Consider the following 57,671-nt stretch of genomic DNA (forward strand, 5'->3'; position numbering starts at 1 on the left):
CGTGGGCAGGGTCTGCCTGGTGTGTCGCTGGTTTGGGGGCCGTGGGATCAGCCCAGCGGGATGGCTGGGGAGTTGAGTGCGGCTGATCGTGAGCGCATGTCGCGTGCCGGTCTGCCGCCACTCTCCGCCGAGCAGGGGCTGGCGTTGTTCGACGCGGCTCTCGCTACGGGCGAGTCCGTGTTGCTGCCGGTGCGGCTGGAACTTTCCGCGTTCCGTTCCGGTTCCGGTGGTGTGGTGCCGCCATTGTTGCGTGGTCTGGTGCGGTCCCGTCGTACGGCCGGTCGCAGCGGTGCGAGTGGTCTGGTGCAGCGTTTGGTGGGGCTTGATGAGGTTGAGCGGCGTGAGGTGCTGCTTGACCTGGTACGGGGCCGGGTCGCGTTGGTGCTGGGGCATGAGAACGCGGCTGCGGTGGATGCGGCCCGGACGTTCCGTGATCTCGGGTTTGACTCGTTGATGGCCGTGGAGTTGCGGAACGGACTGAGTGCGGCGACGGGGCTGCGGCTTCCGGCGACGCTGGTGTTCGACTACCCGACCGCGCAGGCGCTTGCCGACCATCTCCTGGACCAGGTGCTGGGTGCCGAGGCCGCTGTCCCCGTGCCGGTTGGCGCATTGCCGCCGGTGGCGGACGATCCGGTGGTGATTGTGGGGATGGCGTGCCGGTATCCGGGTGGGGTGTCGTCTCCTGATCAGTTGTGGGATCTGGTGTCCGGTGGTGTGGATGCGGTCTCGGAGTTTCCGGTGGATCGTGGCTGGGACCGGGACGGGTTGTATCACCCGGATCCCGAGCATCCGGGTACGTCTTCGACGCGTGCGGGTGGGTTCCTGCATGACGCGGCGGAGTTTGATCCTGAGTTCTTCGGGATGAGTCCGCGTGAGGCGTTGGCGACGGATGCGCAGCAGCGGTTGTTGCTGGAAGCGGTGTGGGAGGCCGTCGAGCGTTCGGGTATCGACCCGGTGTCGCTGCGGGGAAGCCAGACTGGTGTGTTTGCCGGTCTGATGTACAACGACTACGGGTTGTTGCTGACGGGTCGGGAGTTTGAGGGGTTCCGGGGTAACGCGAGTGCGCCGAGTGTGGCGTCGGGTCGGGTGGCGTACACGTTGGGTCTGGAGGGTCCGACGGTCACGATTGATACGGCGTGTTCGTCGTCGCTGGTGGCGATGCATCTGGCGGCGCAGGCTCTGCGTGCGGGTGAGTGCTCGCTTGCTCTGGCTGGTGGTGTGACGGTGATGTCGACGCCGTCCACGTTTGTGGAGTTTTCCCGGCAGGGTGGGTTGTCGGCTGATGGTCGGTGTAAGGCGTTTTCGGATGCGGCTGATGGTGTGGGCTGGGGTGAGGGCGTGGGGATGCTCTTGCTGGAGCGGTTGTCGGATGCGGAGCGTCATGGGCATTCGGTGTTGGCGGTGGTGCGTGGCTCGGCGGTGAATCAGGATGGTGCGTCGAATGGTCTGACGGCTCCGAATGGACCTTCGCAGCAGCGGGTGATCCGTCAGGCGCTGGCCAGTGGTGGTCTGTCGCCGGTGGATGTGGATGTGGTGGAGGCGCACGGTACGGGTACGACGTTGGGTGACCCGATCGAGGCCCAGGCCCTGCTTGCCGCCTATGGCCAGGACCGTGAACGTCCGTTGTTGCTGGGTTCGGTGAAGTCGAACATCGGTCACACTCAGGCAGCGGCCGGTGTGGCGGGTGTGATCAAGTCGGTGATGGCGATGCGGCACGGGGTGCTGCCGCGCACGTTGCATGTGGATGCTCCGTCGTCGCACGTGGACTGGTCCGCCGGTGACGTGGAGTTGTTGCGGGAGAGCACGGCTTGGCCCGAGGTGGGGCGTGCGCGTCGTGCGGGTGTGTCGTCGTTCGGAATCAGCGGCACAAATGCGCATGTGATCCTTGAGGCTGTGCCGTCGGTGGAGCAGGCGGTACAGGAGCCGGGTGTGGTACCGGACGTGGTGCCGTGGCTGGTGTCGGCCAAGTCCGAGGGCGCGTTGAACGCGCAGGTGGAGCAGCTGCGGTCCTTCGCGGCCGACGAGCCGGGCCGTTCGGCGCTGGATGTTGGTTTCTCGCTGGCTGTTGGCCGGTCGGTGTTCGAGCATCGTGCTGTCCTGCTGGCTTCGCGGGACGGTCTGACCGAGGCGGCGCGGGGTTCGGTTGCGCAGGGTCCGTTGGCGTTTCTGTTCAGTGGTCAGGGTGCGCAGCGGCTGGGTATGGGGCGGGAGTTGTACGGTCGGTTCCCGGTGTTCGCGGAGGCGCTGGATGCGGTGTTCGCGGTGCTGGGGCCGCTGGGTGACGAGGAGGGCTTGCGTGGGGTGATCTGGGGTGAGGACCCGGATCTCCTCAATGAGACGGGTTTCGCTCAGCCGGCTCTGTTCGCCGTGGAAGTGGCTCTGTTCCGGTTGCTGGAGTCCCTCGGCGTTACGCCGGACTACGTCGGTGGGCATTCGATCGGTGAGGTGGCGGCTGCGCATGTTGCGGGTGTTCTGTCGCTTGCGGACGCGTGCCGTCTGGTGGCTGCTCGCGCACGGCTGATGCAGGAGCTTCCCCGAGGTGGAGCGATGGTGGCGGTCCAGGCCACCGAGGACGAGGTCCTGCCGTACCTCTCCGAACTCCCCGGTGGGGTGTCGATCGCTGCGGTCAACGGGCCTGCCTCGGTGGTGGTGTCCGGTGATGAGGGGGCGGTTCTGGAGGTCGCCGCTCGGCTGGGGGAGCTGGGTCGGAAGACGTCTCGGTTGCGGGTGTCGCATGCGTTCCATTCGGCGTTGATGGACGGGATGCTGGATGATTTCCGTGCGGTGGTGTCGGGGTTGGAGTTCCGTTCGCCGTTGATTCCGGTGGTGTCCAACCTGACGGGTGCTCTGGCCGGTTCCGAGGAACTGTGCGTGCCTGAGTACTGGGTGCGGCATGTGCGGGAGACGGTGCGGTTCGCTGATGGTGTGCGGGCGTTGTCCGATGCGGGTGTCCGTGCCTTCCTGGAGTTGGGTCCGGATGGTGTGCTGTCGGCGTTGGTCCGGGAGTCGGTGTCGGACGAGGCCGTGGTCGTGCCTGTCCTGCGTAAGGACCGTGGCGAGGAACGTGCGTTGGTCGCTGGTCTGGCCGGGGTGCACGTCGTCGGCGTGAGCGTGGACTGGCGGGCGCTGTTCGCCCGTACCGGTGCGGGGCAGGTCGAACTGCCCACGTACGCCTTCCAGCGGCAGCGGTACTGGCCCGAGCCCACCCAGGATGCGGTTGCCGGGGCCGGCGCGAGCGTTGACTCGGTCGACGCGGAGTTCTGGGCCGCGGTCGACGGCGAAGACCTGGAGGTTCTGGCAGCTCGGCTGGACGTCGACACCGACGCCTTGGGCGGCGTGGTGACCGCGTTGTCGGCGTGGCGCAGCCGGAGCCGGGTTCGGTCGACGGTGGATTCGTGGCGGTTCCGGGAGACCTGGCAGCCGCTGGGTGGCGGTGCGTCGCCTACGGCGTTGTCCGGGACGTGGCTGGCCGTGGTCCCGGCCGGCGATGCCGAGCAGGAGTGGATGCGGTCCGTGGTGGCCGCGCTGGGGCCGGACGCGGTGCGGGTGGTGGTCGACAGCGTCGACCGTACGGTGGTGGCCGAGCAACTGACATGCCAACTGGCCGAGTTGGAAGCGGAGGGCATGCCGCGCCTCTCGGGCGTGGTGTCGCTGTTGGCGGTCGATGAACGGGACCGTCAATCGAACGTACCTGTCGGCTTGGTGGCCACGGCGGTGCTCGTACAGGCGCTGGAGGACGTCGGGGTCACGGCGCCTGTATGGGCGGTGACGCGCGGCGCGGTGTCTGTCGGAGCCGACGACGCCGTGAGCCACCCGTCGCAGGCCGCCGTATGGGGCCTCGGCCGGGTCGCCGCGCTGGAGTACCCGGAGCGTTGGGGCGGCCTGATCGATCTGCCTCAGGAACAGCAGGTCCGGCAGGAGCAGCAAGACCCGCAAGACCGGCAGGACCAGCACCCGGACTCGCGGGCCCAGCTGGACTCGTACGACTCTCAGCATCCGCATGGCTCGCAAGGCACGCTGGAGTTGGACGAGCTGATCGCCCGACGTCTGGTCGGGGTCCTTGCTGGTGCCGCAACCGCAACCGCAACCGCAACCGGCACTGGCACCGGCACCGGCACCGGCACTGGCACCGGCACCGGCACCGGCACCGGCACCGGCACCGGTGCCGGAAACGGCGACGAGGACCAGGTCGCCGTACGAGCCTCCGGCGTCTACGGTCGGCGACTGCTGCCCGCCCCCGCTCCGACCCCCGGAACCCGATCCCGTACCGGAGCTGAGGGCGACGCCGATCCCAAGCCCCAGCTCGACAGCGAATCCACCTCAGAAACCAACACCGAAACCAACACCGAAACCAACTCAGAAGCCGACGCCCGAGCCGGCGCCGGGGGCGAGAGTGACACCCACGCCAGCACCGGCTGGGAGCCCTCGGGCACGGTGCTGATCACCGGCGGTACCGGTGCCCTGGGCGCGCATGTGGCCCGTGGACTGGCCGAACGAGGCGCGGAACACCTGCTGTTGCTGAGCCGCCGTGGCCCCGGGGCCCCCGGCGCGGCGGAGCTGGAGGCGGAACTGACCGCCCTGGGTGCGCGCGTCACGGTTCTGGCCTGCGATGTCGCCGACCATGACGAGTTGGCGGGTGCCCTGGACGCCGTACCGGCCGAGTTCCCCCTGACCGGTGTGGTGCACGCGGCCGGGGTTCTGGACGACGCGATGCTGGACGGACTGACCCCGGAGCGGTTCGAGACGGTCTTCCGGTCCAAGGTCGCCCCCGCGCTGCTGCTCGACGAGCTGACCGCCGACCGTGACGGTCTGTCGGCGTTCGTACTGTTCTCCTCGATGGCCGGCTCCCTGGGCAACATCGGTCAGGCGAACTACGCCGCCGCCAACGCGGTGTTGGACGCCCTCGCCCAGCGACGCCGGTCCTACGGTCTGCCGGCGACGTCGATCGCCTGGGGTGCCTGGAGCGGGGACGGCATGGCCGCAGGGGACGGCGCGCTCGCGCGGTCTCGGCACGTGGGGGCCACCGCGCTGGATCCCCGGCTCGCGCTGGCGGCCATGTCCGAGCTGGTCGCCGAACCACACCCGACCACCGTCGTCGCGGATCTGGCCGACCCGCAGATGCTGGAGGCGATGTTCAGCCTGCGGCCGGTCGCGTCGCTCACCACACTGCCCGGCGCCCGCGAGGCCGCGCGGGCGGCCGGGGAGGCGCGCCGCGAGAGTGAATCGGCGGCGTCGGCGCTCCGCGAGCGTCTGTACGCGGCCCCCGAGAACGGCCGCCTGGCAGTGCTGCTGGAGCTGGTCCGTACACACGCGGCGGCCGTGCTCGGCCACCCCGGACCGGACGCCATCAAGCCGGACCGGGCCTTCCAGGACCATGGCTTCGACTCGCTGACAGCGGTGGAACTGCGCAAGCGGCTCAGCCTGGTCACCGATCTGGCCCTGCCCAGCACCATGGTCTTCGACTATCCGACCCCCACCGCTCTCGCGGGATTCCTGCGCGGGGAGTTGCTGAGCGACACGGACGGCGCGCGCGACGCAGACGGCGCGAGCGTCATGGACGCGACGCCCGCCGCTCCGGCCGCGCACACCAGCGACGAGCCGATCGCGATCATCGGCATGAGCTGCCGCTTCCCCGGAGGTGTCAACTCGCCCGAGCAGTTCTGGGACCTCATCTCCTCCGGAGCCGACGCGGTCTCGGAGTTCCCGGTCAACCGTGGCTGGGACGCCACCGGCCTGTACGACCCGGATCCGGACCGCAGCGGCACCACGTACTCCACGCAGGGCGGGTTCCTGCACGAGGCGGGCGCGTTCGACCCGGTCTTCTTCGGGATCTCGCCGCGCGAGGCGCTGGTGATGGACCCGCAGCAGCGGCTGCTGCTGGAGGCCGCATGGGAGAGCATCGAGCGGGCGGGGATCGATCCGGCCACCCTGCGCTCCACGCTGACCGGCGCGTTCATCGGCTCCAGTTACCAGGACTACGGACGCGGCGCCGGGGACGGCACCGAGGGCCACATGGTCACCGGATCGATTCCCTCCGTCCTGTCCGGCCGGGTGTCGTACGTGCTCGGGCTCGAAGGCCCGGCGGTCACGGTCGACACCGCCTGCTCCTCCTCGCTGGTCGCCCTGCACCTGGCCTGCCAGAGCCTGCGCGACGGCGAGAGCACGCTCGCGCTGGCCGGCGGTGTCACGGTGATGACGACACCTGACTCGTTCGTCGCGTTCAGCCGTCAGCGCGCGCTGGCTCCCGACGGCCGCTGCAAGGCGTTCTCCGAGGGCGCGGACGGCATGGCGCTCGCCGAGGGTGTCGGACTGCTGCTGGTCGAGCGGCTGTCGGACGCGCGGCGCAACGGGCATCCGGTACTCGCCGTCATCCGGGGCTCCGCGATCAACCAGGACGGCGCCTCGAACGGTCTCACCGCCCCCAACGGCCCCTCGCAGCAGCGGGTGATCCGCAAGGCGCTGGCCACCGCCCGGGTCTCGCCCGCCGAGATCGACGCGGTGGAGGCGCACGGCACCGGCACCCCGCTCGGCGACCCGATCGAGGCCCAGGCGCTGCTCGCGACGTACGGCCGGGACCGGGCCCCGGAGCGGCCGGTGTGGCTGGGGTCGGTGAAGTCCAACATCGGGCACACCCAGTCGGCGGCGGGTGTCGCGAGCGTCATCAAGATGGTCATGGCGCTGCGACGGGGCGTCCTGCCCCCGACCCTGCACGTGGATACGCCGTCGTCGCGCGTGGACTGGTCCTCGGGCGCCCTCCGGCTGCTCTCCGAGCCGATGCCGTGGCCAAAGACCGAGGCCGGGCAGCCGCGCCGGTGCGCCGTGTCGTCGTTCGGAATCAGCGGTACGAACGCGCACGCGGTGCTGGAACAGGCCCCCGTCGAGGCCGAAGCCGAGCGTTCCCCCATTCCCGACGCCCTCGACTCTCCTGCCCTCGACTTCCCTGCCCTCGGTTCCCCTGCCCCCGACACCCTTGCTCAGGACGACCTCGGCCCTGTCACGCGGCTCACCGGCTCCGGACCGGCCGTCGTTCCGTGGATGCTGTCGGCACGTGACGGAGCCGCGCTACGGGACCGCGCGGCGGCCCTCGTATCGCACCTCGACGTGGAACCGGCGCACCGGGACACCGAGTTGGCGCGCCCGGACGAGCAGTCGGTGAACATCGGTTTCTCGCTGGTGACTTCGCGGTCGCTGTTCGAGCAGCGCGCGGTCGCCGTCGGCGCGGATTCCGCCGAACTGGCGGTCACACTGGCCGCGTTCGCCGAGGAGGACCCGTCGGCCCCCGTCGTCCGCGGCGAGGCCGATGTCGACGGGAAGACGGTGTTCGTCTTCCCCGGGCAGGGCACGCAGTGGGCGGGTATGGGCGCCGCTCTCCTCGACCGGTCACCGGTGTTCGCGGAGCGCTTCGCCGAGTGCGCGGCGGCTCTGGACCGGTTCGTGGACTGGTCGTCGGAGGACGTCGTACGCCAGAAGCCCGGCGCGCCGACCTTGGAACGTGTCGATGTCGTGCAGCCGGTGTCGTTCGCGGTCATGGTGGCACTGGCGTCCGTGTGGGAGTCGTACGGCGTCGTCCCGGACGCGGTCGTCGGCCACTCGCAGGGCGAGATCGCGGCGGCGGTCGTCTCGGGCGCGCTGTCCCTGGAGGACGGCGCCCGCGTGGTGGCGCTGCGCAGCCAGGCCATCGGCCGACGCCTCGCGGGACGCGGCGGCATGATGTCCGTGGCGCTGTCCGCCGACGAGGCACAGGCCCGGCTGGACGCGTCGTGGGAGGGGCGGCTGTCGGTCGCGGCCGTCAACGGCCCGGGGTCCGTGGTGGTGTGTGGCGACCCCGAGGCGCTGGACGAGTGCTTCGCCCGCCTGACCGAGGACGGCGTACGGGCGCGGAAGATCGCGGTGGACTACGCCTCGCACTCCGCACACGTCGAGGACCTGCACGACGAACTGCTCACCGAGCTGGCGCCGATCACCCCGCGCGCCTCGCTCGTACCCCTGCTCTCCACCGTGACCGGCGACTGGCTCGACACGAGCGGCATGGACGCCGCGTACTGGTACCGCAACCTCCGGCAGACCGTGCGCTTCGCGCCCGCCGTAGCGCGGTTGCTGGAAGAGCAGCACCGCGCGTTCATCGAGGTCAGCGCGCATCCGGTGCTGACCATGGGCGTCCAGGCCCAGATCGAGGAAGCCGCTGTCCCGGCCGTCGCGGTCGGCACGCTGCGCCGTGGTGAGGACGGGGCGCGCCGGGTGCTGACCTCGCTCGCCGAGGCCTTCGTACGGGGCGTGCACGTCGACTGGACCGCTGCCTTCGGCCCGGCGGCGAAGCGGGTCGACCTGCCCACGTATCCGTTCCAGCACCAGGAGCTGTGGGTACGGCCCGGCGAGGCGGAGCGGTCCGGGACAGCCGACCCGGCGGACGCGGCCTTCTGGTCCGCCGTCGAGCGGGCGGACCTCGCGGGCCTCACCGAGAGCCTGAACGTCGAGGCGGACGCGCTCGCCGCGATCCTGCCGGGCCTCACCGCCTGGCGTCGCCGTCGGCACGAGCAGTCCACCGTGGACGACTGGCGCTACCGGGTCAGTTGGACGCCGCTGCCCGCGCTGCCCCGGGCGACGCTCTCGGGTACCTGGCTGGTCGTCACCGCCGAGTCCGAGGCCGAGCCTGTTTCCGGAGCCGGAGCCGGAGCCGTGTCCGAAGCCGAGGGCGGTAAGGGCGAGGACGTGGTGGCCGCGCTTGAGGCGCACGGTGCGCGCGTACGACGGCTGACGCTGGACGAATCCTGCGTGGACCGCGTGGTGTTGGCGTCCCGCTTGACGGCAGCTGTCACCGAGGCAGCCCACGGCGCGTACGAGATGACCGCCCCCTCCGCCCCGGCCGACGATGCCATCAGCCCCGTCACCGAGCCCGGCCCTGTCACCGAACCTGGCCCTGTCACCGAGCCCGGCCCCGTCACCGAACCTGGCCGCGTCACCGAGCCCGTCGCCGGGATCGTGTCCCTGCTCGCCGCCGCCGAGGAGCCCTGCGCGGCGTATCCCGAACTCGCCACCGGCACGGCCCTCACCGTCGCCCTCGTACAGGCGCTGGAGGACACAGGCGCCGAGACCCCCCTGTGGTGCCTGACCCGGGGTGCCGTCTCCACCGGCCGTTCCGACCAGGTCACCCGCCCGGTCCAGGCCCAGACGCTCGGCATCGGCTGGACCACCGCGCTGGAACACCCGCGTTTCTACGGTGGCGCGGTGGACCTGCCGGAGGTCCTGGACGACCGCGCGGGACAGCGACTGGCGGCCGTACTGGCAGGAGCGGGCACGGGACTACGAGAAGCAGGTCCAGGAGTACGGGAAGAACCGGCCGGCGACACACGCGGCGAGGACCAACTCGCGTTGCGCGCCTCCGGCGTGCTGACCCGGCGCGTCGTCCGCGCCCGTACCGGTGACCGCGAACCGCGCGGAACCTGGTCGCCGCGCGGCACGGTGCTGGTCACCGGCGGCACCGGGACGCTCGGCCCGCACGTCGCCCGCTGGCTGTCGGGCCAGGGCGCCGAGCGGATCGTCCTCGTCAGCCGCCGGGGCCCAAACGCGCCCGGCGCCGCCGAACTGGTCGACGAACTGGCCGGGCAGGGCACCGACGTCACCGTCGCAGCCTGCGACATCACCGACCGCGGGGCCCTGGCAGCGCTGCTGGACCGGCTGACAGCCGACGGCCACACCCTGCGCACCGTTATCCACGCCGCCGCCGTCATCGAGCTGCACACCCTGGCGCAGACCGACCTGGCGGCATTCGCCAGGGTCATGCACGCCAAGGTCGCCGGCGCGCGGAACCTGGACGAACTGCTGGCGGACACTGAACTGGACGCCTTCGTCCTCTTCTCGTCCGTCGCGGGCATGTGGGGCAGCGGCCAGCACGCCGCCTATGTGGCCGGCAACGCCTACCTCGGCGCGCTGGCCATGAACCGGCGCTCCCGGGGGTTGGCGGCGACCTCCGTGCACTGGGGCATCTGGGCCAACGAGATGGGCATCGGCCGGGTCGCCCCGAACCAAGTCCGGCGCACCGGCCTGGAGTTCATGGACGCGAACCTCGCGCTGACCGGGATGCGGCGCGCGATGGACGACGGCGAGACCGCGATCGCCATCGCCGATGTGGACTGGGACCGCTACTACCCGGTGTTCGGATCGGTCCGGCCGACGGCGCTGTTCGACGAGGTGCCCGAGGTCCGGCAGCTGGTGGAGGCCGCCGAACAGCAGGCCGGGCAGGCGGGCAGGGGCGAGTTCGCGGCGAAGCTGGCCGCCCTGCCGCCCGTCGAGCGCGACCGCCTGCTGCTGGAGACCGTACGGGGCCAGGCGGCGGCCGTACTCGGCCACAGCTCGGTCGAGACGGTGGCCGAGCGGCGCGCCTTCCGCGAGGTCGGCTTCGACTCGCTGACCGCCGTCGACCTGCGCAACCGGCTCGCCGCCATCACCGGGCTCAGCCTGCCGGCGACCATGGTGTTCGACTATCCGACCCCCGTCGCGCTGGCCGACTTCCTGCGTACCGGGATCAGCGGCGACCAGCCGCTCACCGCCTCGCCTGCCCAGGGCCCGGCCTCGGCGCGGACCACCGACGAGCCCATCGCCATCATCGGCATGAGCTGCCGCTACCCGGGCGAGGCCGACTCGCCGGAGGAGCTGTGGGAACTCGTCATGGGCGGGACGGACGCGATCTCCGGCTTCCCCGCCGACCGGGGCTGGTCCACCGACGCGCTGTACGACCCGGACCCGGACACCCCGGGACGTACCTACAGCGCGCAGGGCGGATTCCTGCACAGGGCGGCCGACTTCGACCCCGGCTTCTTCGGTATCTCGCCGCGCGAGGCGGTGACGATGGACCCGCAGCAGCGCCTGCTGCTGGAGACGGCGTGGGAGGCGTTCGAACGCGCGGGGATCGTCCCGGAGAGTGTGCGCGCCACGCTGACCGGCGCGTTCATCGGCGCCAGCTATCAGGACTACCAGGCGAGCGGCGGGTCCGGCGGTGACGGTTCGGACGGCGTGGACGGCCACGCGGTCACCGGCACGCTCTCCAGCGTGCTGTCCGGCCGGGTCGCCTATCTGCTCGGTCTGGAGGGCCCCGCCGTCACCCTGGACACCGCCTGCTCGTCCTCCCTGACCGCGCTGCACCTGGCCTGCCAGTCGCTGCGCAACGGCGAGAGCACGCTCGCCCTCGCGGGCGGTGTGAGCCTCATGTCCACGCCGAACACCTTCATCGGCTTCAGCCGCCAGCGGGCGCTGGCTCCCGACGGCCGCTGCAAGGCGTACGGGGACTCCGCCGACGGCATGTCACTCGCCGAGGGCGTCGGCATGGTCCTCGTGGAGCGCCTGTCGGACGCCCAGCGCAACGGGCACCCGATCCTCGCCGTGGTCCGGGGCAGCGCCGTCAACCAGGACGGCGCGTCCAACGGACTGACCGCCCCCAACGGCCCGTCGCAGCAGCGCGTCATCCGCGCGGCCCTGTCCGGCGCGGGGCTGACCCCGGCGGACATCGACACCGTCGAGGGCCACGGCACCGGGACCGCGCTGGGCGACCCGATCGAGGCCCAGGCGCTGCTCGCGACGTACGGACAGGATCGTGAACGTCCGTTGCTGCTGGGCTCGGTGAAGTCCAACATCGGTCACACGCAGGCCGCGTCGGGCGTGGCGAGCGTCATCAAGATGGTGATGGCCCTGCGCCACGGAGTCCTCCCGCCGACCCTGCACGCCGGCACCCCGTCGACCCACGTGGACTGGTCGGCCGGCGCGGTCGAGTTGCTGGGCGAGCCCACCGACTGGCCCGAGACCGGGCGCCCGCGCCGCGCCGGTGTCTCGTCCTTCGGCATCAGCGGCACCAACGTGCACACCATCCTCGAACAGGCGCCGTCTGTAGATGAGTTGACGGCGGAGAGTCCCGGGTCGGCGCCCGCTCCCACACCCGCGCCCACGCCCGCGCTCCACGAGGAGACCGTGCCGGTGGTGCTGTCCGGCCGTAGCGACGACGCCCTGCGGGCGCAGGCCGACCGCCTGCTCTCCCTGGTCGAGGACCGGCCCGGGACGCCGCTCACCGACATCGCCTACTCGCAGGCCCTGCACCGGTCGGCCTTCGAACGCCGCACGGCCGTCGTCGCCCGGGACCAGGACGAACTGCGCCGTGGCCTGCTGGCCCTGCGCGACGGCCGGAGCGACGCGAGTGTCGTACGGGGCGGGGCCGGCGGAGGCACGGGCCGGGGACGCCTCGCCTTCCTGTTCACCGGACAGGGGGGCCAGCGCCCCGGCATGGGCCGTGAGCTGTACGAGCGGTTCCCGGTCTTCGCCGATGCCCTGGACGCCGTACTGGCCCACCTCGACACCGAGTTGGCCACCCCCCTGCGCGACGTCATGTTCGCCGCCGAAGGGACCCCCGAGGCGGCGCTGCTCGACCGCACCGGCCACACCCAGCCCGCGCTGTTCGCGATCGAGGTGGCCCTCTTCCGGCTCCTCGAATCCTGGGGCACGGTCCCCGACTACCTCGCCGGGCACTCCGTCGGGGAACTCGCCGCGGCACACGTCGCGGGTGTGTTCTCGCTCGCGGACGCCTGTGCGCTGGTCGCCGCGCGCGGCAGGCTGATGGAGGAACTGCCCGTCGGCGGCGCGATGGTCGCCGTCGAGTCCACCGAGGACGACGTCACCCCACTGCTCACCCACCGGGTGTCCGTCGCGGCCGTCAACGGCCCGTCGTCCCTGGTGATCTCCGGGGATGAGGACGCCGTCGAGGAGATCGCGGCCGAACTAGCCGCACGCGGCAGGCGGACCAAGCGGCTCCGGGTGAGCCACGCCTTCCACTCGCCGCTCATGGACGCCATGCTGGACGACTTCGCCGCCGTCGCCGCGCGTGTGTCCTACCGTCCGGCGTCGATCCCCCTCGTCTCCACCGTGACCGGCGAACTCGCCACCGACGAGGAACTGTGCTCGCCGGACTACTGGGTACGGCACGTCCGCGGCACCGTACGGTTCGCCGACGGGGTGACCACACTCGCCGAGCGTGGCGTACGCACCTTCGTAGAGGTCGGCCCGGACGGCGTGCTCAGCGCGATGACCCGGGAGTGCCTGGACGACGAGGCGCGAGCGCGCACCACGGTGATACCGGCGCTGCGCCGGGACCGCGACGAGGTGCTCGCCGTCACCGCCGCGCAGGCGGGCGTCCATGTGGCGGGCGTGCCCGTGGACTGGTCCGGTTTCTTCGCCGGAACGGGCGCGCGACGGATCGAACTGCCCACCTACGCCTTCCAACGGCAGCGGTTCTGGGCCGAACCGGCGCTCGTGGCCTCCGCCCCCGATGCTTCTGAGGACACGGCGGACACCGTCTTCTGGTCCGCGGTGGAGCGGGAGGACGCGGACTCGCTGGCCGCCACGCTGGACCTGGACGCCGAGGCCGCGAGCGTGCTGACGCCCGCTCTCTCCTCGTGGCGTCGTCGCCGCCGTGCCAGGTCGACGGTGGACGCGCTGCGCTACCAGGTGGTCTGGAAGCCGACCGGCGCCTCGTCGGTGTCCCGGGCGCTGCCGGGCCGGTGGCTCGTCCTCACCCCCGCAGGGTCCGGGGACGACGCATGGGTGACCGCCGTGATCGACGGACTCGGCGAGCGGACCGTACGCGTCGAGGTCGCCGAGGCGGACGCGGACCGGGAGGACCTCGCGGGCCGGTTGCGCGCCGGTACGGACGGTGAGTTCGCCGGGGTGCTGTCCCTGCTGGCCCTCGGCGACGGTCATTCCCTTGACGGAGACCTGTCCGGCGGTGATTCGCTCGACGGCGGCCTGTCCGGCGGTGATTCGTTCGACGGCGGCCTGTCCGGCGCAGGTCTCTTCGACGGCGGGGGCGCCTCCGCCCGCACCGCCACCGTGTTCCAGGCCCTCGGCGACGCCGGGATCGACGCACCGCTGTGGTGTGCCACCCGGGGCGCCGTGTCGGTCGGCCGTTCCGAGTCCGTGCACCGGCCCGCCCAGGCCGCCGTCTGGGGGCTGGGCCGCGTCGTCGCCCTCGAACACCCCGACCGCTGGGGCGGGTTGATCGATTTGCCCGAGCGGATCGACCCGGCCACGGTGCGCCGGCTCCGGGGCGTACTGGCGGGGACCGGTGAGGACCAGGTCGCCGTACGCGCCTCCGGCGTGTTCGCCCGCAGGCTCGCGCACAGCCCCGTGACAGCGGACCGGGCGACCGGGTTCACCCCGGGCGGCACCGTCCTGATCACCGGTGGCACCGGCGGTCTCGGCGCGCATGTCGCCCGCTGGCTGGCCCGCGAGGGCGCGCCGCACCTGCTGCTGATCAGCCGCCGGGGAGAGGATGCGCCCGGCGCCGCCGAACTGCGGCGGGAACTCACCGGACTCGGCGCCCGGGTCACCGTCGCGGCCTGCGACGCCGCCGACCGGGACGCCCTCGCCACCGTCCTCGCCGACATCCCCGAGGACCTTCCGCTCACCGCCGTCGTCCATACCGCCGGTGTGCTCCAGGACCGTGTGGCCGATGCCCTGACGCCGGACGACTTCGCCGCCGTACTGCGTGCCAAGGCCGTGTCCGCGCGGAACCTCGACGTACTGACCGAGGACGCCGGGCTGTCGGCGTTCGTCCTCTTCTCCTCCACAGCGGGCGTCATCGGCGCGGCCGGACAGGGCAACTACGCTGCTGCCAACGCCTACTTGGACGCTCTCGCCGAGCACCGCAGGTCCCGTGGCCGCACCGCCGTCTCGATCGCCTGGGGTCCCTGGGCGGGATCCGGCATGGTCAGCGGTACCAGCGGTACCAGCGGTACCAGCGGTACCAGCGGTACCAGCGGTACCAGCGGTCCTGACGAGGCCGCCGACATCGAACGCCGCGTGCGGCGCGGCGGATTCACGCCCCTCGCCCCGGACCTGGCCGTCTCCGCCCTGCGCGCGGCCGTCGAACACGACGACTCCACGCTCACCGTCGCCGACATCGACTGGGACCGTTTCGTCCCCGCCCACACCTCGGCCCGGCCCGCCCCGCTCGTCGGCGACCTGCCCGAGACGCGGCGGATCCTCGCCAACGGCGGCGGCACCGACGCCGCTCAGGCACCCGGCGAGTCGGAACTGCGGGAACGACTGGCGGGCATGCCCGACGCCGAACGCGGCCGGTTCCTGCTCGACCTGCTGCGCACCCAGGTCGCCGCGGTCCTCGGCCACACCGACATACGCGCCGTCGAGGCCGACCGTAGCTTCCGGGACCTCGGCTTCGACTCGCTGACCACACTGGAGCTGCGCAACGCAATCGCCGCGGGCACCGGTCTGACCCTGCCCGCCTCCCTCGTCTACGACTACCCGACCCCGCAGGAGCTGGCCGACTTCCTCCTCGCCGAACTGCTCGGATCGCTGCCGGAACACACGGCACCGGACGCCCCGGCGCGGGGCCCGGCCACCGCGCACACGGCCGACGACCCGATCGCGATCGTCGGCATCGGCTGCCGCTTCCCCGGCGATGTGACGTCCCCCGACGACCTCTGGGAACTGCTCGCCGAGGGCCGCGACGCGATCTCACCGTTCCCCACCGACCGGCACTGGGACCTGGACGCGCTGGCGGCCGGGGCCTCCACCACCCGCGAGGGCGGATTCCTCAGCGGTGTGGCCGACTTCGACGCCGGATTCTTCGGCATATCCCCGCGCGAGGCACTGGCCATGGACCCGCAGCAGCGGCTGCTGCTGGAGACGTCGTGGGAGGCGCTGGAACGAGCCGACATCGACCCCGCTTCGCTGCGAGGGAGCGCCACGGGCGTCTTCGTGGGCACCAACGGCCAGGACTACACCGACGTACTGCGCGGCGGATCCGAGGACGTCCAGGGGTACGCGGCCACCGGAAACACCGCGAGCGTCCTGTCGGGGCGCGTGTCGTACGTCCTCGGTCTCGAAGGCCCGGCCGTCACGGTCGACACCGCCTGCTCCGCCTCGCTGGTGGCCCTGCACTGGGCCACCCGGGCGCTGCGCGCCGGCGAGTGCTCGCTGGCGCTCGCGGGAGGCGTGTCGGTGATGTCGCGCCCCGACGCCTTCGTGGAATTCAGCACCCAGGGCGGTCTCGCCCCCGACGGCCGCTGCAAGCCGTTCTCCGGTGACGCGGACGGCACCTCCTGGTCGGAAGGCGCTGGTGTGCTCGTCCTGGAACGGGTCTCCGACGCGCTCCGCAACGGGCACGAGGTCCGCGCCATCGTCCGCGGCACCGCCGTCAACCAGGACGGCGCGTCCAACGGACTGACCGCCCCCAACGGCCCGTCCCAGCAGCGCGTCATCCGGCAGGCGCTGGCCGACGCGCGGCTCGGCCACACCGACATCGACGCCGTCGACGCGCACGGTACGGGTACGACGCTGGGCGACCCGATCGAGGCGCACGCCCTGCTCGCGACCTACGGGCAGCACCGCGAACGCCCGCTGCTGCTGGGCTCGGTGAAGTCGAACCTCGGCCACACCCAGGCCGCGGCAGGCGTCGCCGGTGTCATCAAGATGGTCCTGGCGATGCAGCGGGGCACCCTGCCGAAGACGCTCCATGCCGACGTCCCCTCCCCGCACATCGCCTGGGCCTCCGGAGAACTCGACCTGCTCACCACGCCCACCGCGTGGCCCGAGACCGGCGGGCCGCGCCGGGCGGGCGTATCGGCGTTCGGCATGAGCGGCACGAACGCCCACGTCATCATCGAACAGGCACCGAGCGCGCCGCCCGAGCCCGAAGAAACCCAAGACGCTCACCATCCGACGAGCGACAGGGCCGTGCTGCCCTGGGTCGTCTCGGGCAAGACCGCCGAGGCGCTCACCGCTCAGCTCACCCGTCTCGCCTCCTTCACCGGGCAGCACCCCGAACTGCCCGCCGCCGGAATCGCCCACTCACTGGCGACGGCCCGCTCCGCCTTCGCGCACCGCGCGGTACTGCTGCCCGCCGAGGACGGGACGACGGAGATCGCACGCGGCGTAGCACGCGGTGCGCGCGGCCCCGTCGCCTTTGTCTTCTCCGGGCAGGGGAGTCAGCGGTTGGGGATGGGACGGGAGTTGTACGAGCGGTTCTCGGTGTTCGCGGAGGCGTTGGATTCCGTGCTCGCCCACTTGGACACCGTGTCGGATCGTGCGTTGCGGGATGTGATGTGGGGTGACGCGCCGGAGGTTCTGGATCGGACGGGGTGTGCGCAGCCGGCGTTGTTCGCGGTGGAGGTGGCGCTGTTCCGGCTGGTCGAGTCGTGGGGTGTGGTGCCGGATTATGTCGCGGGTCATTCGATCGGTGAGGTGGCCGCGGCACATGTGGCGGGAGTGTTCTCGTTGGAGGATGCCTGCCGGTTGGTGGCCGCGCGCGCATCGCTGATGGATGGCCTGCCGTCTGGTGGTGCGATGGTGGCGGTGGAGGCCTCGGAGGCTGAGGTTGTGCCGCTGCTGACCGAACGGGTGTCGATCGCCGCGGTGAATGGTCCGGAGTCGGTGGTGCTCTCCGGCGATGAGGACGCTGTCCTCGCGCTCGCGGATCATATTGCGGGGCTCGGGCGGCGGACGACGCGTCTGCGGGTGTCGCACGCGTTCCATTCGGTGTTGATGGAGCCGATGCTCGGGGAGTTCGAACGGGCTTTGTCCGGGCTGGAGTTCCATGCGCCGCGGATGGCTGTGGTGTCGAACCTGACCGGTGCCTTCGCCTCGGCCGAGGAGCTGTGCTCGCCGGAGTACTGGGTGCGGCACGTCCGTGAGACCGTCCGCTTCGCCGACGGCGTACGCACTCTGCACGACGCGGGCGTGAGCGCCTACGTCGAACTCGGCCCCGACGGCGCCCTGTCCGCCGCCATGGCCCGGCTCGTCGAAGGACCGCCGGTGGTACCGGTGCTGCGCCGCGACCACGGCGAGGAAACCGCGCTGGTGACCGCCCTGTCCCGGCTCCATGTGCACGGCGTCGCCATCGACTGGCGCGCCTTCTTCGCCGGGACGGGCACGGAACGGGTCGCTCTGCCGACGTACGCCTTCCAGCGTCGGCGGTTCTGGCCCGAACCGGCACCGACGGCCCAGGTCGACCCGGCCGACGCCGAGTTCTGGTCGGCCGTCGAGCGCGAGGACCTGGGGTCGCTGACGGCGACGCTCGGCCTCGAAGGCGACGCGGCGACGGCGATCGCCCCGGCGCTGACCGCGCTGTCGTCGTGGAACCGGCGCAGGCGCGAGGGCGCTGTCGCGGACGGCTGGCGGTACCGGGCGAGCTGGGAGCCGGTGATCGTACGGGACACGGAGGCCGTACGGGACTCGCAGGCCGTACGGGACACGGAGGCCGTACGCGGCACGGATACCGAGCGGGACACGGAGGCCGCGCCCGGTCGCTGGCTGGTGCTCGCGGAGCCGGAGGACCCGTGGGCCGTCGCGATCGCCGGGGCGCTGGGCGACGAGGCCGCGCACGTGGCCCGCCGGGCGGCCGACGTTGGCCGTATGGACTTCACCGGTGTGGTCTCGCTCTCGGCCTCGCCCGAAGCCGGACCGCTGGAGCTGCTGGAGGAGCTGGCGGGCGCCGGGATCACCGCGCCGCTGTGGTGTGTCACCCGGGGCGCGGTGAAGGCGCTGCCCGAGGACCGGGTCGAGGACCCGCGCCAGGCGGCGCTGTGGGGCGCGGGACGCGTGGCCGCCCTGGACCACCCCGAACGATGGGGCGGCGTCATCGACTTGGCGGTGGAGGAACCGGACGAGCGCCCAGGCCCTGCCCCGCAGGACTCCCCGGTCCCGGAACGCCTGGCAACGCACCTGGCAGAACACCTGGCGGCGCACCTGACGAAGCGTCTCGGAGCCGGGGGAACGGACGGGGCGCAGCGCGACCGCGCCGGCGAGTACGAGATCGCGCTCCGCCCCTCCGGGGCCTTCGCGAGGCGTCTCGTCCGTGCCGGGGCACCCGCCACGACCTGGACCCCCTCCGGCACCGCACTGGTCGTCGGCACCGGCCTAATCGCCCTTCGGGTGGCACACTGGCTGGCCCACGAAGGCGCCGAACACCTCGTCCTCATCGGCCGTGACACCTCCACGGCGGCGGAACTGGAAGCCGAACTGGGCTCCAGGGCAACGGTGTTGGCCTGCGACACCGCCGACCGTGACCAACTGTCCGTCGTGCTCGACGCCCTCCCGGACGATGAACTCACCACCGTCGTACACGCGGAGGAGCCCGTCGGCGACACCCTGGAGCAGGCGCTGGCCGGGGTGACGCACCTCGACGAACTGCTCACCGGCCGGGAGCTGGAGGCGTACGTACTGTTCAGCTCGGTCGCCGGAGTGTGGGGCGTACGGGGCCGGGGCACCGAGGCGGCGACGGGAGCCGTCCTGGAGGCCATGGCGCAGCGGCGGCGCGACCGTGGCGCGGCCGCGCTGTGCGCCGCCTGGGGTGCGTGGGAGGAGGCCACCGAGAGGTCGCTCACGGGCCATCTGCGGGCGAGCGGACTGCCCGTACTGCCCACGGACACCGCGCTCGCGGCGCTCGGCCGGGCGGTCGCGGGCGGCGAGGCTTCGCTCACCCTGGCCGACGTGAAGTGGGAGGTCTTCGCTCCCGCCTTCGCGGAATCCGGCACCGGCGCCCTGCTGGCCGGTGTGCCGGAGGCCCGTGCGGCGCTCGACACCGCCGACCGGGACCGGGACGGCGGCGACGCCGCCGCAGGACTGGGAACCGCCGGGACCGAACTTCGGGACCGGCTCCTGGACCTGCCCGAGGACGAGCGGTTCCGCGAACTGCTCACCCTGGTACGCGAGGAGAGCGCCCTGGTGCTCGGGCACACGGACGCGCGCGCCGTCGAAGCCGGTCTGCCGTTCCGGGACCTCGGGTTCGACTCGCTGACGGCCGTCGACCTGCGCAACCAGCTCACCCGGGCGACCGGCCTGAGGGTGCCCGCCACCGCCGTGTTCGACTTCCCGACACCGAACGAGCTGGCCGGCCATCTGCTGGCCGGGCTGCTCGGCGGTGCCGGGACCGCCCCGGGGGCTCCGGCCGTCCCGGCACCGCCGGTCGTCCGTACGGACGACGACCCGATCGTGATCGTCGGAATGAGCTGCCGGTTCCCCGGCGGGGTGCGGTCGCCGGAAGACCTCTGGGCCCTGGTCATGGACGGCACCGACGCCGTCGGTGACATGCCCGTGGACCGTGGCTGGGACTTCGACGCCCTGCTCGCCGGGGGCGGCTCCGGCGGCAGCGTCACCCGCAGCGGAGGCTTCCTGCACGACGCGGCCGACTTCGACCCCGGCTTCTTCGGTATCTCCCCGAACGAAGCGCTCGTCATGGACCCGCAGCAGCGCCTCGTACTCGAATCCGCGTGGGAGGCGCTGGAGGGGGCCGGTATCGACCCGGCCACACTGCGCGGGACCGACGCGGGCGCGTTCGTCGGCGGCGGCAGCGGCGACTACCGCCTGCCGGAGCATCTGGGCCGGTGGGAGACCGCGCAGTCGGCGAGCCTGCTGTCCGGCCGGCTGGCCTACACCTTCGGTCTCCAGGGCCCCACCGTCTCCGTCGATACGGCCTGCTCCTCGTCGCTGGTCGCCCTGCACCTCGCCGCACAGGCGCTGCGGTCGGGGGAGTGCTCGGTCGCGCTGGCGGGCGGTGTGACGGTGATGTCGACCCCGGTAGGCTTCGTGGAGTTCAGCGCCCAGGGCGCGCTCTCGCCGGACGGCCGCTGCAAGGCGTTCTCCGAGGACGCGGACGGTACCGGCTGGGCCGAGGGCGTGGGCATGCTGGTCATCGAACGGCTCTCGGACGCACGCCGCGAAGGCCACCCCGTACTGGCCGTGCTCCGTGGCTCGGCGATCAACCAGGACGGCGCGTCCAACGGACTCACCGCGCCGAACGGCCCGTCCCAACAGCGGGTAATCCAGCGGGCGTTGGCAGGGTCCGGGCTCGCGCCCGCCGATGTCGACGCGGTGGAGGCACACGGTACGGGTACGACACTGGGCGACCCGATCGAGGCCCAGGCGCTGCTGGCGACCTACGGGCAGGACCGCGAGCGTCCGCTGTTGCTGGGCTCGGTGAAGTCCAACATCGGTCACACCCAGGCCGCTTCGGGCGCCGCGGGCGTGATCAAGATGATCCAGGCGCTGCGGCACGGCCTGCTGCCCAGGACCCTGCACGCGGACACTCCCTCGTCCCATGTGGACTGGAGCGCGGGCTCCGTACGGCTGCTGACGGAACCGGCCGCGTGGCCGGACTCCGGCCGCCCCCGACGGGCCGGTGTCTCCTCGTTCGGCGCCAGCGGGACGAACGCGCACGTGATCCTGGAGCAGGCGCCTCAGGAAGAGACGTCTCAGGAAGCGACGCCTCAGGAAGAGACGATCTCGGGAGAGACGGGCGAGACCGTACCGGTCGTGCTCTCCGCCCGCACACCGGACGCACTGCGCGCGCAGGCCCGTCGCCTGCTCACCCATACCGAGGCCCGCCCCGGACTCGGGCTCGCCGACCTGGCGTACTCGCTGGCCACCACCCGCGCGCTGTTCGAGCACCGGGCCGCGCTTCCGGCCACCGACCGCGGCGAACTGCTGGCCGCACTGGCCGCGCTCGCCGACGGCGAGGACGGCCCGCACATCCTGCGCGCGGACGCCCCCCGGGCGGGGAAGCTGGCGTTCCTCTTCTCCGGGCAGGGGAGTCAGCGGTTGGGGATGGGACGGGAGTTGTACGAGCGGTTCCCGGTCTTCGCGGAGGCGTTGGATTCCGTGCTCGCCTGCTTGGACACCGTGTCGGATCGTGCGTTGCGGGATGTGATGTGGGGTGACGCGCCGGAGGTTCTGGATCGGACGGGGTGTGCGCAGCCGGCGTTGTTCGCGGTGGAGGTGGCGCTGTTCCGGCTGGTCGAGTCGTGGGGTGTGGTGCCGGATTATCTGGCCGGTCACTCCGTGGGCGAGATCGCTGCCGCGCATGTGGCGGGGGTGTTCTCGTTGGAGGATGCCTGCCGGTTGGTGTCCGCGCGTGCGGCGCTGATGGATGGTCTGCCGTCTGGTGGTGCGATGGTGGCGGTGGAGGCCTCGGAGGCTGAGGTTGTGCCGCTGCTGACCGAACGGGTGTCGATCGCTGCGGTGAATGGTCCGGAGTCGGTGGTGGTGTCCGGCGATGAGGACGCCGTTCTCGCGCTCATGGATCGTTTTGAGGGGCGGCGGACGACGCGTCTGCGGGTGTCGCACGCGTTCCATTCGGTGTTGATGGAGCCGATGCTCGGGGAGTTCGAACGGACTTTGTCCGGGCTGGAGTTCCATGCGCCGCGGATGGCTGTGGTGTCGAATCTGACCGGTGCCTTCGCCTCGGCCGAGGAGTTGTGCTCACCGGAGTACTGGGTGCGGCACGTCCGTGAGACCGTCCGCTTCGCCGACGGCGTATGCACCCTCGCGGACCGCGACGTCACCACCCTGCTGGAACTCGGCCCCGGCAACACACTGCTGGGCATGGCCGCGTCCACACTGCCCGACGGTGTGACCACGGTGCCGACCCTGCTCCGCGAGAAGCCGGAACAGGCGTCCGTCGCGACGGCCGTGGCCCGGTTGCGCCTGAGCGGTGTCGCGGTCGACTGGCACGCGTACTTCGCGGACGGTACGCCGCGGGCGAAGCGGGTGAACCTGCCGACGTACGCCTTCCAGCACGAACGGTTCTGGCCGGATGCCGTGCCCGCGTCCCGTACCAACCAGCTCGGTGGGTCGGGAAGGGCCGACGACGCCTTCTGGGATGCCGTCGAGGGCGAGGACTTCGCCGCGCTCGAATCGACGCTGAACGTCGAAGGCGACGCCCTGTCCCGGGTGCTGCCCGCGATGCTCGACTGGCGCAGGCAGCGCCAGGAGGAGTCCACGGTGGACGGCTGGCGCCACCGGATCGTCTGGAAGCCGCTCGCCGGCGTGCCCGCCGAGGGCCCGGCCGGGAGCTGGCTCGCCGTCGTCCCCGCCGCGTACGCGGACGACCCGTGGATCCGGACGGTGCTGGAGGCACTGGGCACCGACGTGGTGTCCGTGCCGGTGGCGGCGTACGAGCGCGAGGGGCTGGCGGGTCGACTCCGTGAGCAGGCAGGTGTGTTCACCGGCGTGATCTCGCTGCTCCCGGTGGACGAGACGGGGACGGAGACAGGCGCCCCGGCCGGTACGGTCGCCACCGCGGCGCTCGTACAGGCACTGGGCGACGCCGGTGTGAGCGCCCCGCTGTGGTGCGTCACGCGCGGCGCGATCTCGGTCGGCCGCTCGGACGCCGTGACCGCGCCCGCGCAGGCGGCGGTATGGGGCCTGGGCAGGGTCGCGGTGCTGGAGTACCCGGACCGCTGGGGCGGTCTGATCGACCTCCCGGCCGAACTCGACGACCGGGTGACCGCCGGATTCACGGCCGTGCTGGCGGGCTGGGACGGCGAGGACCAGGTCGCGGTCCGCCGGAGCGCGGTCTTCGGCCGCAGGCTGATCCCGGCCCCGGCCCCGGCCGCCGTCCCGGCCCCCGCCCTCGACCCGGCAGCCGACCCGTCGTCGGCAGTGGTCAACGGGACGACGCGGCCCACTTCGGCCGTCCCGGTCTGGGAACCGACCGGAACCGTACTGATCACCGGCGGAACCGGGGCACTCGGGGCGCATGTGGCCCGGCGGCTCGCGCAAGTGGGAGCGCCGCATCTGCTGCTCGCCGGCCGACGCGGTGCGCAGGCGCCGGGAATGGACGCCCTGCGCGAGGAACTGACCGCGCTCGGCGCCCGGGTGACCGTCGCCGCCTGCGACGTCGCCGACCGGGCGGAACTGACCGGACTGCTGGCGGCCGTACCCGCCGATCAGCCACTGACCGGTGTGGTGCACGCGGCCGGTGTGCTGGACGACGGGGTACTCGACCGGCTCACCCCCGAGCGGTTCGCGACGGTGTTCCGCGCCAAGGTCACCTCCGCCCTCCTGCTCGACGAGCTGACGCGGGACGCGGACCTGTCCGTGTTCGCGCTGTTCTCCTCCGCGTCCGCCGTCGTCGGCAACCCCGGACAGGCCAACTACGCGGCGGCGAACGCCGTACTGGACGCCCTGGCCGAGCGACGCCGGGCGGACGGTCTGCCCGCGACCTCGGTCTCCTGGGGTGCGTGGGGCGGCGGAGGCACGGCGGGATCGGCCCAGGCGGAAGAGGCGGCACGCCGGGCCGGCGTCGCGCCGATGGATCCGCGACTGGCGAGCGAGGTGCTGCGCCGGCTGGTGGCGGAGCCCGAGCCCACCGCGCTGGTCGCCGAGATCGCCCCGGACCGCTTCGCGCGGGCCTACGGCGGTACGCGGCCGAGCGCCCTACTCCGCGAACTGCCCGGCTACCAGGAGCTGGTGGCCAAGCCCGGCGGCGAGCCGGCCGAGTCCGAAGGCGCCGCCCTGCGGGAGCGGCTGGTGAAACTGCCGGAGCCCAGGCGCCTTGAGGCGGTGCTGGACGTGGTCCGTAGCCGTTCCGCGCAGGTGCTCGGCTACCGGGGCGCCGACGCGGTGGGCGCCGAACGGCCGTTCCGCGAGCTGGGAGTCGATTCCCTCGGCGCGGTCGAACTCCGTAACCAGATCGGCGGCGCGACGGGGCTGAGCCTGGCCGCGACGCTGGTGTTCGACTATCCGACCCCTCTGGCGCTGGCCGAGCACATCGCCGGGCGGCTCGCGCCCGACGGTCCGGCCGCCACGGCGGCCGAGAACGGCGAGTCGGCCGAGGACACGAAGATCCGGTCGCTGCTGGCGAAGGTGCCGCTCGGCCGGCTCCGGGAGATCGGCCTCCTGGAACCGCTGCTCGAACTCGTGGGCCAGCACACCGGTGCCCCGGCGCGCGACGACGAGCCCGGCGAGCGGTCCATCGACGCGATGGCGCTGGACGACCTGGTACGGGCCGCCCTTCAGGGGCAGCCCGACGACGAGCCGGACCGACGACCCGACGACGCGTCAGGTCCACGACCCGACGACGAGTCATCCAAGTGACGGAGGAACTCATGAGCACGTCCAGCGAGCAGGTCGTCGAGGCCCTTCGCGCCGCGATGAAAGAGGCCGAGCGCCTCCGGCGGCAGAACAGGCACCTGGTCGCGGCGGCCACGGAACCGATCGCCGTGGTCGGCATGGGCTGCCGCTATCCGGGCGGGGTGCGTTCCCCGGACGATCTGTGGCGGCTGGTGGAGTCCGGTTCCGACGCGATCTCCGGCTTCCCCACCGACCGCGGCTGGGACCTGAGCGCCCTGCGCGGCGGGCAGGCCGACGAGCGCGGCATGGAGGTCAGCCAGCAGGGCGGATTCCTGGACTGCGCCACACAGTTCGACCCCGGCTTCTTCGGGATCTCGCCGCGCGAGGCCGTACGGATGGATCCCCAGCAGCGGCTGCTGCTGGAGACCTCGTGGGAGGCGATCGAGCGGGCGGGTATCGACGCGAGCACGCTGCGCTCCAGCCGGACCGGTGTCTTCATGGGCACGAACGGCCAGGACTACGCCTATCTGATGGTGCGCTCGCTGGACGACGCGACCGGTGAGGTCGGCACGGGGATCGCGGCCAGCGCGGTGTCCGGACGGCTGTCGTACACCCTGGGCCTGGAGGGTCCCGCGGTGACCGTCGACACGGCGTGCTCGTCGTCGCTGGTCGCCCTGCACCTGGCCACCCAGGCGCTACGGGGCGGCGAGTGCTCGCTGGCCCTCGCCGGCGGCGTCAACGTGATGTCCACACCGGGGCCGCTCATCGAGTTCAGCCGCCAGGGCGGGCTCGCCCGCGACGGCCGCTGCAAGGCGTTCGCGGACTCCGCCGACGGCACCGGCTGGTCCGAGGGTGTCGGCGTGCTGGTCCTCGAAAAGCTGTCCGACGCCCGGCGCAACGGGCACCCGGTGCTCGCGGTGGTGCGCGGCAGCGCCGTCAACCAGGACGGCGCGTCGAACGGGTTCACCGCCCCCAACGGCCCGTCCCAGCGCCGGGTCGTCCGGCAGGCACTCACCGCCGCCGGGCTCTCCCCGGCGGACGTCGACGTGGTGGAGGGGCACGGCACCGGCACCTTGCTCGGCGACCCGATCGAGGCGCAGAGCCTCCTGGAGACATACGGGCAGGAGCGCGAGACGCCGCTGCTGCTCGGATCGGTGAAGTCGAACCTCGGGCACTCCCAGGCCGCGGCCGGCGTCGCCGGGATCATCAAGACGGTTCAGGCGATGCGGCACGGCATCGTCCCGAAGACCCTGCACGCCGAGACCCCGTCGTCCCATGTGGACTGGTCCGCCGGGGCGGTGAAGCTGCTGACGCGACCGTGCGCGTGGCCGGAGACGGGCCGCCCCCGCCGAGCGGGCGTGTCGTCCTTCGGAGTCAGCGGCACCAACGCGCATGTGATCCTCGAAGCCACACCCGACGACCTCGCCGAGGAGACCCCGCAGAACACGGAGCCCCCCGGCCGGAGCCTCACCACGCTGCCCTGGGTGCTCTCCGGAGCCACCGAGGCCGCGCTGCGCGACCAGGCCACGGCCGCGCTGGCCCTGCTGGAGGAGCGGCCGGAGGTACGCCCGCTCGACGTGGCGTACTCGCTGGCGACGACCAGGACCGGCCTCGAACACCGGCTGGCCGTCCTCGCGGACGACCGCGAAGCGCTCCGGGACAGTCTGACGGCCTGGACCGAGACCGGCGCCGCGCCCTCCGTCGTGGCCGGGACCGCCCCGGACCGCCCGAAGCTGGCCATGCTGTTCTCCGGGCAGGGCGCGCAGCGGCTCGGCATGGGCCGGGAACTGTACGGCCGGTTCCCGGTGTTCGCCGAGGCGCTGGACACGGTGCTCGCGGAGCTGTCGACGACCGGCGGACCGGGGCCTTCCACGGCCGAGGGCTCCGATGCGGTACGTACGGCCGAGGGCGGCGCGGCGGACCTGAGCAGGCTCCGTGAGGTCATCTGGGGCGAGGACCCGGCGGCACTCGACCGCACCGGCTACGCCCAGCCCGCGCTGTTCGCGATCGAGGTGGCGCTGTTCCGGCTGCTCGAATCGTGGGGCGTACGGGCCGACTTCGTCGCCGGGCACTCCGTCGGCGAGGTCGCCGCCGCCCACGCCGCCGGGGTGCTGTCGCTGCCCGATGCCTGCACACTGGTGTCCGCGCGGGCCCGGCTCATGGACGCGCTGCCCCCCGGCGGAGCGATGGTCGCCGTACGGGCCACCGAGGACGAGGTCACCGCGCTGCTGACCGAGCGGGTGGCGATCGCCGCGGTGAACGGACCGTCCTCCGTGGTGCTGTCCGGCGCCGAGGACGACGTACTCGCGATCGTGGCGCGCCTGGAGGAGCGCGGCCATCGCGGCACCCGGCTACGAGTGCCGTACGGCTTCCACTCGCCGCTGATGGAGCCGATGCTCGACGACTTCCGGCAGGCCCTCGCCGGGCTGGAGTTCCACGAGCCGCGGATCGCCGTGGTGTCGAACCTGACCGGCGAGGTCAGCGACGCGGGGGAACTCTGCTCGCCGGAGTACTGGGTGCGGCACGTCCGCGAGACCGTCCGTTTCGCCGACGGGGTACGGGCGCTGGCCGACGCCGGGGCCGCGGTGTTCGCCGAACTCGGCCCCGACGGGGTGCTCTCGGCGGCGGCCCGCGAGTCCCTGCCGACGCGGGCGGCGGTGTTCCCGATCCTGCGCAAGGACCGCCCGGAAGAGCGCGCGCTGGTCACCGGCGTCGCCGGGCTCCATGTGGGCGGTATCGCCGTGGACTGGGCGGAGTTCTACGCGGGTACCGGCGCGCGGCGCGTCGACCTGCCGACGTACGCCTTCCAGCACGAGCGGTACTGGCCCTCGGGGACCGATCTGTCCACCGACCTGTCCGCGACCGGACTGGAGCCCGCCGGGCACCCGCTGCTCGGCGCGGTAATGGTCGTGGCCGGGGCCGACGAGGTGACACTGACCGGCGTACTGTCCCCGGCCGCGCAGCCCTGGCTCGCCGACCACGTGGTCGGCGGCATGATCCTCTTCCCCGGCACCGGATTCCTGGAGCTGGCCGTCCGGGCCGCCGACCACGCCGGCTGCGACCGGGTGGAGGAACTCACCCTGCTCGCGCCGCTCGTGCTCCCCGAGCACGGCGGTACGCAGGTGCAGATCCAGGTGGGCGAGCCCGATGAAGCGGGCCGCCGCGAGGTGTCGTTCTTCGCCCGTCCCGCCGACGCGCCCGACGCCGCCTGGACGTTGCACGCCTCCGGATGGCTCGCCCCCGACGAGCGGGTGGCCGACTTCGACGCGACCCAGTGGCCGCCGCCCGGCGCGACCGTGGTCGACATCGACGGCTTCTACGCCCAGTACGCCGCGTCCGGCCTGGACTTCGGCCCCTCCTTCCGCTGCCTGCGGGCCGCCTGGCGGCGCGGTGACGAACTGTTCGCCGAGGTCGTCCTCCCGGAATCCGTGCGTGACGCCGGGGACTACGGTGTCCACCCCGGGCTGCTCGACTCGGTCCTGCACGCGGCGAGGGACTCCGGCGAGCGCCTGGTGCCCTTCGCCTGGCGTGGCGTCTCGCTGCACGCCTCCGGCGCCGACGTGCTGCGCGCCCGGCTGGTCAGGACCGGCCCCGAAACCGTCGTGGTCACCGGCGCCGATGTCCACGGCGCGCCCGTGATCACGGTGGACTCGCTGATCCTGCGGGCCCCGTCCGGCGCGGCCCCCGCGTCGGCGGGCCCCGACGCGGCCGAATCGCTGTTCCACCTCGACTGGATCGCCCAGGCCACCCCGGAAGCGGAGGACACGCGGTGGGCCGTGCTCGGCGCGGACGGCCCCGGCGCGGACGTCCTCGGGCTCGGCGCGGCGCTGGACGCGGCCGGGACCACCCACGTGACCATCCCGTCCCTCGAGTCCCTCGCACTGCTGGGCACGGAGCACGACGCCGACGCCGGTAACCGCACCGGTGCCGAGGCCGGATCAGGTGCCGAGGTGCCGGGCGTCGTCGCCGTACCCGTGACGGGCGACGACGGCGGCGGCCCTGAGGCCGTCCACGCGCTGACCGGCCGTGTACTGGGCCTGATCAGGCAATGGCTCGCCGAGGACCGCTTCGCCCGCTCCCGCCTGGTGTTCATGACCCGGGGCGCGATCGCGGCGCGGGACGAGGACGTACGGGACCTGCCCGCGGCGGCCGTGTGGGGTCTGGTGCGCTCCGCGCAGGTGGAGAACCCCGGCCGCTTCCTGCTGTTGGACCTCGATGACGACATGGCGGCGGCCGCGTCCGTACTGCCGGGCGTTCCCGGGCTGCTGGACCTCGACGAGCCGCAGGCGCTGGTCCGCGCCGGGCAGTTGCGTCTCGGGCGGCTGGCGCGCGGCGCCTCGGGCGGCGCGCTCGTACCGCCCGCGAGCCGGCCCTGGCGGCTGGACAGCACTGCGAAGGGCAGCCTGGACGCGCTGGCCCTGCTGCCCTGCCCGGAGGTTCCCGAACCACTGACGGGTCGTCAGGTACGGCTGTCCGTACGGGCCGCGGGCATCAACTTCCGTGACGTACTCAACGCCCTGGGCATGTACCCCGGCGAAGCGGAGGCGTTCGGCTCCGAGGCGGCCGGTGTGGTCGCGGAGGTCGGTCCCGAGGCGACCGGACTGCGGCCGGGCGACCGGGTGATGGGCATGGTGTCCGGCGGATTCGGTCCGGCCGTCGTGGTGGACGAACGGCAGCTGACGCCGGTCCCCGAAGGCTGGTCCTGGGAGACCGCGGGCTCCGTGCCGCTCGTCTTCCTCACCGCGTACCACGCGCTCGTCGACCTCGCCGGACTGCGGCCGGGCCAGAAGGTACTCGTCCACGCGGGCGCGGGCGGCGTCGGAATGGCGGCGATCCAGCTGGCCCGCCACCTCGGCGCCGAGGTGTTCGCCACCGCGAGCGAGAGCAAGTGGGACACACTGCGCGAACTCGGGGTCGCCGAGGACCGTATCGCCTCCTCGCGCACCACCGGCTTCGAGACGGCCTTCGCCGCCGTCGCCGGTGACGGCGGGATCGATCTCGTACTCAACGCGCTGTCCGGCGAGTTCGTGGACGCCTCGCTGCGGCTGCTGGGCCCCGGCGGCCGATTCCTGGAGATGGGCAAGACCGACATCCGGGACGCGGACGGTGTCCCGGACCACGTCCACTACCAGGCCTTCGACCTGGGCTGGGCCGCTCCCGACTCCATCCAGCGGATGCTGACCGCCCTCACCGCGCTGTTCGCCGAGGGGGCGCTGGAGCCCCTGCCGGTACGGGCCTGGGACGCGCGGCGCGCACCCGACGCGTTCCGTCATATGAGTCTGGCCCGGCACGTCGGCAAACTCGTACTGACCCTGCCGCCCCAGTGGGACCCCGAGGGCACCGTACTGATCACCGGCGGTACCGGCGGCCTCGGCGGCACACTCGCCCGCCACCTGGTCACCGAACGCGGCGTACGGCACCTGGTGCTGGCCGCGCGACGGGGCCCGGACGCGCCCGGCGCCCACGACCTGAGCGCCGAACTGACCGGGTACGGCGCCGAGGTCACCGTCGTCGCCTGCGACGTCTCCGAACCCGAAGCCGTACGGGCCCTGGTCGCCGGGATCCCCGCCGGGCATCCGCTCACCGCGGTCGTCCACACGGCCGGCGTGCTCGACGACGGCGTGATCGACTCGCTCACCCCCGAGCGACTGGACACCGTACTGCGGCCCAAGGTGGACGCGGCCTGGCACCTGCACGAGGCGACGAAGGACCTCGGGCTCGCCGCGTTCGTCCTCTACTCCTCCGTCGCGGGCGTGATGGGCTCCCCCGGACAGGCCAACTACGCGGCGGGCAACGCCTTCCTGGACGCCCTCGCCCAGCACCGCGCGGCCACCGGACTGCCCGCCGTGTCACTGGCCTGGCCCGCGTGGGAACAGAGCGCCGGCATGACCAGCCACCTCGACGAACAGGACGTGCGCCGCGCCTCCTCCACCGGGCTGCCCCTGCTCCCCACCGACCGGGGCCTGGCGCTCTTCGACGCCGCCGTCGGCGCGAGCGACGCGCTGGTGATCCCGCTGCCCATCGGTCCGGCCCGGGGCGCGGGCCCCCGCCCCGGGCCGGGGGCCGTCCCCGCGCTGCTGCGCGGCCTGTTCCGTACCGGCCGCCGCGCCGCGACCGGCCGGGCCGGCGGGGCGACCAGGGCCGCGCTCACCGAACAGCTCGGCGGTCTGCGGGCCGAGGAACGGGCCCGCCACCTGGTGAACCTCGTACGGCAGGAAGCCGCCGGTGTGCTCGGGCACTCCCCGGGCGACGCCGTCGCGGCCGCCTCGGCCGTCTCCGCCGACAAGGACTTCCGGCGGCTGGGCTTCGACTCGCTCACCGCCATCGAGCTGCGCAACCGGCTCTCCTCCGTCACCGGGCTCGTGCTGCCCGCGACGCTCGTCTTCGACCACCCCACGCCCCGGGTGCTCGCCGCCTACCTGCTCACGGAACTCGGGGAGCTGGTGGAGGAAGGCGCCGATACGGAAGCCGCCTCGCACGCTCCGGCCGCCGACGACGACCCGATGGTCGTCGTCGGCATGGGCTGCCGGTTCCCCGGCGGCCTCGACACGCCGGAGGCACTCTGGGAGTTCATCGAGGCAGGCGGCGACGCCATCTCCGGATTCCCCGAAGACCGGGGCTGGGAACGGGACATGAGGCCCGGCGCCTCCGGGGCCGACGGGCCCGGAGCGATCGCCGATGGCTCCGGCTTTGTCGCGGCGGGTGGATTCGTGAACCGCGCCGGCGACTTCGACGCCGCTTTCTTCGGGATCAGCCCGCGTGAGGCGCTGGCCATGGACCCGCAGCAGCGGCTGCTGCTCGAAACGACCTGGGAGGCCGTCGAACGCGCGGGCATCGACCCGACACGGCTGCGCGGCAGTGATACCGGTGTGTTCGTCGGACTCAGCGGCTACGACTACTCCACCGTGGTCATGAACTCCGCCGCGGACGTCCAGGGACACGCCACCACGGGCCTGTCGGGCAGCGTGGCCTCGGGCCGGCTCTCCTACGTACTCGGCTTGGAGGGCCCCGCCGTCACTGTGGACACGGCGTGCTCGTCGTCGCTGGTGTCGCTGCACCTGGGGATGCAGGCGCTGCGCGCAGGGGAATGCTCGCTGGCCCTCGTGGGCGCGGTGATGATCATGGCAACTCCGCTCAGCTTCGCCGGATTCTCCCGCGCCGGCGGACTGTCGCCCGACGGGCGGTGCAAGGCGTTCGCCGACGCGGCGGACGGCACCGGCTGGTCCGAGGGCGTCGCCACGCTCGTCGTGGAACGGATGTCCGACGCGGTGCGCAACGGGCACGAGATCCTGGCGGTGGTGCGTGGTTCGGCGGTGAACCAGGACGGTGCGTCGAACGGCCTGACCGCTCCCAACGGTCCGTCGCAGCAGCGGGTCATCCGTCAGGCGCTGGCCGGCAGCGGCCTTTCGCCGGCCGACATCGACGCGGTGGAGGCGCACGGTACGGGTACGGCGCTGGGCGACCCGATCGAGGCGCAGGCGCTGCTCGCGACGTACGGACAGGACCGCGAACGCCCGCTGTATCTGGGCTCCGTGAAGTCGAACCTCGGTCACGCACAGGCGGCGGCGGGCGCCGCCGGGCTCATCAAGACGGTCATGGCCATGCGGCACGGGGTCCTGCCGCGCACCCTGCACGTGGACGCCCCGTCGTCCCACGTCGACTGGTCGGCCGGTGACATCGACCTGCTGACGGAGAACATTCCGTGGCCCGAGACGGACCGCCCGCGTCGCGCGGGTGTCTCCTCCTTCGGCCTCAGCGGCACCAACGCGCACGTCATCCTCGAACAGGCCCCGGCCCTCGCGGAGCCCGCTCCCGAGAGCGACCCCGCGTCCGGGGCTGTGGCACTGCCCGCTCCGGCGGTCGTCCCCTGGCCGGTCGCGGCGACGAGCGAAGCGGCCCTCGACGCGCAGCTCGACCGTCTCACCACCTTCGCCGCGCACCACCCCGCGCTGGATGTCGGCCACTCCCTGGCCACCGGGCGCTCCGTCTTCGACCACCGGGCGGTGCTGCTGTCCACACCCGACGGGGTGGTGGAAGTGGCCCGGGGGATGGCCGGCGAGGGCGCGACGGCGTTCCTCTTCTCGGGCCAGGGCGCACAACGGCTCGGAATGGGAAGGGAGTTGTACGGGCGGTTCCCGGTGTTCGCGGAAGCGTTCGACGCGGTGTGCGCGGAGCTGGAGCGGTCGGGCGGGGCAAGCGGCTCGCCGCGCGCGGTGATCTGGGGTACGGACCCGGACCGGCTGAGCGGTACGGACATGGCGCAACCGGCGCTGTTCGCCGTCGAGGCGGCGCTGTTCCGGCTGGTGGAGTCGTGGGGCGTGCGGCCCGACTACGTGGCGGGGCACTCGGTCGGAGAGATCGCAGCCGCGCATGTCGCGGGCGTGCTGTCGCTGGAGGACGCGTGCGTGCTGGTGTCGGCCCGTGCGCGTCTGATGGCGGCGCTGGCGCCCGGCGGGGCGATGGTGGCGGTGCGGGCCGGTGAGGCCGAGGTCCGACCCCTGCTCACCGGCGGGGTCGCGATCGCGGCGGTGAACGGGCCGGAATCGGTGGTGCTGTCCGGCGACGAGGCCGCCGTCGAAGCGACCGTGGCGCGGCTGGGCGAGCGTCGCGGCAGCAGGCTTCCGGTCAGCCACGCGTTCCATTCGCCGCTGATGGACCCGATGCTGGAGGAGTTTCGTGCCGCCCTCGCGGGGCTGACATTCCACGAGCCGCGTATCCCCGTGGTGTCGAACCTGACGGGTCGTCTCGCCGAGGCCGATGACCTCCGTACGCCCGACTACTGGGTCCGCCATGTCCGGGAGACCGTGCGTTTCGCCGACGGTGTGCGGGCGCTCGCCGACGAAGGCGTGGGCACCTTCCTGGAGTTGGGCCCCGACGGCGTCCTCTCGCCGATGATCCGGGAGTCGGTGCCGGAGGAGACGGTCGTCGTTCCGGCCCTGCGCAAGGACCGCGCGGAGGAGGGCGCCATGGTCACCGCCCTCGCACGCCTGCATGTGGCCGGGGTCCACGTGGAGTGGCCGGCGTTCTTCGCCGGGAGCGGCGGCCGGAGGGTCGATCTGCCCACGTACGCGTTCCAGCGCGAGCGGTACTGGCCGGAGGCGGCCGCAGCCGTGACGGCGGAAGGCGACGTCTTCGACGCCGAGTTCTGGGCGGCGGTGGAGCGGGAGGACCTGGAGTCCCTCGCGTCGAGTCTCGACGTGGACGCCGACGCGCTCAGCGGCGTCGTACCCGCGCTGTCGTCGTGGCGCGGGCGCCGCCGGGCCCGGTCGACGGTCGACTCCTGGCGCTACCGCGAGACATGGCGGCCGGTCGGCGGCGGTGCCTCCCCGGCCGGACTGCCGGGAACCTGGCTGGTGGTGCTCCCTTCGGGGAGCACCGAGGCCACCGGGCCTGTCGGCGGTTGGGCGCGGGATGTCCTCGACGCGCTCGGCCCGGCCGTGGTCCCCCTCGTCCTCGCCGACGGGCGGACGGCCGACCGGCTGGCCGAACTGACCGCCGACGGCACCCGGTTCACCGGAGTGGTCTCACTCCTCGCCGCGTCCCCGGACGGCCTCACGGACACGGTGGCGCTGCTCCGGGACCTGGGCGAGGCGGACATCACGGCACCCGTGTGGGCCCTGACCCGTGGCGCGGTCTCCGCCCGGGGCGGCGCGCCGATCGACTCGCGGCAGGCCGCCTTCTGGGGCCTCGGCCGCGTCGCCGCGCTGGAACACCCGGACCGCTGGGGCGGCCTGGTCGACCTGCCGGAGGTGCTGGACGACGCTGCCGCCCGGCGGCTGATCGCGGTGCTCGCGGGGGCGCTCCCCGGGAAGGGCGCGGAAGACCAGGTCGCGGTACGCCCCTCCGGAGTGTTCGGACGCCGGCTGCTGCCCGCGCCCGGAGCGGACAACGCCCGCCGGTGGCAGCCGGCCGGCACGGTGCTGATCACCTCGGGCACCGGCATCGTGGGCGCGCAGGTGGCGCGAGAACTGGCGGCGCGGGGCGCGGAACACCTGCTGCTGCTCGCCACCCCGGGTACGGACGCATCCGGTGCGAGCGCAGCCGGTACGGACGCCCCGGGTTCGAACGCGGCCGATACCAGCGCACCCCATACGCACACCTCCCCGGACGCCCCCGGAGCCGCTGATCTGGAGGCCGAACTGACCGCACTCGGCGCGCGCGTCACGATCGTCTCCTGCGACCCGTCGGACCGCGCCGAACTGGGCGCCGTACTGGCCGGGATACCGCCGGAGTTCCCCCTGACCGGTGTCGTCCACACAGCCGGACACACGGAGGATCCCACCGCGCTGCACGCGCTGACCGCACGCCGCGTCGAGGACGCGTTCCGCGCCAAGGTGGCCCCCGCGCTGCTGCTGGACGAACTGACCCGCGATCTCGACCTGTCGGTGTTCGCGCTCTTCTCCTCGGTGGCCGCCGCCGTCGGCAGTCCGGGCCGCGCGGACCAGGCCGCCGGGAACGCCGTCCTCGACGCTCTCGCCGAGCGCCGCCGCGCCGACGGTCTCCCGGCGACGTCCGTCGCCTGGGGCCCCTGGCGCGGCGCCGGAGCACCCGAGGGCGCCGGGGCGACCGTGCTCGAACCACGGCTCGCGGTGACCGCGCTGGCCGAGCTGGTCGTCGAGCCGCAGGCCACCGCCGTAGTCGCCGACCTGCGGCAACCACAGCTGCTGGAAGCCGTGTTCGGTCTCCGTACCAGTGCGGCGCTCACCGGTGTGCCCGGCGCGAGCGAGGCCGCGCACGCGGTACGCAAGGCGCGCCACGACGGCGAGTCCACGGCGCTGCGGCTGCGTGCGCGTCTGCTCGCCACCGCGCGGACCGAGCGGGTGGGTGTGCTGCTCGACATGGTGCGCACCTACGCCGCCGCCGTACTCGCCCACCCCGACGCCGAGGCCATCGGCTCCGACCGGGCCTTCCAGGACCACGGGTTCGACTCGCTGACCTCGATGGAACTGCGCAACCAGCTCGCCAGGACCACCGGTCTCGCACTGCCCGCGAGCCTGCTCTTCGACTACCCGAGGCCGCGAGTGCTCGCCGAGCACCTGGTCGCCGAACTGCTGGGTGAGCCGCAGGACGTGCCGGACCTCGCCCCGGTCGCGCTCCGCAGCGGCCTGGCCGACGATCCGGTGGTGATCGTCGGCATGGCCTGCCGGTTCCCCGGTGAGGCGCGCACCCCGGAGGAGTTCTGGGAGCTGATCTCCTCCGGCGGCGACGCGATCACCGGCTTCCCCGACGACCGGGGCTGGGATCTGGAGACCCTCGCGAGCGATCTGCCCGGCGGCAGCGCGACCACCGAGGGCGGCTTCCTGCACGACGCGGCGGACTTCGACCCCGGCTTCTTCGGGATCAGCCCGCGCGAGGCGCTGGCCATGGACCCGCAGCAGCGGCTACTGCTCGAAGTGTCCTGGGAGGCGATGGAGCGCGCCGGGATCGACCCGCAGGGCCTGCGCGGCAGCCGGACCGGTGTCTTCGTGGGCACCAACGGCCAGGACTACGTACACCTCGTGACCCGGGCCCGGGAAGAGCTGGGCGCCCACGCCGGCACCGGGCTGGCGGCGAGCGTGCTCTCCGGGCGGCTGTCCTACGTGTTCGGCCTGGAGGGCCCGGCGTCCACGGTGGACACGGCGTGCTCGTCCTCGCTCGTCTCACTGCACCTCGCCGCACAGGCCCTGCGCGCGGGGGAGTGCTCGCTGGCGCTGGCCGGCGGCGTCACGGTCATGACGACCTCCGCCGCCTTCGCCGGGTTCAGCATCCAGGGCGGACTCGCCCCCGACGGCCGCTGCAAGCCGTTCGCCGAGGCCGCGAACGGCACCGTCTGGTCCGAGGGCGTCGGCATGCTGGTGGTGGAACGCCAGTCCGACGCGCTGCGCAACGGGCACCACGTTCTCGCCGTCCTGCGGGGTTCCGCCGTCAACCAGGACGGCGCGTCGAACGGCCTGAGCGCGCCGAACGGCCCCTCCCAGCAGCGCGTCATCCGCCAGGCCCTCGCCGGTGCGGGACTGGCGCCCCGGGACATCGACGCGATCGAGGCGCACGGTACCGGCACGATGCTGGGCGACCCGATCGAGGCGCAGGCGCTGCTCGCGACCTACGGGCAGGACCGTGAACGCCCGCTGCTGCTGGGCTCGGTGAAGTCCAACATCGGCCACACCCAGGCCGCGGCGGGTGTCGCCGGTGTCATCAAGTCCGTACTGGCGATGCGGCACGGAACCCTGCCGCGCACGCTCCACCTGGACGAGCCGTCGTCCCAGGTCGACTGGACGGCCGGCTCGATCGAACTGCTCGCCGAGAACCGGCCCTGGCCCCGGACGGAACACCCCCGCCGGATCGCGGTCTCCTCTTTCGGCATCAGCGGCACCAACGCCCACGTCGTCCTTGAACAGGCGGCGTCGGCCGACGCACGTGAGCAGGCACCTTCGGCGGCGGACCCCGCCCCCGCCGACGAGCCGCCGATCCGGCCGGCCGTGGTGCCATGGCCCGTGTCCGGTCGTACAGAGGCGGCGCTCGACGCCCAGCTCGGCCGGATCACCTCCCACGCCACCGGCCGGCCACCGCTCGACATCGGCTTCTCGCTGGCCACCGCCCGTACGCCCTTCGAGTACCGGGCCGTCCTGCTGACCGGCGAGGACGGCATCACGGAGGTCGCCCGAGGTGTGGCCGCCGAGGGCGCGCCGGCCGTGGTGTTCTCCGGGCAGGGGGCACAACGCCTCGGTATGGGCCGGGAGTTGTACGACCGTTTCCCGGCCTTCGCCCAGGCACTCGACGCGGCGCTGGCGGCGCTCGCGGAGGCGGACTCCGGGCAGGACCGACTGCGCGCGGTGATCTGGGGCGACGACCCGGACCCGCTGGACGACACCGGAATCGCCCAGCCCGCCCTGTTCGCCGTCGAAGTGGCCCTCTTCCGTCTGATGGAATCCCTCGGCGTCACGCCCAAGTTCGTCGCGGGTCACTCCGTGGGTGAGATAGCCGCAGCCCATGTCGCGGGTGTGCTGTCGCTGGAGGACGCCTGCCGCCTGGTGGCCGCCCGCGCGAGGCTGATGCGGGCACTCCCGCCCGGCGGGGCCATGGTGGCGGTCACGGCCACCGAGGCCGAGGTCCGCCCGCTTCTGAAGGGCCAGGTCGCGATCGCGGCGGTGAACGGGCCCGGCTCGGTGGTGCTGTCCGGTGACGAGACCGCGGTCGCCGATGTCGTGACGGGGCTGGGGGATCGCCGTACCAGCAGGCTGCGCGTGTCGCACGCGTTCCACTCACCCCTCATGGACCCGATGCTGCAGGAGTTCCGTACGGTCGTCGAGGGCCTGGCCTTCCACGACCCCGCCCTCCCCGTCGTGTCCAACCTGACCGGCCGCCTCGCCGGCCCCGACGACCTGCGTACCGCCGACTACTGGGTCCGCCACGTCCGCGCGACCGTCCGCTTCGCCGACGGCGTCCGGGCCCTCGCCGACGGCGGGGCGAAGACCTTCCTCGAACTCGGCCCCGACGGCGTCCTCTCCGCCATGATCGAGGACTCCGCGCCGGAGGGCATCACCGTCGTCCCCGCACTGCGCAAGGACCGGCCCGAGGAGGCCGCCCTGGTCACCGCGCTCGCCCGGCTGCACGTGGCCGGCGTCCCGGTGGACTGGCGGGAGTTCTTCGCGGGCACCGGCGCGCGCCGCGTCGACCTGCCCGTCTACGCGTTCCAGCACCAGCGGTTCTGGCCGACGGCCTCGCTGCGCTCCGCCGACGCGGCCGGACTCGGCCTCGCCACCACCGACCATCCCGTGCTCGGCGCGATGATGACCGTCGCGGGCTCGGCGGAACGGGTCCTGACCGGCACGTTGTCACTCGCCCTGCACCCCTGGCTCGCCGAGCACACGGTCGACGGCGAGGCCATCCTGCCGGGCGCCGCGTTCCTGGAGGCCGCGATCCGCGCGGGCGACCAGGTCGAGTGCGACGGCGTGGCGGAACTGACCCTGACCGCGCCGCTGGTCGTGCCGGAAACCGGCGCGGTGCAGATCCAGGCGCGGATCGCGGAACCCGACGACGCCGGGGCCCGTGACCTGTGGTTCCACGCGCGCCCCGCCGACGACCCCGACGCCGAGTGGACGCCGCACGCCCATGGGCGGCTCGTACCGGCGGACGAGCCGGTGACCGGGGCCGGGTCCGGTTCCGGTTCCGGGTCCGGCGCCGCGCCGTGGCCGCCCACCGGCGCGACCGAGATCGATCCGGCCGACCTGTACGACCGGTTCGCCGACGCGGGCCTGGAGTACGGGCCGACGTTCCAGGGCCTGCGCGCGCTCTGGCGGCAGGGCAGGCATCTCTACGCCGAGGTCGCCCTCCCGGACGAGGTACGCGACACCGACGGCTTCGGCATCCACCCGGCGCTGCTGGACGCCGCCCTGCACGCGGCGGTACTGACCGGCGGCGACCCGGACGACGACGCCGGACGGCTGCTCCCCGCCGAGTGGCGTGGCGTAACCCTGCACGCCGCCTCCGCGCGCGTGCTGCGCGCCCGGCTGACCCGCGAGGGCGACGGGTTCGCCCTGACCGCGACCGACCCGAAGGGCGCGCCGGTCCTCTCGGCGCGGTCCGTGGTGCTGCGCCCGGCGGCACCCCGGCCGGACGCACCGGCCCACCCGGACCACCAGCGCTCGCTCTTCCACCTGGAGTGGGCTCCGCTGCCGGCGCCGGAAGCACCGGCCGACACCACCGGCCGGTTCGTGCTGGCGGACACCATCGGCGGGTCGGCGGCGGACTCCTCGCCCGCCTTGGCCTACCCGGGCGTGGAACCAGTGAAATCCCTGGCCGAACTGAGCGACCGTAGCGGCGTGGTGACACCGCAGGTGGTCCTGGTGCCCGTCGCGGGCGCGACCGAGCACGGCCCGATGGAGCACGGCCCATCGGCGGTGCGCGGTCCGTCGGTGGTGCATGAGGTGACGCACCGGGTGCTGGCGCTGCTGCGGGAGTGCCTGGCCGAGGAACGGCTCGCCCGCACCCGGCTCCTGTTCGTCACCGAGGGCGCGGTCGCGCCGGAGGGCGACGATGTGCCGAACCTGGCCGGCGCGGCGGTATGGGGCCTGGTGCGGTCCGCGCAGATGGAGAACCCCGGCCGGTTCCTGCTCGCCGACGCCGACGGCACGGCGGCCACGGCGGCCGTGCTGCCGGGTCTGACGGGGACGGATGAGGAGCAGTTCATGGTCCGGGAAGGGGCCGTCCGGGTCCCGCGCTTGATGCGCGCCCCCGAACCGTCCGCCGAAGCAACAGCCCTTCCCGCTCCCGAACCGTCCGCTGAGGGATCCGGCCCGGCCCCGGCCCGTGATCCGTGGGGTCCCGACGGCACCGTGCTGATCACCGGCGGCACCGGCGGCCTGGGCCGCCTGCTGGCCCGGCACCTGGTGACCGAGCGCGGGACCCGGCACCTGGTGCTGGCCGGCCGGCGTGGTGCCGGGGCGCCGGGCGCGGCCGAGCTGCGCGAGGAGCTGACCGCCCACGGCGCCGACGTGTCCCTCGCCGCCTGCGACTTCGCCGACCCCGGCGCCGTACGGGAGTTGCTGGCCGCGATCCCCGCCGGGCGTCCGCTGTCCGCCGTGGTGCACGCCGCCGGTGTGCTGGACGACGGTGTGCTCGACGCCCTCACTCCGGAACGGATGGACACGGTGTTGCGGCCCAAGGCCGACGCGGCCTGGCATCTGCACGAGGCGACCCGTACGGCGGACCTCGGGGCGTTCGTCCTCTTCTCGTCGGTGGCGGGCGTGATGGGCAGCCCCGGCCAGGCGAACTACGCCGCCGCCAACGCCTTCCTCGACGCGCTGGCCCAGCACCGTAAGGCCACCGGGCTGGCCGCGACCTCGGTCGCCTGGGGCCCCTGGGCGCAGGACAGCGGTATGACCAGCGGACTGAGCCAGGCCCATATCGAGCGGATGAACCGTTCGGCGACACCGCCGCTCGGCGCGGAGCAGGGCCTCGCCCTCTTCGACGCGGTCACCGACCGTGCCGAGGCCGCCTTGATCGCCATGCGTACGACGAGCAAGGCGGGCCCCGGTTCCGCGATGTTCGCCGGGGCGGTGCCGCCGATCCTGCGGGGCCTGGTCCGGGCCGGCCGCCGGACCGCCGCCGCCGACAACCGGGCGGCGGACCTCGAAGCGGTGCTGAGGGACAAGCGCGAGAACGAACGGGTGCCGTTCCTCACCGATCTGGTGCGCGGCGAGGCCGCGGCCGTACTGGGGCACCGGTCGTCGGACCAGGTCGGCGCCGAGCGGGAGTTCGACCGGCTCGGGTTCGACTCGCTCACCGCGATCGAGCTGCGCAACCGGCTCACCGCGACGACCGGGCTGCGGATGCCGGCCACTCTCATCTTCGACTACCCGACACCGGCCGCCGTCGCCGACCTCCTCGCGTCCCGCCTCGGCGAAGGGGCCGCGGCGGACACGGCACCGGCTCTCCCCGCCGAGTTCGACCGGCTGGAGGCGGCACTGTCCACCGCACTGTCGGCCGACCTCGACGAGGGGACCAGGGCGGGCGCCGCGGCGCGGCTGCGGAAGATGCTCGCCCGGGTCACAGGAGGCGGCCCCGAGAACACCGAACACGACGTAGAGCGACGGATCGAAGCGGCAAGCGCCGACGAGGTCCTGGCCTTCATCGACAGTGAGCTGGGCCGACCGACGGACCACTGACCCCGGTCGATTCCTCAAACCCACATCTCCAACCGACCTGTCCAACCGACCTGTCCAACCGACCTCTCCAACCGATCTGTCCAACCGATCTCTGAGGCCGATCTCTCGGATCGCTCTCTCAAGCGGAAGCGGAAAGGCTCGTTGACCATGGCTGACCAAGACAAGCTCGTCGAATACCTGAAGTGGGTCACGAAGGATCTGCATCAGACGCGGCGGCGTCTGGAGGAGGCCGAGTCCGGTCGGTACGAGCCGGTGGCGATCGTCGGCATGGCCTGCCGGTTCCCCGGCGGAGTGCGCTCGCCGGAGCAGCTGTGGGACCTGGTGTCCTCCGGCGGCGACGCCATCTCCGGCTTCCCCGCCGACCGCGGCTGGGACTCCGGAACCCTGGGCGGGGAAGGCCGCGACCGCAGCGTGACCGGCCGGGGCGGATTCCTCTACGACGCGGCCGATTTCGACCCCGGCTTCTTCGGGATCAGCCCGCGTGAGGCGCTGGCCATGGACCCGCAGCAGCGGCTGCTGCTGGAGGTCGCGTGGGAGACCGTGGAACGCACCGGTATCGACCCGCTGACCCTGCGCGGCAGCCAGACCGGCGTGTTCGTCGGCACCAACGGCCAGGACTACGTCCGCCTGGTGGCCGAGGCCCGGGAGGAGATGGACGGCCACGGCGGCACCGGGCTCGCGGCGAGTGTGATCTCCGGGCGGCTGTCGTACGTACTCGGCCTCGTGGGTCCGGCGGTCACCGTGGACACGGCGTGTTCCTCGTCGCTGGTCTCCCTGCACCTGGCGGCGCACGCGCTGCGCAGCGGGGAGTGCTCCCTCGCGCTCGCGGGCGGGGTCACCGTCATGACGACCCCCGCGAGCTTCGCCGGGTTCGGCGTCCAGGGCGGGCTGGCCCCCGACGGCCGCTGCAAGGCCTTCGCCGACGCGGCGGACGGCACCGGCTGGTCCGAGGGCGTCGGCCTGGTGATGGTGGAACGGCTGTCCGACGCCGTACGCAACGGGCACGACATCCTCGCCGTGATACGCGGCTCCGCCGTCAACCAGGACGGCCCCTCCAACGGCCTCACCGCCCCCAACGGCCCTTCCCAGCAACGGGTCATCCGGCAGGCCCTGGCATCCGCCGGGCTCTCCCCGGCGGACGTCGACGCGGTGGAGGCGCACGGTACGGGTACGACGCTGGGCGACCCGATCGAGGCGCAGGCGCTGCTCGCGACCTACGGGCAGGACCGTGAACGCCCGCTGCTGCTGGGCTCGGTGAAGTCCAATATCGGCCACACCCAGGCCGCGGCGGGCGCTGCCGGGCTCATCAAAACGGTCATGGCCATGCGGCACGGGGTGCTGCCCCGCACGCTGCACATCGACACCCCGTCCTCCCATGTGGACTGGGCCGAGGGCAGTGTCGACCTGCTCACCGCCCACACCGACTGGCCCCGGACCGATCACCCGCGCCGGGCCGGTGTGTCCTCGTTCGGCATCAGCGGTACCAACGCGCACGTGCTCCTGGAGGAACACACACCCGACGGCTCCGAGCCCGGCGTGGACGCGGAAATCGAGTCCGGTGCCGGTGCCGGTGCCGGTGCCGGTGCCGGGTCCGCGGCCGCCGAGCCGCCCGCCCCGGTGGTCGGCGTGGTGCCCTGGCTCGTCGCCGGCCGGACCGCGACCGCCCTGGACGCGCAGGTCGAACAGCTGAGGCGATTCGTCGCGGAGAACGCGAAGTGCTCGGCCCTGGACGTCGGGTACTCGCTGGCCACCGCCCGCTCGTCGTTCGAGCACCGCGCGGTGCTGCTCGCCTCCGACGAGGGAATCATCGAAGCCGCCAGGGGAGAGGCGGGGGACCTGCCGGTCGCCGTCGCCTTCTCCGGGCAGGGCGCGCAGCGCCTCGGCATGGGACGTGGCCTGTACGAGCGGTTCCCCGCGTTCGCGCGGGCGCTGGACGCGGTCCTGGCGGAGTTCGCCGCCGGATCTGCCGCCGTCCTGGAAACCGGACCCTCCGCGCTCCCGGAGGCCGCCCCTCACCCGGACCTGGCCCGGCTCCGCGAGGTGATCTGGGGCGACGACCCGGACGCCCTCGACGGGACCGGATACGCCCAGCCCGCCCTCTTCGCGATCGAGGTGGCCCTCTACCGGCTGGTCGAATCGCTGGGCGTACGCCCCCGGTTCGTGGCCGGACACTCGATCGGCGAGATCACGGCCGCGCACGTCGCCGGCGTGCTCTCCCTCCCCGACGCCTGCCGCCTCGTCGCCGCCCGCGCCGGCCTGATGGCACAACTCCCCACCGGCGGCACGATGGTGGCCGTCGAGGCCACCGAGGACGAGGTCACGCCCCTGCTGGCCGGACAGGTGTCGGTCGCCGCCGTCAACGGCCCCACCTCCGTGGTGCTCTCCGGCACCGAGGACGCCGTCGCCGCCGTGACGGCCCGGCTGGAGGGACGCCGTACGAGCAGGCTGTCCGTCAGCCACGCCTTCCACTCCCCGCTCATGGACCCGATGCTGGAGGAGTTCCGTACGGTCGTCGGGCAACTCACCTTCCACGCCCCCGAGATCGGCCTCGTCTCCAATCTGACCGGCGCCCTCGCCACCCCCGACGAGCTGCGCTCGCCCGACTACTGGGTCCGGCACGTCCGCGAGACCGTACGCTTCGCCGACGGTGTACGGGCCCTGACCGACGCCGGGGCCGGGGTGCTGCTGGAACTCGGCCCCGACGGGATCCTCTCGCCGCTGATGCGGGAGTCCGCGCCCGCACACACGCCCGTCGTCCCGCTGCTGCGCAAGGACCGGGACGAGGAGACGGCCGCCGTCACCGGCCTCGCCCGGCTGCATGCGGCCGGGGTCGCGGTCGACTGGCGGGAGTTCTTCGCCGGCACCGGCGCCGCCCGTATCGACCTGCCGACGTATGCCTTCCAGCGCGAACGGTACTGGCCCCAGACGGCGGGCGCGGTCCCGCCGTCCCTCACGGGAGCGGGGGACGGGGCCGACGCCGACTTCTGGGCCGCCGTGGAGAGCGAGGACCTGTCGGACCTCGCGGCCCGCCTGGACATCGACGCCGACGCCCTCGGCGGTGTCGTCCCCGCGCTGTCCGCGTGGCGCGGCAGGCGCCGGGCCCGCTCGCTCGCCGACTCACTGCGGTTCCGGGAGAGCTGGCAGCCGCTGCGCGGCACCGCCGCCGCCACCCTGCCCGGCGTATGGCTGGTGGCGCTGCCCGCCGACGGGCCGGACACCGACGACGCCTGGCTACGGCCCCTGCTGGACGGGCTCGGCCCGGACACGGTCCACGTGACCCTGGACAAGCGCCCCGACCGCGCGGAACTCGCCGAGAAACTGGGCGCGTTGGCGGCCAACGGCCTGCGTTTCGCCGGAGTCGTCTCGCTGCTCGCCGCGACCGAGGCCCGACGCTGGACAAGCGTCCCGGTGGGCCTGGTCGACACCGCCGTACTCGTCCAGGCACTCGACGACGCCGGGATCCCCGCACAGGTCTGGTCCGTCACCAGGGGAGCGGTGTCGGTGGACGAGAGCGACCCCGTCACCCACCCGCGCCAGGCCGCCCTCTGGGGCCTGGGCCGGGTGGCCGCCCTGGAGTACCCGGACCGCTGGGGCGGCGTCGTCGACCTGCCCGCAGCGCCGGACGACCTTACGGTACGGCGGCTCCTCGGCATCCTCGGCGGGCCCGGCGACGAGGACCAGCTCGCCGTCCGCGCCTCGGGCGTGTACGGCAGGCGGCTGCTGCCCGCCCCCTCCCGCGACGGCGCCCCGACCTGGCGGCCGTCCGGAACGGTCCTCATCACCGGAGGCACCGGCGCGCTCGGCTCCCACCTGGCCCGCTGGCTCGCCGAACACGGCGCGGACCACCTGCTGCTCCTCAGCCGCCGAGGCCCCCTCTCGCCGGGCGCGGCCGACCTGGAGGCGGAGCTGACCGGCCTCGGCGCGCGCGTCACCGTCGCCGCCTGCGACACGGCGAACCGCGCCGAGCTGGAAGGCGTCCTCGCCTCGATCCCCGAGGAGTTCCCGCTGACCGGGGTCGTGCACGCGGCCGGTGTGCTCGACGACGCCGTACTCGACGGACTGACCCCGCAGCGGTTCGGCGCGGTGTTCCGGGCGAAGGTCGCCCCGGCGATGCTGCTGGACGAACTCACCCGCGACCGCGACCTGTCGGTCTTCGCCCTGTTCTCCTCGGTGGCCGGCGCCGTCGGCAACCTCGGCCAGGCGAACTACGCCGCCGCCAACACGGTGCTCGACGCGCTCGCCCAGCAGCGCCGGGCCCAGGGTCTGCCCGCGACCTCCGTCGCCTGGGGCGCCTGGGAGGGCGGCGGCATGGCCGCCCGTATCGAGGACGTGATGCGCGAGACCGGCACCACCGCGCTCGAACCCGGCCTGGCCCTCGGCGTGCTGGCCGAACTGGTCGCCGCGCCGGACCCCGTCACCGTCGTCGCCGACCTGGGGCGGAGCGATGTGCTGGAGGCGCTGTTCAGCCTGCGCGCCAACGCGTCACTGAGCACCCTGCCCGCCGCCCGGGAAGCGCTCCGGTCCGCCAAGGACCATCGGCGGGAGGGCGAGTCGGTGGCCTCCGAGCTACGGCAACGGCTGTACGCGGCACCGGAGTCCGAGCGCACGGCGCTGCTGGTGGACCTCGTACGGACCCACGCGGCCGGGGTCCTCGGCCACCCGGGACCCGAGGCCATCAGCCCGGACCGGGTCTTCCAGGACCACGGCTTCGACTCGCTGACCTCGATGGAACTGCGCAACCAAATCGCGCGTGTCACCGGTCTCACTCTGCCCGCCGGCCTCCTCTTCGACTACCCGAGGCCCCAGTCGCTCGCCGAGCACCTCGCGGGTGAACTGATGGGACAGCGCCCCGAGAGCGACATCCCCGCGCTCACCGCGTCCCTCGCCCCCGCGTCCGACGACCCGGTCGTGATCGTCGGCATGGCCTGCCGCTTCCCCGGCGGCGCCGACTCACCCGACCAGCTGTGGGACCTGGTCTCCGGCGGCCGCGACGCCATCTCCGGATTCCCCACCGACCGGGGCTGGGGGCTGGAGGGCGAGGGCGGCTTCCTCTACGACGCCGCCGACTTCGACCCGGAGTTCTTCGACATCTCACCGCGCGAGGCCCTGGGCATGGACCCGCAGCAACGGCTGCTGCTGGAGACCTCCTGGGAGGCGATCGAACGGGCCGGTATCGACCCCGTCGCCCTGCGCTCCAGCCGCACCGGCGTGTTCGTCGGCAGCAACGGCGTGGACTACATGCATGTCATCGCCCGCGCCCGGGACATGGAGGGACGCGGCGTCATGCTCGCCCCCGCCGTCATGTCCGGCCGGGTCTCGTACGCCCTCGGCCTCGAAGGGCCCGCCGTCACCGTGGACACGGCCTGCTCGTCGTCCCTGGTGTCCCTGCACCTGGCCGCCCAGGCGCTGCGCGGCGGCGAGTGCTCGCTCGCGCTGGCGGGTGGAGTGACGGTCATGACCACGTCGGCGAGCTTCGCCGGATTCCGGCACCACGGAGGCCTCGCACCGGATGGCCGGTGCAAGGCCTTTTCGGACTCGGCCGACGGCACCGGCTGGTCGGAAGGCGTCGGCATGCTCGTCGTCGAGCGGCTGTCCGACGCCCGGCGCAACGGACATCCCGTCCTGGCCGTGGTACGCGGCTCCGCCGTCAACCAGGACGGCGCGTCCAACGGACTGACCGCGCCGAACGGCCCGTCCCAGCAGCGAGTGATCCGCCAGGCCCTCGCGGCCGGCGGCCTCACCACCGGCGACATCGACGCGGTGGAGGCGCACGGCACGGGCACCACCCTCGGCGACCCGATCGAGGCGGAAGCGCTGCTGGCGACGTACGGGCAGGAACGCGACCCGGCACGCCCGCTGCTGCTGGGCTCGGTGAAGTCCAACCTCGGCCACGCCCAGGCCGCCGCCGGCGTGGCCGGTCTGATCAAGACGGTCATGGCGCTGCGCCACGGAGTGCTGCCGCGCACCCTCCATGTGGACACGCCGTCCTCGCACGTCGACTGGTCGGCCGGTTCGGTCCGGCTGCTGACCGACAACGCCGGATGGCCGCGGACACAGCGCCCCCGCAGGGCGGGCGTGTCCGCGTTCGGGATCAGCGGCACCAACGCCCACATCATCCTCGAACAGGCGCCTCCCGCCGAGGAGTCGACGCAGGACGCTCCGGCGCCCTCGGTGACGCCCGGCCTCGTGCCGTGGGTGCTGTCCGCCAAGAGCGGGGCCGCGCTCGACGCCCAGGTGGACCGGCTGACGTCCTTCGCCGCCGCGACCGGACACACCCCGCTGGACATCGGCTTCACGCTCGCCACCGAACGCTCGGCGTTCGACCACCGGGCCGCCCTGCTGGCCATCGGCGATTCGGTGACCGAGGCGGTCCGCGGCACGGTCGCCCCCGGTCCGACGGCGGTCGTCTTCTCGGGCCAGGGCAGCCAACGCATCGGCATGGGAAGGGAGTTGTACGATCGCTTCCCGGCCTTCGCGGGTGCGCTCGACACCGTACTCGCGGAGCTTTCCGGCCCGGGGCCGGACACGCTGCGCGAGGCCATCTGGGGCGAGGACCCGGACCGGCTCGACGACACCGGAGTCGCCCAGCCCGCCCTGTTCGCCGTCGAGGTGGCCCTCTTCCGATTGATGGAATCCCTCGGCGTCACCCCGAAGTTCGTGACGGGCCATTCGATCGGCGAGATCACGGCCGCGCACGTGGCGGGCGTACTGTCCCTCGCGGACGCCTGCACGCTCGTCACCGCCCGCGCACGCCTCATGCGGGAACTCCCGTCCGGCGGCGCGATGGTGGCCCTGCGTGCCACGGAGGACGAGGTCACCCCGCTGCTGTCCGGCCGGGTGTCGGTCGCCGCCGTGAACGGCCCCTCCTCGGTGGTCGTCTCCGGCGACGAGGACGCCGTACGGGACCTCGCGGCGCGGTTCGAGGAGCGCGGTACGCACCGGCTGACCGTCAGCCACGCCTTCCACTCGCCGCTCATGGACCCCATGCTGGAGGACTTCCGCGCCGCGCTGGCCGGCCTGGAGTTCCACGAGCCGACCGTCCCGGTGGTGTCCAACCTCACCGGCGCCCTCGCCACCGGCGACGAACTGCGCTCGCCCGACTACTGGGTCCGGCACGTCCGCGAGACCGTACGCTTCGCCGACGGCATCCGGACCCTCTCCGACAGCGGGGTACGGACCTTCCTCGAAATCGGCCCCGACGGCGCGCTCACCGCGATGATCCGCGAATCGGCCGCCGACGACGCCGTCGCCGTACCGCTGCTGAGCAAGGACCAGCCCGAGGAGAACGCCGCCGTCACCGCCCTCACCCGGCTGCATGTGGGTGGAACGCCGGTGGACTGGCACGCGTTCTTCGCCGGCACCGGCGCCCGCCGCGTCGACCTGCCGACGTACGCCTTCCAGCACGAGCGGTTCTGGCCGTCCGGATCACCCGTCCCGACCGACCTGTCCGGCGTCGGCCTCGACCCGACCGGGCACCCCCTCATCGGCGCGGCCATGACCGTCGCGGGCTCGGACGATCTCGTACTGACCGGATCCCTCTCCCCGGCGATCCACCCCTGGCTCGCCGAACCGCGCATCGGCGGTACGGCGTACTTCCCCGGCACCGGCTTCCTGGAACTGGCCGTCCGGGCCGGTGACCAGGCCGGCCGCGACCGCGTCGAACACCTCACCGTCACCGAGCCGTTGCCGCTCCCCGCCCAGGGCGCGACACAGATCCAGGCACGGGTCGGCGAGCCGGACGAGGACGGCCGGCGGGACCTGCGGCTGTACGCCCGGCCCGCCGACGCGGCCGACGGCGAATGGCGCCTGCACGCGACCGGCGTGCTCGGCTCCCGTTCGCCCGGCATCACGCCCGACGCCGGGCTCGACCTCACCGAGTGGCCGCCGCCCGAGTCCACCCCGGTCGACCTCGACGGCCTCCACGAGCGCCACGCACAGGCGGGCCTGGAGTACGGCCCGGCGTTCCGCGGCCTGCGGGCGCTCTGGCGCCGGGGCGAGGAGACGTTCGCCGAGGTCACCCTGGAGGGCGGGGCACCGGACGCGGACGGCTACGGCCTGCACCCGGCACTGCTCGACGCGGTGCTGTACGCGGTCCCGTACACAGGCGAGGGTCGCGAGTCGGTCGGTGACAGCGTGCTGCCCGTCACCTGGAACGGCGCTTCGCTGCACGCCTCCGGCGCCACCGTGCTGCGCGCCCGGATCGCCCGTACCGGACCGGACACCGTCACACTCACCGCGACCGACACCGACGGCACGCCGGTCATCTCGGTCGACTCACTGACACTGCGCCCGGTGACGGACGCCCAGCGGGACAACCGCGCGGGACAGAACCCGCTCGACTCGCTCTACCGCGTCGAATGGCACCCCGCGCCGACCCAGCCGACCCCGCTCGCCGGAGCCCGGTGGGCCGTCGTCGGGGACGACCGGCTCGACCTCGGCAACGCGATGGCGCTGGGCGGCGAGACCATCGCCGCCTACGCAGAGACCCTCGCCGGAGCGATCGGTGAGAACGGCGACAACGGCCCCGTACCGAACGGATTCGTGGTCGCGGTCGTCGGCGGCTCCGGCCCCGAAGCCGTGCGCGAGGAGACCCACCGGGCCCTCGCGCTGATGCAGGAGTGGCTGGCCGAGGAGAAGTTCGCCCGCTCCCGGCTCCTCTTCGTCACCAGCGGCGCGATGCCCGTGGACGGCGAGGACATACGCGACCTGGCAGCCGCCGCTGTATGGGGCCTGGTGCGCTCCGCGCAGTCGGAGAACCCCGGCCGCTTCCTGCTGGTCGACATCGACGACGCGCACATATCGGCGCCGGCCCTGTCCGGCCTGCTCGCCTCCGACGACGAACAGTGGGTGCTCCGCGAGCGGACGGCCAGGGTCGCCCAACTCGCCCGGGTACCCGAGCAGCCTCCCGCCGAACGCGCCTGGAACCCTGAAGGGACCGTGCTCATCACCGGCGGCACCGGCGGACTCGGCGGAGACCTGGCCCGGCACCTGGTCGCCACGCGCGGCGTCCGGCACCTGCTGCTGGCCGGCCGCCGGGGCGCCGACGCGCCGGGCGCCGCCGCACTGCGGGACGAACTGACCGCCGCCGGGGCGCGGGTGACCCTCGCCGCCTGCGACGTCACCGACCCCGTCGCCGTACGGGACCTGGTGGCCTCCGTGCCGACCGAAAACCCGCTGACCGCCGTGGTGCACACCGCCGGTGTCCTGGACGACGGCCTGATCGCCTCGCTCACCCCCGAGCGGATCGACACCGTGCTGCGGCCCAAGGCCGACGCCGCCTGGCACCTGCACGAGGCGACCCGCGGACTCGACCTGGCGGCCTTCGTGCTCTACTCCTCGGTGTCCGGCGTGATGGGCAGCCAGGCCCAGGCGAGCTACGCGGCGGGCAACGCCTACCTCGATGCCCTGGCCCGCCACCGGCACGGCCTGGGGCTGCCCGCCACCTCGCTGGCGTGGGGTTTCTGGGGCCGCCGCACCGGCATGACCGGCCACCTGACCGACACCGACATCCAGCGCATGAGCCGCTCGGGCACACCGCCGCTCACCCCGGAACTCGGCCTGGCCCTCTTCGACACGGCCCTCACCCGCGACGAGGCCGCGCTGGTCCCGCTCCGGGTGGACCGCTCGCGGGCGCTCCAGCAGGTACACCCCCTGCTGCGCCACCTCATCGCGGGCGCCCGGCCCACGGCCGCCGGAAAGGCCAGGTCGTTCGCCACCGTACGGGACAAGCTCCGCGGCCTCGACCCCGCCGAGCAGGAGAAACTGCTGGTGGAACTGGTGGTGGGCACCTCGGCCGTACTCCTGGGCCGACGGGACGCGCAGGCGCTGGACCCCGAACGGGCCTTCCTCACCCTGGGGTTCGACTCGCTGATCGCGCTGGAGCTGCGCAATCAGCTCGGCGAGGCGCTCAGCATACGAGTGCCCACGTCGGTGGTCTTCGAGAGCCGGACCCCCGCCGGGCTCGCCCAGTGGCTGCGGGCCCGGCTCGCCGACCAGGGCGGCCTGAGCGCGGCGGCCGAACCCGGCGCGCTGACCACCATCCAGGAGAACACCCAGGACTCGCTGGTCGGCATGTTCTTCGACACGGTGAACTCCGGCAAGCAACTGGAGGCCATGCGGCTGCTGATGGCCGTCGCGGCCACCCGGCCGTCGGTCGCGGCGTCGGCCGAGGTGGAGGAACTGCCGCAGCCGGTGACCCTGGCGTCGGGACCGCGCGGCCCCCGGCTGATCTGCGTCAGCGCCCCCGGTGCGAACGGCGGTGTGCACCAGTACGCCAGGATCGCCTCCCCCTTCCGCGGCAACAGGCACGTCTCCGCACTGCCGTTGCTCGGCTTCGCCGAGGGCGAGCCACTGCCCGCGGACAGCGAGACCGCGGCCAGGCTGATCGCGGAGAGCGCGCTGCTGGCCAGTGACGGCGAACCGTTCGTCCTGGTCGGCTACTCGACGGGCGGTACGTTCGCCTACCGGGCGGCGGGCGTGCTGGAGGAGGTCTGGGGCGTCCGGCCCGAGGGCATCATCATGCTCGACACACTGAGCCTGGGGTACGGGGCCGGCGAACAGGTCGACTGGGACGCGGTCCAGACGAACTACCTCGCGGGCATCGACTCCCCGTCGGTGAAACTGAACAGCGCCCGGCTGTCGGCCATGGCGTACTGGTTCATCCGGATGACCACCGGCGACGCCGAGCGCTACCACACCTCGGTGCCCAGCCTGCTCATCCGGTGCGGGGACGCGCTGCCGGGCGTCGGACACGGCGACGAGGTACCGGCGGTACCCGCCACCGCGACGCGCGTGATCGACGCGGACCATCTGACGCTGATCTCGGACGACTCGGCGGAGACCGCGCGCCTGATGGAGGAATGGCTCACGACGCTCGACCCGGACGCCTGATCCTCGAAGCCCGCGCGACGGTTCCGTACGGCGGTTTCGTACGGAACCGCCGCGCGGCACCGGGCAATGGACAGGCGGTGGGCAAAAGCGGTGGACGGAGATCCCGCGCGCGGCAGACTTGCCCCATGACCACATCGGATGCCAGAGGCGACCTTCACTTCTACCTGCGATCCGCCCGCGAAGCCCTGCTGTGGAAGCTCGAAGGGCTCTCGGAGTACGACATCCGCCGCCCACTGACCCCGACCGGCACCAACCTCCTGGGCCTGGTGAAACACGCGGCCAGTGTGGAGTTGGGCTACCTCGGCGACACCTTCGGCCGCCCGTCCGGCGAGCCACTGCCCTGGCTCGAAGACGGTGCCGGGCCCAACGCGGACATGTGGGCCCCCGCCGAGGAGTCACGGGAGTTCATCGTGGAGCTCTACCGCCGGGCATGGGCGCACGCGGACGCGACGCTCAAGGCCCTGCCGCTGGACACGGTCGGCAATGTGCCCTGGTGGCCGAGCGGCAAGGACGAGGTGACGTTGCACCATGCGGTGGTCCGAGTGATCGCTGACACGCACCGGCACGCGGGGCACGCCGACATCATCCGCGAACTCCTGGACGGTGCCGTGGGGATGAACAAGGGCAACGACAACATCCCGCCGGGCGACTCGGCGTGGTGGGAGAACTACCGAAGCCGCCTGGAGCACGCGGCCCGGGAGGCCGATCGGGACACGTGAGGCCGGACCAGGTCGGGAAGCGCGATATCCGCGCAGGTGAACGGGTTTGCCGACCGGGTGCCGCGTGGGTAGCGTCGCTGTCCGTGACCCCGACTCTGCGCACCGACCGGCTGCTTCTGGAGCCGTACGTACCCGGGGACGAAGAGGGCTTCGTCGCGCTGTTCCAGGACACCAGGGTGTCATGGTGGATGGGCGACGGACCGGCTCCCGAAGCAGCGGACCGGGCTCTGTTCGGGCGGATCTTCACGAAGGTCTACGCCCAGGATCTGTTCGACGTCTGGGCTGTTCGCCGGGACGGACTCCTGGTCGGACATGCCGAGATCAAGCGGACCGACGTCGTCGGAGGCCACGAGATCATCTACGCTCTGGCACCGGCGGCGTGGGGCTGTGGCCTGGGCACCGAATTGGCGGAGGCGATCGTCGCCCATGGCTTCGGCCCCCTCGGACTGACCGAGGTCTACGCCACCGTGGCCGCGCCGAACGAGGCCTCACTGACCCTGCTGGACAGGATCGGTTTCGAGCATGTCCGGGACATCGAGGACGACGGCGGCAGCACTCGCGTGTTGGTCCGCCGTCCGACTGCGAGTGACAAGTCGTCCCTCGCCCGATAGGGGCGAGGGGACGGTTGCCGTTGATCCGTCGGGATCCGCGCAGTCGGCCGACTTCGTCGCTCTACTCCACACGCGCGTGATCGATGAACGCGGTCAATGCGTCCACAGTCGCGTCGGGTTGCTCCTCGGGAATGAAGTGCCCGGACTCCGGGATGACGACGCCGGTCACGTTCTCCGCCCAGGGGCCGAGGGAGGCGGCCATGTCGGGGATCGAGCCGTGGGAGCTGGAGATTCCCAGGACCGGGATGGTCAGGTGCCCTTGTCCGGAATCCAGAGCGTCCCGGTTCTCGCGCCCTGATTCCGCGGCGTCGCGGAAGTAGGCGAGAGACGCTCGGAGCCCTCCCTCGGCTGCGATGGAGGCGGCGTAATGGTCGATATCGGCGCTGCCGAACGTGTTCGGGGACAGTGTCTTGACCCTCAAGAACCATTCCACGTAGTCACGCTCGCGGCCGGTGATCAGCGTCTCGGGCAGTTCGGGCACCACGTGGAACGCCAAGTGCCAGGTCTTCCAGGCCCGTTCGGGATCCGTCGGGATGGCGTCCGGGAGGGTGATTCCGGGAATGCCGGCGTCGAGCAGGGCGACGCCGTGCAGGCGGTCCTGGTACCTCAGGGCGAGCGAGAAGGCGACGCAGGCCCCGATGTCGTGGGCGACGAGCCAGTACTTCGGCACGTTGAGCGCGGTCAGCGCGGCCTGGACGCGCGAAGCGACGGTGTGAGTGTCGTAGCCCTCTTGGGGACGATCGGAGTGGCCCTGTCCCGGCAGGTCGATCGCGATCACGTGGAAGCGCTCGGCAAGGCGCGGCATCGCCTTGTGCCAAGCCCACCAGGTCTGCGGGAATCCGGCGAGCAGCACGACGGTGGGGCCGCCCGACCGACCGCCTTCCACGGCGTGAAGCCGGATCCTTTCCGCGTCGGCCCAGCGGTGGGTGAAGCCCGCGAGGTCGCGCAGCGGCAGCCCGGGGACGGGGTTCTGATCGGGAGATCGGTTCGGGGCGGTGTCGGCCATGCCTCGATCCTAATGGGGTGGTTCGTTGGTTTATGTCCGTCACTCTTGCGAGGTACGGCACCAGACGCCGCGGCCTGGTCCACGAAGATCCGCCGGACGGGCCCTAGGACGCGCGCCGCCGGCGCCGGTGCAGCGTCACCACAACCATGACCGCCAAGGCCCCCGCCGCCCATATGACGGGGTCCTGGTAGGGCCGGTACGGCAGGGCGGGTGACGCGTCGAGCGGGATGGACGCGGTGTTGTTTCCGGGGGTGCGGTCGTAGGGGTTGTACGTACGGATGGCGCCCCGCGCCCCCGGGACCTGGCGGTCGATGCGGATGTGGAAGCCGATGGCGGTCGTACCCCCTGCGTGGCGTACCTCGAGGAAGGTGTCGTCACCGATGTCGCAGACGAATGCCCCGCCGGGCTTCTCCGGCCGTTCGCACGCCCACGTGCCGCCCGAATCCTCGAAGGTGTACGGGATGGACGTGACGGTGGTCCCCTGCGGCGGAATCACCTCGAAGCGGCCCAGCGCCTCGGACTCGGTCAGCCGGCCCGGTCCGTGGTCGCGCAGTCCGAGCCGTACCTTCACCGTGTCGCCGACCCGGCCCCGGACGCTCGTTGTGACCGGCTCGTAGTCGGCCTGCACGGTGGTTTCGACGTGGAGGTCGCTACTGCCGTTCGTGAGGCCGCGGTTGGCCGTCCTGGTCAGGGGCAGCGGGGCGCCTTCGCCGCGTACGGTGAGGTCGTCGGGCTTCCGGAGGTCGGACGACCAGCTGTAGGACAGCGTGCCTTTCAGCTTGCCGGGGCGGCCGTGTAGCCGATCGGGGAACCGGTGCGGTACGCCGTGCCTGGTGCGGCCTTCGTGGGGAACGTGCACCACGCCGAGGTGAACGTGGTGTCGAAGTAGCAGTTGTCGGGGCGCGAGGTCATCAGCAGACCGCTCTGCGCGGTGATGTGCAGGGCGACACCCCGCTTGGCGGTGAACCGGCTGTGGTTGGCGAACCTGGGGGTCAGCGGGTGGGACTTACCCGGTTCCACACCCTTGACCGCCCGTTCCTCCTTGGGCGAGTGCAGTGTGGGACCGCCCACGGTCATGCGGGTGGTGCCGGTGACCGGGGCCGCGTTGTCGGCGGTGGCGGTGTAGGTCACGGTCGCGCCGTCCCCCGGTTCGACGCCGTCCACACCGTGGAGGGTGAAGGGCGCATTGGCCTCCCCGTCGCCGTTCTGGAGGTCGCCGTACTCGCACGTGAACACCGGGCCCGCGCCGGTGCAGTTCCCGTACCCGCCCTTGACCGCCTGGGCGACGCCCTCCAGCCCCGACACGTCCACGACGACCTTGACATCGCGGGCCGGGCCGCCGTCACCGCGCACGACAGCGACGGGCACGACGAAGTCGCTGTTGGTGGCCCCGGCGCCCTCGTCGGCGTTGTACATGCGGAAGGTTGCCGGGGCTTCGAACCGTAACGCGACCTCGCCGGAGCCGTCGGCCGTCGCAGGTGCCGAAGTCGTGGCGAGAACGGCGGCGAGACTTGCCGCCAGGGCAGCCGGACGTCTGGTGATCCGTATCCATTGGAGCATGCGGGCACTATGCCGGAGCGCGTCGACGGCAGTTGAGGTCGGTGCGGGTGACGATCTCCCGCGACGGCCGCCCGTGCTCGGGCACGGAACCACCGGACGGTTCTGGTGAGTTCGTCCCGGCGGGCGGGGAACGGGAAGGGTTTGGGGCCATGTCGGGGACTGACCTGCTGGACGGCGATCGTGATCAGCGGGAGCGGGGCGGACTCCGGGTGCCCGGCATGGTGAATCTCGTTCTCGGCGTACCCGCGATGATCCCGCTCTACCTCGTGTGGTGGTTGCTGACCGAGTACATGCCGATGGACTGCCCGAGTACGGGGGACCCGGCCGGCGCCGGGGCAGTCAACTGTGACTACACCACTCTCGATCACGCGTTTCCTGTGATGCTCCTGCTGGCCGTGACCGGGCTGTTCATGCTGCTGCTGGTCCTCATGGTGGATGTGCTCCTGCCGCTGCGGCGCGGTGACAGGCTCGGCGGGTGGCTCGGCACGGCCGTGCTGATTCTGGTCCCGTTCACGGGGTGCACGGCACTCGTCCACGGCTGATTCTCCACCCACGCGACGAGTGGCTCATCGGGTCGGTTTGTCTGCGGCGAACGCGGTGATCAGGCTGTGGGGTGTGTCGTCGCCGTAGAGCAACTCGTGGAGTTCGGTGCCTTCGGCGGCGGCTTCGGCGCCTCGGGGGAACATGGCCTGCTCGTATTCGGTGAGCGCGGCTTCGATGTCGTCGGGGTGTGCGGCGAGGGCCTTGCCGAGTTCGGCGCCGTCGTACATGGCCAGGTTGGCGCCTTCGCCGTTCGGGGCCGCGAGGTGGGCGGCGTCGCCGAGCAGGGTCACCCCCGGCACCCGATCCCACCGGTGTCCGATGGGCAGGGCGTTGAGGGTGCGCAGGACCGGTGCGGTGTCACCCTCGGTGATCAGCGCGGTCAGCTCGGGGGCCCAGCCGTCGAACTCCTGCGTGATCCGGGCGGTGGCCGTGGCGGAATCGGTGAAGTCGATGCCCGCGAACCAGTCCTGCGGCTCGGTGAGTATCACGTAGGTGTGCAGAGTGCTGCCCCTCTCCCGGTGAGCCAGGATCCCCTTTCCCGGCGCGAGCGCGAACAGCGCCCCGCCGCCCACCGCCTTCGCGCAGGCCGGGTGCTGGGTGTCGCTGTCGAACAGGTGGATCTCGACGGACGACATGCCGGTGTACGCGGGGGTGGCGGCGGAGAGCAGCGGCCTGACCCGGGACCACGCGCCGTCCGCGCCGACGAGCAGGCCCGTGGTGACGCTGGTGCCGTCGGCGAAGGTGATCTCGTGGCGGCTGTCGCCGAGAGTACGGGTACCGCTGACCTTGTGGCCCCACCGGACGGTGCCGGCCGGGAGCGAGTCGAGCAGTATCTGTCGCAGCTCGC

Annotated in this window: 10 protein-coding genes and 1 pseudogene (1 of these 11 running past the window's edge); 7 read left to right on the forward strand and 4 right to left on the reverse strand. The window is 72.8% G+C overall.

The genetic code is table 11. From position 1 onward, the window contains the following. Window positions 1-96 precede the first annotated feature (96 nt). The 6 genes and pseudogenes from ACIOJD_RS33220 (at window position 97) to ACIOJD_RS33245 (ending at window position 53,715) form a co-directional block, all read left to right on the forward strand. Window positions 97-24,873, forward strand: a complete 24,777-nt coding sequence (locus ACIOJD_RS33220; protein ID WP_401920039.1) for a type I polyketide synthase — start codon at window positions 97-99, stop codon at window positions 24,871-24,873. Window positions 24,874-24,929: 56 nt separating this feature from the next. After that, window positions 24,930-30,098 (forward strand): annotated as a pseudogene (locus ACIOJD_RS33225) (beta-ketoacyl synthase N-terminal-like domain-containing protein); the annotation flags it as partial. Between the two features lie 24 nt (window positions 30,099-30,122). Further along, window positions 30,123-41,495 (forward strand): SDR family NAD(P)-dependent oxidoreductase, encoded by an 11,373-nt coding sequence (locus ACIOJD_RS33230; protein ID WP_401920069.1) that lies wholly within the window; start codon window positions 30,123-30,125, stop codon window positions 41,493-41,495. A gap of 147 nt (window positions 41,496-41,642) precedes the next feature. Then, window positions 41,643-52,385 carry a type I polyketide synthase gene (locus ACIOJD_RS33235; RefSeq protein ID WP_401920042.1) on the forward strand — a complete coding sequence of 3,581 codons (10,743 nt, stop codon included), beginning with the start codon at window positions 41,643-41,645 and terminating at the stop codon, window positions 52,383-52,385. 125 nt (window positions 52,386-52,510) lie between these two features. After that, window positions 52,511-53,104, forward strand: coding sequence for a DinB family protein (locus tag ACIOJD_RS33240; RefSeq protein ID WP_401920044.1), 594 nt, complete (start codon window positions 52,511-52,513; stop codon window positions 53,102-53,104). Window positions 53,105-53,187: 83 nt separating this feature from the next. Next, window positions 53,188-53,715: a GNAT family N-acetyltransferase gene (locus tag ACIOJD_RS33245; protein WP_401920047.1), complete on the forward strand. Its 528-nt coding sequence runs from the start codon at window positions 53,188-53,190 to the stop codon at window positions 53,713-53,715. Window positions 53,716-53,776: 61 nt separating this feature from the next. On the opposite strand, the gene ACIOJD_RS33250 is transcribed toward ACIOJD_RS33245, so the two are convergent. From ACIOJD_RS33250 to ACIOJD_RS33260, 3 genes are all read right to left on the reverse strand, one after another. Continuing rightward, window positions 53,777-54,721, reverse strand: a complete 945-nt coding sequence (locus tag ACIOJD_RS33250; RefSeq protein ID WP_401920049.1) for an alpha/beta fold hydrolase — start codon at window positions 54,719-54,721, stop codon at window positions 53,777-53,779. Window positions 54,722-54,824: 103 nt separating this feature from the next. Further along, window positions 54,825-55,580: a hypothetical protein gene (locus ACIOJD_RS33255; protein ID WP_401920052.1), complete on the reverse strand. Its 756-nt coding sequence runs from the start codon at window positions 55,578-55,580 to the stop codon at window positions 54,825-54,827. Continuing rightward, a complete protein-coding gene (locus tag ACIOJD_RS33260; RefSeq protein ID WP_401920054.1) occupies window positions 55,496-56,137 on the reverse strand; it encodes a hypothetical protein in 642 nt (213 codons plus the stop codon). Before ACIOJD_RS33260 ends, ACIOJD_RS33255 begins: the two co-directional genes overlap by 85 nt. Window positions 56,138-56,430: 293 nt before the next feature. On the opposite strand from ACIOJD_RS33260, the gene ACIOJD_RS33265 reads away from it, so the two are divergent. Continuing rightward, the gene (locus ACIOJD_RS33265) at window positions 56,431-56,823 is read left to right on the forward strand and encodes a hypothetical protein (RefSeq protein WP_401920056.1); all 393 of its coding nucleotides are present in this window, start codon (window positions 56,431-56,433) and stop codon (window positions 56,821-56,823) included. Between the two features lie 24 nt (window positions 56,824-56,847). On the opposite strand, the gene ACIOJD_RS33270 is transcribed toward ACIOJD_RS33265, so the two are convergent. After that, window positions 56,848-57,671: the 3' portion of an FAD-dependent oxidoreductase gene (locus tag ACIOJD_RS33270; protein WP_401920058.1), read on the reverse strand. It continues 310 nt past the right edge of the window; the window shows 824 of its 1,134 coding nt (coding positions 311-1,134); its start codon lies off the right edge, out of view; it ends in the stop codon at window positions 56,848-56,850.

This window comes from Streptomyces sp. NPDC088116, from assembly GCF_044741745.1.
Taxonomy (GTDB): domain Bacteria; phylum Actinomycetota; class Actinomycetes; order Streptomycetales; family Streptomycetaceae; genus Streptomyces.

Coding starts and splice junctions, on each gene's coding strand:
- ACIOJD_RS33220 (WP_401920039.1), top strand. CDS start 97: ATGTCGCGTGCCGGTCTGCCGCCACTCTCCGCCGAGCAGGGGCTGGCG.
- ACIOJD_RS33230 (WP_401920069.1), top strand. CDS start 30,123: ATGAGTCTGGCCCGGCACGTCGGCAAACTCGTACTGACCCTGCCGCCC.
- ACIOJD_RS33235 (WP_401920042.1), top strand. CDS start 41,643: ATGGCTGACCAAGACAAGCTCGTCGAATACCTGAAGTGGGTCACGAAG.
- ACIOJD_RS33240 (WP_401920044.1), top strand. CDS start 52,511: ATGACCACATCGGATGCCAGAGGCGACCTTCACTTCTACCTGCGATCC.
- ACIOJD_RS33250 (WP_401920049.1), bottom strand. CDS start 54,721: ATGGCCGACACCGCCCCGAACCGATCTCCCGATCAGAACCCCGTCCCC.
- ACIOJD_RS33260 (WP_401920054.1), bottom strand. CDS start 56,137: ATGTACAACGCCGACGAGGGCGCCGGGGCCACCAACAGCGACTTCGTC.
- ACIOJD_RS33265 (WP_401920056.1), top strand. CDS start 56,431: ATGTCGGGGACTGACCTGCTGGACGGCGATCGTGATCAGCGGGAGCGG.